General features: G+C 65.0%; 42 protein-coding genes and 3 pseudogenes (1 of these 45 cut by a window edge). 18 read left to right on the top strand and 27 right to left on the bottom strand.

What is annotated here, in order from left to right; all coding sequences use genetic code 11:
* Positions 1-346: 346 nt before the first annotated feature.
* The 3 genes from Q2M23_RS13420 to Q2M23_RS13410 form a co-directional block, all read right to left on the bottom strand.
* Positions 347-2,209, bottom strand: a complete 1,863-nt coding sequence (locus tag Q2M23_RS13420; RefSeq protein WP_316395842.1) for an ABC-F family ATP-binding cassette domain-containing protein — start codon at positions 2,207-2,209, stop codon at positions 347-349.
* 107 nt (positions 2,210-2,316) lie between these two features.
* The gene (locus tag Q2M23_RS13415; protein WP_167350433.1) at positions 2,317-2,487 is read right to left on the bottom strand and encodes a hypothetical protein; all 171 of its coding nucleotides are present in this window, start codon (positions 2,485-2,487) and stop codon (positions 2,317-2,319) included.
* Between the two features lie 222 nt (positions 2,488-2,709).
* Positions 2,710-2,970: a sulfur globule protein precursor gene (locus Q2M23_RS13410; RefSeq protein ID WP_316395841.1), complete on the bottom strand. Its 261-nt coding sequence runs from the start codon at positions 2,968-2,970 to the stop codon at positions 2,710-2,712.
* 346 nt (positions 2,971-3,316) lie between these two features.
* Between Q2M23_RS13410 and ndk the strand changes: the two genes are divergently transcribed.
* Positions 3,317-3,739 carry a nucleoside-diphosphate kinase gene (gene ndk, locus Q2M23_RS13405; RefSeq protein WP_016847423.1) on the top strand — a complete coding sequence of 141 codons (423 nt, stop codon included), beginning with the start codon at positions 3,317-3,319 and terminating at the stop codon, positions 3,737-3,739.
* A 112-nt stretch (positions 3,740-3,851) separates the two neighbouring features.
* Positions 3,852-4,691, top strand: coding sequence for a TerC family protein (locus Q2M23_RS13400; protein WP_141340452.1), 840 nt, complete (start codon positions 3,852-3,854; stop codon positions 4,689-4,691).
* A gap of 114 nt (positions 4,692-4,805) precedes the next feature.
* Here Q2M23_RS13400 and ppx read toward each other — a convergent pair whose 3' ends face one another.
* The 4 genes from ppx to Q2M23_RS13380 all read right to left on the bottom strand — a co-directional run bounded on the left by ppx (position 4,806) and on the right by Q2M23_RS13380 (position 9,964).
* On the bottom strand, positions 4,806-6,308 hold the full coding sequence (gene ppx, locus Q2M23_RS13395) for an exopolyphosphatase (protein WP_057019891.1): 1,503 nt from the start codon (positions 6,306-6,308) through the stop codon (positions 4,806-4,808).
* 12 nt (positions 6,309-6,320) lie between these two features.
* Positions 6,321-8,525: an RNA degradosome polyphosphate kinase gene (locus Q2M23_RS13390; RefSeq protein WP_076831991.1), complete on the bottom strand. Its 2,205-nt coding sequence runs from the start codon at positions 8,523-8,525 to the stop codon at positions 6,321-6,323.
* A 131-nt stretch (positions 8,526-8,656) separates the two neighbouring features.
* On the bottom strand, positions 8,657-9,334 hold the full coding sequence (locus tag Q2M23_RS13385) for a DnaA ATPase domain-containing protein (RefSeq protein ID WP_316395840.1): 678 nt from the start codon (positions 9,332-9,334) through the stop codon (positions 8,657-8,659).
* Between the two features lie 87 nt (positions 9,335-9,421).
* On the bottom strand, positions 9,422-9,964 hold the full coding sequence (locus Q2M23_RS13380; protein WP_028332358.1) for a CDP-alcohol phosphatidyltransferase family protein: 543 nt from the start codon (positions 9,962-9,964) through the stop codon (positions 9,422-9,424).
* Between the two features lie 160 nt (positions 9,965-10,124).
* Between Q2M23_RS13380 and purM the strand changes: the two genes are divergently transcribed.
* Positions 10,125-11,198 carry a phosphoribosylformylglycinamidine cyclo-ligase gene (purM, locus tag Q2M23_RS13375; RefSeq protein ID WP_316395839.1) on the top strand — a complete coding sequence of 358 codons (1,074 nt, stop codon included), beginning with the start codon at positions 10,125-10,127 and terminating at the stop codon, positions 11,196-11,198.
* A complete protein-coding gene (purN, locus tag Q2M23_RS13370) occupies positions 11,195-11,845 on the top strand; it encodes a phosphoribosylglycinamide formyltransferase (protein WP_057019894.1) in 651 nt (216 codons plus the stop codon). The genes purM and purN overlap by 4 nt, the downstream gene beginning before the upstream one ends.
* A gap of 77 nt (positions 11,846-11,922) precedes the next feature.
* On the opposite strand, the gene Q2M23_RS13365 is transcribed toward purN, so the two are convergent.
* Together Q2M23_RS13365 and rnd are read right to left on the bottom strand one after the other, a co-directional pair.
* Positions 11,923-12,126 carry a cold-shock protein gene (locus Q2M23_RS13365; RefSeq protein ID WP_016847412.1) on the bottom strand — a complete coding sequence of 68 codons (204 nt, stop codon included), beginning with the start codon at positions 12,124-12,126 and terminating at the stop codon, positions 11,923-11,925.
* Between the two features lie 356 nt (positions 12,127-12,482).
* Complete coding sequence (gene rnd, locus Q2M23_RS13360; RefSeq protein WP_057019895.1) at positions 12,483-13,631, bottom strand: ribonuclease D; 1,149 nt, start codon at positions 13,629-13,631, stop codon at positions 12,483-12,485.
* Positions 13,632-14,373: 742 nt separating this feature from the next.
* Here rnd and Q2M23_RS13355 point away from each other — a divergent pair.
* Positions 14,374-15,096, top strand: a complete 723-nt coding sequence (locus Q2M23_RS13355; protein WP_316395838.1) for a hypothetical protein — start codon at positions 14,374-14,376, stop codon at positions 15,094-15,096.
* A gap of 382 nt (positions 15,097-15,478) precedes the next feature.
* Positions 15,479-18,946 carry an ATP-binding protein gene (locus Q2M23_RS13350; RefSeq protein WP_316395837.1) on the top strand — a complete coding sequence of 1,156 codons (3,468 nt, stop codon included), beginning with the start codon at positions 15,479-15,481 and terminating at the stop codon, positions 18,944-18,946.
* A gap of 151 nt (positions 18,947-19,097) precedes the next feature.
* On the opposite strand, the gene Q2M23_RS13345 is transcribed toward Q2M23_RS13350, so the two are convergent.
* The 6 genes from Q2M23_RS13345 to Q2M23_RS13320 form a co-directional block, all read right to left on the bottom strand.
* The gene (locus tag Q2M23_RS13345) at positions 19,098-20,210 is read right to left on the bottom strand and encodes an acyltransferase (RefSeq protein WP_316395836.1); all 1,113 of its coding nucleotides are present in this window, start codon (positions 20,208-20,210) and stop codon (positions 19,098-19,100) included.
* Between the two features lie 112 nt (positions 20,211-20,322).
* Positions 20,323-21,546, bottom strand: a complete 1,224-nt coding sequence (chrA, locus tag Q2M23_RS13340; RefSeq protein ID WP_210262763.1) for a chromate efflux transporter — start codon at positions 21,544-21,546, stop codon at positions 20,323-20,325.
* A gap of 334 nt (positions 21,547-21,880) precedes the next feature.
* Positions 21,881-22,402 carry an OsmC family protein gene (locus Q2M23_RS13335; RefSeq protein WP_076832005.1) on the bottom strand — a complete coding sequence of 174 codons (522 nt, stop codon included), beginning with the start codon at positions 22,400-22,402 and terminating at the stop codon, positions 21,881-21,883.
* A 280-nt stretch (positions 22,403-22,682) separates the two neighbouring features.
* Positions 22,683-23,177: a ferritin-like domain-containing protein gene (locus Q2M23_RS13330; protein WP_028344824.1), complete on the bottom strand. Its 495-nt coding sequence runs from the start codon at positions 23,175-23,177 to the stop codon at positions 22,683-22,685.
* 42 nt (positions 23,178-23,219) lie between these two features.
* On the bottom strand, positions 23,220-23,423 hold the full coding sequence (locus Q2M23_RS13325; RefSeq protein WP_253590428.1) for a hypothetical protein: 204 nt from the start codon (positions 23,421-23,423) through the stop codon (positions 23,220-23,222).
* A 117-nt stretch (positions 23,424-23,540) separates the two neighbouring features.
* Positions 23,541-24,440, bottom strand: coding sequence for a LysR family transcriptional regulator (locus Q2M23_RS13320; RefSeq protein WP_310884757.1), 900 nt, complete (start codon positions 24,438-24,440; stop codon positions 23,541-23,543).
* Between the two features lie 101 nt (positions 24,441-24,541).
* Between Q2M23_RS13320 and Q2M23_RS13315 the strand changes: the two genes are divergently transcribed.
* Positions 24,542-25,531 (top strand): zinc-dependent alcohol dehydrogenase family protein, encoded by a 990-nt coding sequence (locus tag Q2M23_RS13315; protein WP_316395835.1) that lies wholly within the window; start codon positions 24,542-24,544, stop codon positions 25,529-25,531.
* Between the two features lie 109 nt (positions 25,532-25,640).
* Here the strand turns inward: Q2M23_RS13315 and Q2M23_RS13310 are convergent, their stop codons facing one another.
* Positions 25,641-27,113, bottom strand: a complete 1,473-nt coding sequence (locus Q2M23_RS13310; protein WP_310884755.1) for a protein adenylyltransferase SelO — start codon at positions 27,111-27,113, stop codon at positions 25,641-25,643.
* A gap of 200 nt (positions 27,114-27,313) precedes the next feature.
* Between Q2M23_RS13310 and aspS the strand changes: the two genes are divergently transcribed.
* Complete coding sequence (gene aspS, locus Q2M23_RS13305) at positions 27,314-29,089, top strand: aspartate--tRNA ligase (RefSeq protein WP_316395834.1); 1,776 nt, start codon at positions 27,314-27,316, stop codon at positions 29,087-29,089.
* A 117-nt stretch (positions 29,090-29,206) separates the two neighbouring features.
* Here aspS and Q2M23_RS13300 read toward each other — a convergent pair whose 3' ends face one another.
* Positions 29,207-31,198, bottom strand: a complete 1,992-nt coding sequence (locus Q2M23_RS13300) for a hypothetical protein (RefSeq protein ID WP_316395833.1) — start codon at positions 31,196-31,198, stop codon at positions 29,207-29,209.
* Between the two features lie 232 nt (positions 31,199-31,430).
* On the opposite strand from Q2M23_RS13300, the gene Q2M23_RS13295 reads away from it, so the two are divergent.
* A complete protein-coding gene (locus Q2M23_RS13295; RefSeq protein ID WP_057019906.1) occupies positions 31,431-33,740 on the top strand; it encodes an NADP-dependent malic enzyme in 2,310 nt (769 codons plus the stop codon).
* A 156-nt stretch (positions 33,741-33,896) separates the two neighbouring features.
* The gene (locus Q2M23_RS13290; protein ID WP_057019907.1) at positions 33,897-34,349 is read left to right on the top strand and encodes a DoxX family protein; all 453 of its coding nucleotides are present in this window, start codon (positions 33,897-33,899) and stop codon (positions 34,347-34,349) included.
* Between the two features lie 109 nt (positions 34,350-34,458).
* Here the strand turns inward: Q2M23_RS13290 and Q2M23_RS13285 are convergent, their stop codons facing one another.
* The 5 genes and pseudogenes from Q2M23_RS13285 to Q2M23_RS13265 all read right to left on the bottom strand — a co-directional run bounded on the left by Q2M23_RS13285 (position 34,459) and on the right by Q2M23_RS13265 (position 39,055).
* Positions 34,459-34,887: a hypothetical protein gene (locus Q2M23_RS13285; RefSeq protein WP_316395832.1), complete on the bottom strand. Its 429-nt coding sequence runs from the start codon at positions 34,885-34,887 to the stop codon at positions 34,459-34,461.
* Positions 34,888-34,905: 18 nt separating this feature from the next.
* Positions 34,906-35,463 (bottom strand): dihydrofolate reductase, encoded by a 558-nt coding sequence (locus Q2M23_RS13280; protein WP_076832031.1) that lies wholly within the window; start codon positions 35,461-35,463, stop codon positions 34,906-34,908.
* A gap of 17 nt (positions 35,464-35,480) precedes the next feature.
* Positions 35,481-36,482 carry a polysaccharide deacetylase family protein gene (locus Q2M23_RS13275; protein ID WP_057019910.1) on the bottom strand — a complete coding sequence of 334 codons (1,002 nt, stop codon included), beginning with the start codon at positions 36,480-36,482 and terminating at the stop codon, positions 35,481-35,483.
* A gap of 171 nt (positions 36,483-36,653) precedes the next feature.
* Positions 36,654-37,222 (bottom strand): annotated as a pseudogene (locus Q2M23_RS13270) (glutathione peroxidase).
* Between the two features lie 102 nt (positions 37,223-37,324).
* The gene (locus Q2M23_RS13265) at positions 37,325-39,055 is read right to left on the bottom strand and encodes a L,D-transpeptidase family protein (RefSeq protein WP_316395831.1); all 1,731 of its coding nucleotides are present in this window, start codon (positions 39,053-39,055) and stop codon (positions 37,325-37,327) included.
* A gap of 223 nt (positions 39,056-39,278) precedes the next feature.
* Between Q2M23_RS13265 and Q2M23_RS13260 the strand changes: the two genes are divergently transcribed.
* Positions 39,279-39,836 carry a CreA family protein gene (locus tag Q2M23_RS13260; protein ID WP_410469721.1) on the top strand — a complete coding sequence of 186 codons (558 nt, stop codon included), beginning with the start codon at positions 39,279-39,281 and terminating at the stop codon, positions 39,834-39,836.
* A 43-nt stretch (positions 39,837-39,879) separates the two neighbouring features.
* On the opposite strand, the gene Q2M23_RS13255 is transcribed toward Q2M23_RS13260, so the two are convergent.
* Positions 39,880-40,104, bottom strand: a complete 225-nt coding sequence (locus tag Q2M23_RS13255) for a hypothetical protein (RefSeq protein WP_076832039.1) — start codon at positions 40,102-40,104, stop codon at positions 39,880-39,882.
* A gap of 212 nt (positions 40,105-40,316) precedes the next feature.
* Between Q2M23_RS13255 and Q2M23_RS13250 the strand changes: the two genes are divergently transcribed.
* Positions 40,317-40,694: a hypothetical protein gene (locus tag Q2M23_RS13250; RefSeq protein WP_143271143.1), complete on the top strand. Its 378-nt coding sequence runs from the start codon at positions 40,317-40,319 to the stop codon at positions 40,692-40,694.
* A gap of 39 nt (positions 40,695-40,733) precedes the next feature.
* Complete coding sequence (locus tag Q2M23_RS13245; RefSeq protein ID WP_057019915.1) at positions 40,734-41,141, top strand: hypothetical protein; 408 nt, start codon at positions 40,734-40,736, stop codon at positions 41,139-41,141.
* Positions 41,142-41,192: 51 nt separating this feature from the next.
* Here the strand turns inward: Q2M23_RS13245 and Q2M23_RS13240 are convergent, their stop codons facing one another.
* The 3 genes from Q2M23_RS13240 to Q2M23_RS13230 are packed head-to-tail and all read right to left on the bottom strand — an operon-like array spanning position 41,193 to position 43,160.
* Positions 41,193-41,438, bottom strand: coding sequence for a DUF6719 family protein (locus Q2M23_RS13240; protein WP_210262764.1), 246 nt, complete (start codon positions 41,436-41,438; stop codon positions 41,193-41,195).
* Positions 41,439-41,449: 11 nt separating this feature from the next.
* Positions 41,450-41,599, bottom strand: coding sequence for a hypothetical protein (locus tag Q2M23_RS13235; RefSeq protein ID WP_167350431.1), 150 nt, complete (start codon positions 41,597-41,599; stop codon positions 41,450-41,452).
* Positions 41,600-41,645: 46 nt separating this feature from the next.
* Complete coding sequence (locus Q2M23_RS13230; protein WP_316395830.1) at positions 41,646-43,160, bottom strand: PLP-dependent aminotransferase family protein; 1,515 nt, start codon at positions 43,158-43,160, stop codon at positions 41,646-41,648.
* Positions 43,161-43,265: 105 nt separating this feature from the next.
* Here Q2M23_RS13230 and Q2M23_RS13225 point away from each other — a divergent pair, with 105 nt between their 5' ends.
* The 3 genes and pseudogenes from Q2M23_RS13225 to Q2M23_RS43990 form a co-directional block, all read left to right on the top strand.
* Positions 43,266-43,958, top strand: coding sequence for a pyridoxamine 5'-phosphate oxidase family protein (locus Q2M23_RS13225; RefSeq protein WP_371852173.1), 693 nt, complete (start codon positions 43,266-43,268; stop codon positions 43,956-43,958).
* A gap of 54 nt (positions 43,959-44,012) precedes the next feature.
* Positions 44,013-44,564 (top strand): annotated as a pseudogene (locus Q2M23_RS43995) (M20/M25/M40 family metallo-hydrolase); the annotation flags it as partial.
* Between the two features lie 74 nt (positions 44,565-44,638).
* A pseudogene (locus tag Q2M23_RS43990) lies at positions 44,639-45,295 on the top strand (M20/M25/M40 family metallo-hydrolase); the annotation flags it as partial.
* A 204-nt stretch (positions 45,296-45,499) separates the two neighbouring features.
* Here the strand turns inward: Q2M23_RS43990 and Q2M23_RS13215 are convergent.
* Complete coding sequence (locus Q2M23_RS13215) at positions 45,500-46,285, bottom strand: cobalamin-binding protein (protein WP_316395829.1); 786 nt, start codon at positions 46,283-46,285, stop codon at positions 45,500-45,502.
* Between the two features lie 149 nt (positions 46,286-46,434).
* On the opposite strand from Q2M23_RS13215, the gene Q2M23_RS13210 reads away from it, so the two are divergent.
* Both Q2M23_RS13210 and Q2M23_RS13205 read left to right on the top strand, forming a co-directional pair.
* The gene (locus Q2M23_RS13210; protein ID WP_057019919.1) at positions 46,435-46,833 is read left to right on the top strand and encodes a PaaI family thioesterase; all 399 of its coding nucleotides are present in this window, start codon (positions 46,435-46,437) and stop codon (positions 46,831-46,833) included.
* Positions 46,834-46,973: 140 nt separating this feature from the next.
* Positions 46,974-47,224 carry the start of a GNAT family N-acetyltransferase gene (locus tag Q2M23_RS13205; protein WP_316395828.1) on the top strand. Its footprint extends 316 nt past the window's final position, so only the first 251 of its 567 coding nucleotides appear in the window; the start codon lies at positions 46,974-46,976; its stop codon lies beyond the right edge, outside the window.

Below are 47,224 nucleotides of genomic sequence, written 5' to 3'. Positions count from 1 at the left end.
GACCGCCCGGAATTACCGGGCCGTCGTCACTCTCGCTGCCATCGTCCTATGGCTGCGATAAGTGTCCACACCACCTAGAGCGTTTTCGCCGCAGCGGCAGGCCAATGCCTGCATGCGCGGGCATGATACCGGACGCGCGGACATCACACCGGATAGAATGAGAGCCTCGGCTCCCTCCACGGGTCGTCCCTGCCTAGTGCGCAATTGCGCACGGGAGCAGGGACCCATACGCCGCGGCGGATGTGGTTATGGGGACTCGTCGTTCGACGATCGTGCAGCAACGACCATCTGTGGTTATGGGTCCTGCTTTCGCAGGGACGACATCGGATATGTGGCTCCGCCCGGTCTAACTCGCCGCTTCGTCGAGTTCGGCGCTGGCTTCCAGCCAGTCTTCCTCGGCGCGCTGTAACGCGCTCTCGGCGCCGGCGCGCGCCTTGGTCAGTTGCGCGGCCTGCTTGGGGTCGCGGGTAAAAATATCGGGCAATGCGAGTGCGGTATCGATCTTGGCGATGATGGCGTTGATGCGCTCGATCTCGGCCTCAGCTTGCGCGACCCGCTGCCTGGGTGAAGCACGCTTCTCGTTGCGGATGCGCTCCGGCTTCGCGGCCTCCTTGACGCGCTCGCGCGAGGCCGGCCGGCCGTCATTGGCCGACAGGATCATGCGTCGATATTCGTCGAGATCGCCGTCATAGGCCGTGACGGTCTGGTTGGCCACGACCCACAGGCGGTCGGCGCAGGCCTCGATCAGATAGCGATCATGCGAGACCATGATGATGGCGCCGGGGAATTCGTTGATCGCCTCCGCGAGCGCCGCACGGCTGTCGATATCGAGGTGGTTGGTCGGCTCGTCCAGGATGATCATGTTCGGGCCGTAGAACGTGGCAAGCCCCAGCAGCAGCCGCGCCTTCTCGCCGCCCGACAGGCTCTTCACCAGCGTGTCGCCGGCCTTGCCGGAGAAGCCGATCGCGCCGACGCGGCCGCGCACCTTGCTCTCCGGCGCCTCCGGCATCAGCTTGCGGATGTGATCATAGGGCGAGCTGTCGAGATTGAGCTCGTCGACCTGGTGTTGGGCGAAATAGCCGACCGACAGCTTGTCGGCCCTCGTGATCCGGCCGGCAATCGGCGCGAGCTTGCCCGCCAGCAGCTTGACCAGCGTCGACTTGCCGTTGCCGTTGGCTCCTAACAGCGCGATGCGGTCGTCGGTATCGACGCGCAGCGTCACGCGATTGAGCACCGGCTTGCCGGGCTCGTAGCCGACCGAGACGTCATCGACCGCGATGATCGGCGGCGACAGCAGCTTCTCCGGCGCCGGGAACGAGATCTCATGAACATCCTGGGTCACCAGCGCGGTGATCGGCTTCATCCGCTCCAGCATCTTCACGCGCGACTGCGCCTGCCGCGCCTTCGAGGCCTTGGCCTTGAAGCGGTCGACGAAATCCTGCAGGCGCTTGCGCTCATCGGCCTGCCGCTTGGCGTGCTTGGCGTCGAGCAACTCGCGCGCGGCGCGCTGGTCCTCGAACGAGGAATAGGTGCCCTTGTAGAGCGTCAGCCGGCCGCGATCGAGGTGCAGGATCTGATCGACCGAGGTGTCCAGCAGGTCGCGGTCGTGGCTGATCACGATCACGGTGCGCGGATAGTTGGCGAGGTGGTTCTCGAGCCACAAGGTGCCTTCGAGATCGAGATAGTTGGTCGGCTCGTCCAGCAGCAGGAGGTCGGGCGCGGAGAACAGCGTCGCCGCCAGCGCCACGCGCATGCGCCAGCCGCCGGAAAATTCCGCGCACGGCCGCGCTTGGTCTGATGTCGAGAAGCCGAGGCCGGAGAGGATCGCCGCGGCACGGGCGGGCGCGGAATGGGCGTCGATGTCGACCAGCCGGGTCTGGATTTCGGCAATCCGGTGCGGATCGTGCGCCGTCTCGGCCTCGCGCAGCAGCGCGTCGCGCTCGAGATCGGCCTTCAGCACGACGTTGATCAGGCTTTCGGGCCCGTCGGGCGCTTCCTGCGCGAGGCTGCCGATACGCCAGCGCGGCGGCAGCGCGATGCTGCCGCTCTCGGTCGGGATGTCGCCCCGGATGGCGTGAAACAGCGTCGATTTGCCGACGCCGTTGCGGCCGACAAATCCGACGCGGGCTCCGGGTACAATTTGCACCGAACTGTGATCGATCAACAGCCGTCCGGCGATCCGGACCGAGATGTCAGTGATGGAGAGCATGCAGCGTTGTCACCGGACCCGCCGCCAAACGCAACCCCGTCTGTTCGTAAAATCTCTCCCGGAGCTGTTGCAAAAACGCAATTGGGCTGCTGGTCAGCCCTCAACATCTAATGGCGATCGCCTTCCCGTCGTTGCATCTCGTCGAGGAGTTGCTGCAGGCGTGACGAAAGTGCGGGCTCTGGCCGCATGCTTTGCTGAAGCCGTTCGCCTACGGCATCGCAGATGTAACGGCAGGTCTTGTGATCAATCTGATCGGCGTCCTTGTCGATCTTGCTCATTGTCATCGTCATGGCATGTCTCTTGGCGAGTTCCACCTCGCATGTTCGAGTAGCTCCTCGCCATGACAAGTCGCGACCCCGAATTTGGTTTCCGCGCCTTGCTCTCGCCTTGAGGTAGTGGGTCCCATATATGCCCGGGTTCCCCCGGCGGACCCGAAAAAAGCCCCGGCGCGAGGGCCGGGGCGAGAAGCAAGTCAGGGGAGCAGTCGTAGATTCGATGGATCAGTAGCAGCGGTTGACCAGGCGCCAGCGGGGCCCCCACGGGGTCGGCACCACGCGGCGCACGTAGCAGCCGCCGCCGTAGCCATAACCGCCGTAATAGGCCGGGCCGACGATGACGCGCGGACCGCCCCACCAGCCGTGGTGCCATCCACCGTGCCAGCCGCCATGCCAACCACCCCACGCAGAAGCGGAGGTCGGGGCGAGCGCGGCGGCACCGAGCGAAACCGCGGCGACGGCGGCAAGCGAGAGTTTGCGTAACATGATCGTCTCCTCGAGGTATGGGCGCGCGCGACACGCCCGCGGTGACATTTCCCGAGACGTCCTGTGAGGCTTGCGGATGGGGGGCCAGCAAGGCGTCCGATCGCTGCAGAGCCTATGTGACTTGAGCTGAACGGCAGCGGCACGGCGCTGACAGAATGGGTTCACCTAGGTGAAATCGCGGTAAGTTGGCCGAGCCGGCCGCTGTCCGGAGGGCGCCCTAACGACGGTTTTCGTCGTGAAAATGCGTCAAAACTAAAGGCTAACGCGTCACAGGGTCGCTTGCCGTTATCCCATCGCGCCGATATAAGCCCCGGCAACTCCCAGCCAAGTTTACAAGGACGAAATCATGGCGATTGAACGCACCTTTTCGATCATCAAACCCGACGCCACCGAGCGCAACCTGACCGGCGCGGTCAATGCGGTGATCGAGAAGGCGGGCCTGCGGGTCGTGGCGCAGAAGCGCATCCGTATGACCCGCGGCCAGGCCGAGACCTTCTACGCCGTCCACAAGGCGCGTCCGTTCTTCGGCGAGCTGGTCGACTTCATGACTTCGGGCCCGGTTGTGGTCCAGGTGCTGGAAGGCGAGGGCGCTATCCTGAAATATCGCGACGTGATGGGCGCGACCGACCCGTCGAAGGCCGCTGAAGGCACCATCCGCAAGCTCTATGCGAAGTCGATCGGCGAGAACTCGGTGCACGGTTCGGATGCGCCGGAGACCGCGGTGATCGAGATCGCGCAGTTCTTCGCCGGCAACGAGATCGTCGGCTGACACCGTATTGCTGAAAGTGGCGCGGTCTCCCGAGGAGACCGCGTCGAAGTAGAACCGGGGAGCGGCGGACGACCGCCGCCAGGGGCGGCCGCAAGGCCGAATAGGACTCGCTGTGGACTGGCTGTGGCAGATCTTTGATCCGGCGTACATCGGCGCGTTCTTCACCGAATTCAAGAACGAGATGGCGACGCCGACGTTCTGGGTCGCCGTCGGCAAGATCATCTGGATCAACGTCCTGCTGTCGGGCGACAACGCGCTCGTGATCGCGCTCGCCTGCCGCGGGCTCGCGCCGCGCCAGCGCCTGTGGGGCATGATTCTCGGCGCCGCCGCGGCGGTGCTGCTGCGCGTCATCTTCACCGGCATCGTCGCCAGCCTGATGGAGCTTCCCTATTTGAAGCTGGTCGGCGGGCTGGCGCTGATCGTGATTGCCGCCAAGCTGCTGGTGCCGGAGCAGGAGGACGAGGACAGCGTGCACGCGGCCTCGCATCTGTGGGCCGCGGTTCAGATCGTCGTCGTCGCCGACATCGTGATGAGCCTCGACAATGTGATCGCCGTGGCTGCCGCCGCTAATGGCAGCGTGCCGCTGCTGGTGCTCGGACTTGCGATCAGCGTTCCCCTGATCGTTGCCGGCGCGGCGCTGATCATGGCGCTGCTCACCAAGCTGCCGGTCCTGGTCTGGGCCGGTGCCGCGCTGCTCGGCTGGATCGCGGGTGACGTCATCGCGACCGATCCCGCCGTGTATCCGAAGCTGGACGCGCTGTTCGCCGGACCGCTCGGTACCAAGCTCGATTCCTGGCTGACGTCGGTCGGGATGTCGCCGCAATTCGCCCATGGCGGCAATGGCGGCGAGATCGCGCTCGCGGTGCTCGGCATCATCGTGGTGCTGGTCGTGGGGTCGATCTGGCGCCGCCACGCACTCCGCAAGGCCAAGCACGCCGCCAAGGCGGCGTGAGCCCTAAATCGCGATGCGATTGGGTCGAGCTCGTTGTTTGAGCATGATCTCCGCGCAAGCGCATTCCGCGTTTGTCGCGAGGGAAAACCGCTTCGCACTTTTCCGGATCATGCCCTAGCGCCGCACGATCGAGCCGGCGCGCCCGACCAGCCGCGCCAATTGCTTGAAGCGGCTGCCGACGCGGTCGGCGACCAGATCCACCATCCGGTGCTCGAACACCAGCATCAGCTTGCGGCCCTGGGTGCGGAAATGGGTTGCCGGCAGCACGCCGGTGCGCGCCGCCGTGATCAGATGCGCGACGCGGAATGCGGCGCCGAGCACGCGGGCGCGCTCGTCCATCGCCGGCGTCACCAGCGCGCGGATCTGCGGCGGCGGCTCGTTTTCCTCGCTGAGCCCGGCGTAGCGATAGAACACCGAGAGCGCGACGAAGGCGCGGCCCTGATGCGTGATCGAGCCGAAATTGCCGTTCATGATCAGGCTGAGGGTTTCCTCGCCGCGATGATCGGGATGCACCCGCCAGCCGATGTCGGAGAGCAGGCAGGCGACGTGCCGCAGCCTGCGGTCTTCCTCAGTCTCGCGCAGCCTGACGACGCGCACCAGCCGGTCGGTCCACGCCGTCAGCTCCTGGGCGTGGCGGGCCGAGCGCGACAGCAATTCGTTGAGGTTCTGCGCGGCGCACAGCAGTCCGTCCTTGGCGCGTTCGGCCTGCGGCAGCATCTCGTAGAGCAGGCCCTCGCGTACGCCGAAGGTCGAGAACACGATGGTCTTCGGCTGGGCCACGCGGATGATGTATTCGAGCACGAGCGCGGCATAGGCCAATAGCGGCCGCCGCGCGTCGGCGACCGACTCGATATTGGCCAGCATGTTGGTGGCCGCCAGCCGTCGCAGCCGCTGCGCGAAGTCGAGGGCGTCGGCCGCCGGGATCGAATAGCCGTGCATCACCTTGAGCGGGTAGCCGCTCTGGATGATGTGAATGCGCGCCAGCGCACGCCAGGTGCCGCCGACGGCATAGAAGGTACGGCCACGCCCGGTCTTGAGCTGGGCGACGCCGAGCAGCTCGTTCTTGACGATGCGTTCGGCGCGCTTGAGCGATTTGTTGGAGAGGTCCTGCAGCGCGAGGCTGCCGAGCGGCAGCGTCACGCCGCTGCGCACGCGGCTGCCCTTGACATCGATCAGTTCAAGCGAGCCGCCGCCGAGATCGCCGACGATGCCGTTCGGATTGTGCACGCCCGAGACGACGCCGAGCGCGGATAGCTTCGCTTCACGCGGCCCGGTGAGGATCTCGATCTTGGCGCCGCAGATGCGCTCGGCCTTGGCGATGAAGTCCGGACCGTTCTTGGCGTCGCGGCAGGCCGCGGTCGCGATCGCGTAGACGCGGCCGACTTGCTGGATCCTGCACAGCGCACGAAAACGGCGCAGCGCGGTGAGCGCCTTGTTGACGGCATCGGTTGCGAGCAGGCCGGTGCTCTGCACCTCGCGCCCGAGCCCGCACAGCGCCTTCTCGTTGAAGATTGTGATGAGGCTGCGCGCCATCGCCTCGTAGACCACGAGACGAACCGAGTTCGAGCCGATATCGATGACAGCGACGCTGGAAGCGCGCTTCCGCGGCCGCTTCACCGTAAGGCCCCCTTAAGACGATGGCTGCTGACGCTCGTTGCGACGCGTGAGACGGCGCGGTGAAGATTCCTTGAGAGACTTACCACGGCCGGACAGACTCGGATTTGTCATGAAGTAGTCATGCAGATTGAAGGGCTCTTCGCCTTTCGCGGCCTTCATACGCGTTGACGACCCATCCGGCAACAATTGCCAGCTTTGCTCGGTGTCCTTCAGGTTCGCGACCATGATCTGTTCGAGAACCTGCTGATGCACCGTGGGATTTTGCAGCGGACAGAGAACCTCGACGCGACGGTCGAGGTTCCGCGGCATCATGTCGGCGGACGAGATATACACAGCAGCTTTTGTGCTCGGCAGGCCCTGACCCATGCCGAAGCAATAGATTCGGCCGTGTTCCAGGAACCGGCCGATCACCGATTTGACGCGGATGTTCTCCGACAGTCCCGGCAGCCCCGGCCGCAGGCAGCAGATGCCGCGCACCACGAGCTCGACCGAGACGCCGGCCTGCGAGGCCTCGTACAGCGCGTCGATGATATCAGGGTCGACCAGCGCATTCATCTTCATCCAGACCGCGCCGGGCCGGCCGTGCTTGACGTGCGCGATCTCGCCGTGGATGTGCTCGATGATCCGCTTGCGCAGCGTCAGCGGCGACACCGCCATCTTCTCGATGTCGCTCGGCTCGGCATAGCCGGTGATGTAGTTGAAGACCCGCGCGACGTCGCGGCCGATGATCGGATCCGAGGTGAAGTAGGAGAGGTCGGTGTAGATGCGCGCGGTGACCGGGTGATAGTTGCCGGTGCCGGTGTGCACATAGGTCGTGAGATTGCCGCCCTCGCGGCGCACCACCATCGACAGCTTGGCATGCGTCTTCAATTCGATGAAGCCGTAGACCACCTGCACGCCGGCGCGTTCGAGGTCGCGGGCCCAGCGGATATTGGCTTCCTCGTCGAAGCGCGCCTTCAGCTCGATCAGCGCGGTCACCGACTTGCCGGCCTCGGCGGCTTCCGCCAGCGCGCGCACGATCGGCGAATTGTTCGAGGTGCGATAGAGCGTCTGCTTGATCGCGACCACGTCGGGATCGCGTGCCGCCTGCTGCAGGAACTGCACCACGACGTCGAAGGATTCGTAGGGGTGATGGACCACGAGGTCCTTCTGGCGGATGGCGGCGAAGATATCGCCGCCATGATCGCGCACCCGCTCGGGGTGGCGCGGCACATAGGGCGGGAATTCGAGGTCGGGGCGATTGAGGCGGGTGAGCTGCGACAGCTCGTTCATCGCCAGCACGCCGTCGACCAGGATCACTTCGTCGTCTGCGGCCGACAAGGCGTGCTGCACGAAGATGCGCAGCTCCTCTGGCATCGTGGCCTCGATCTCGAGCCGGATCACCGACCCGCGGCGTCGCCGCTTGAGCGCGGTCTCGAACAGGCGAACGAGGTCTTCGGCCTCTTCCTCGATTTCGAGTTCGGAGTCTCTGATGATGCGGAATGCGCCTTGGCCCTTGACGGTGTAGCCGGGGAACAGGCGGCCGATGAAGAGACCGGTGGCCTGCTCCAGCGTGATCAGCCGCGCCGGCGCGCCTTCCTTGGTGGAGGGGATGCGGATGAAGCGGTCGATCTTGCCGGGCATGCGGATCAGCGCGTTCATCGCCTTGCCGTCGGAGATCCGCGACAATTGCAGCGCCACCGTGAAGCCGAGATTCGGGATGAACGGGAAGGGATGCGCCGGGTCGATCGCCAGCGGCGTCAGCAGCGGGAAGATGCTGTGGAGGAAGTGATCCTCGATCCAGCTGCGCTCGGACTTGGTGACGTCGCGGCCGTCGACCAGCTGGATGCCGACCTTGGCCAGGATATCCCGCAGGTCGCTCCAGATCGCCTGCTGGTCGGAGGCGAGCTGCGAGACGGTCTTGTTGATCATCACGAGCTGATCGGCCGGCAGCAGGCCGTCCGGGCTGCGCTCGGTAATGCCCTCGCGGACCTGCGCCTTGATGCCGGCGACACGGACCATGAAGAACTCGTCGAGGTTATTCGCCGAAATCGACAGGAAGCGGACCCGCTCCAGCACGGGATGGCCGAGATTGACCGATTCCTCGAGCACCCGCCGGTTGAAGTGCAGCCAGGACAGCTCCCGGTTGATGAAGCGTTCGGGGCTGGTCGCGATTGCGGGAATGGCGGGAAACTCCGCCTCTTTTTCTTTGATTTCAGTAGCTTGTGCCGAGTCCATAAAGTGCTGGTCCAATTCAGGGCAGGGGCCGGGGCGGTGTAGCCGAGAGCCGCAGAGACCATGTGATATTGCGATGACGTTTCGATGACATTGATGTTCCGCTCGCCTGCGCCGTCAAGCCGCGGGATGGATCAGGCGTCGCGCAACAGCTCCGCCGCCAGCGCCCGCGTGACGGGACGGCCGAGCCGGAGTGCCTCGGTATCCAGGAGCTCGACCGCCTGCCGGACGGCAACGTAGGAACGCTCGATCCGGTTGCTCAGATAGCTGACGAGCGGTTCGTCCACGCTCATCTGGCGGTCGGCGCAGAACTTGACAATCAGGCCGCGGAACAGCTGGTCGTCCGGCGGCAGCAGCGTCACGGTCGGCACCGCGCGGAGCCGCGACCGCAGGTCGCGCAATTCGATCTCGAACGCCGAGGGCGGAATGCGCGCCGTGATCAGCACGTAGGCATCGTCCTGGCGCGCCAGATTCATCAGATGAAACATCGCGCGCTCGTCGAAATCCGACGGCCTCAGGTCCTCGACCACCAGCGCACCGGTCGCAAGCGCGGTCGGCACCGTGTCGGCGGTCAGCGCATGCGCCGCGGTCGAGCGCGCGCCGGCGCTCTCGGCCCAGATCGCGGCGAGGTGGCTTTTGCCGGAGCCGTCAGGCCCGACCAGCAGCATGATTCGGTTTGGCCAGTCCGGCCAGCCGTCGATCAGCGCCAGCGCCGCCTCATTGGCAGGGCCCTCAAGGAAATCGTCGCGGGTCAGCTTCTCCTCGTGCGGCAGGGCCAAGGCCAATTGACGAGGTTGAACGCTACTGGCCACGCAGGTCTCCAAACCACTTTATCTAGCTATGCGTAAACGCGTTGCGTTTGTCGCGGGAAAACCGGCTTCCACTTTTCCGGATCCCGCCTACCGAGCTTCGATCGTGCTCATGTGCCGCACCCACTCCACGAGATAGAGGGACACCGAACCCAAAGTAAAGATCGTGACCAGGCCCATCAGGATCAGGTCGTAAGGGTGCGGCTGAAAGCCGAAGCCGAGCGAGGCCAGCACCAGCGCTGCGAACGCGACCTGCGCCACCGTGTTCAGCTTCGACACCATCAGCGGCTTCATCTCGACTGGCTTGTCGAACAACCATGACACAATCACGGCGGAGACGATCATGATGTCGCGTGACACCACGAGAATCACGATCCAGCGCGGCACCGCGCCCCAGATTCCGAGCGCGACATAGATCGACACCAGGAGCGCCTTGTCGGCGAGCGGATCGAGCAGGGCGCCGAGCTCGCTCGTCATGTTGAAGCGCTTGGCGAGGAAACCGTCGACCGCGTCCGAGACGCCGGCGATCACGAAGATCGCGAACGCAATCTCCATCTGGCTGGACACGATGGCCCAGACGATCACCGGCACCAGGATGATGCGGCCGAGGGTGATGATGTTCGGAATGCTCAACTTGGATCGCTTCCCGGCTAGAAGCCTGATTTTACTCGATATCCGGCTCTTTTGCGCAGCCGCCTTGTGTTATCTACATAGTATCGCGGCAGCAGCGCCGCGAGCCATTGCGCGGGGGCGGAATTCCTCGTAACCAGCCCCTGATCATCTGGAATTGGGCATGACCGAGCGCAAAAACGGGCTCACTTACGCGGATTCGGGTGTCGATATCGACGCCGGCAATCGACTGGTCGATCTGATCAAGCCGATGGTGCGGGCCACCGCGCGGCCTGGCGCGGACGCCGAGATCGGTGGTTTCGGCGGGCTGTTCGACCTCAAGGCCGCCGGCTTCAAGGATCCGGTCCTGGTGGCCGCGACCGATGGCGTCGGCACCAAGCTGAAGATCGCGATCGAGACCGGCATTCATGGCGGCATCGGCATCGATCTGGTCGCGATGTCGGTCAACGACCTCGTCGTGCAGGGCGCGGAACCGCTGTTCTTCCTCGACTATTTCGCCTGCGGCAAGCTGCACCCGGAGGCCACCGCGCAGATCGTCGCTGGTATCGCCGAGGGTTGCCGCGAATCCGGCTGCGCGCTGATCGGCGGCGAAACCGCCGAGATGCCCGGCCTCTACAAGGATGGCGATTACGACCTCGGCGGCTTTGCGGTCGGCGCGGCCGAGCGCGGCACGCTGCTGCCGACCGCGGATATCGCGGCGGGCGATGCCGTGATCGGGCTGGCTTCCTCCGGCGTGCACTCCAACGGCTATTCGCTGGTGCGCAAGATCGTCGAGCAGTCCGGCGTTGCCTATGACGCGCCGGCGCCGTTCGCGCCGGTCATGACGCTTGGCGCCGCGCTGCTGACGCCGACCAGGCTCTATGTGAAATCCTGCCTGCGCGCGATCCGCGACACCGGCGCGGTGAAGGGGCTCGCCCACATCACCGGCGGCGGCTTCACCGACAACATTCCGCGCGTGCTGCCGAAGCATCTCGGCGTCGGCATCGATCTGGCGCGGCTGCCGGTGCTGCCGGTGTTCAAATGGCTGGCCGAGCAGGGCGGCATCGCCGAGCTCGAGCTGCTGCGCACCTTCAACTGCGGCATCGGCATGATCGCGATCGTCAAGGCTGATGCGGTCGACGCCGTGACCGAGGCGTTCACCGCCGGCGGCGAGACCGTGGCGCTGCTCGGCGAGGTGATCGAGGCCAAAGGCGAGCATCGCGTGGTCTATAACGGTCATCTCGATCTCTCGCGATGAAGCGCCGCGTCGCCATCCTGATCTCCGGCCGCGGCTCCAACATGGCCGCGCTGATCGAGGCTGCGAAGGCTGAGGATTTCCCGGCCGAGATCGTGGCTGTGATCTCGAACCGTGCCGATGCTGCCGGGCTCGAGAAGGCGGCCGCGAGCGGCATTGCGACCATCGTCATCGAGAGCAAGCCGTTCGGCAAGGACCGCGCCGGCTTCGAGGCCGTGCTGCAGCGGGCGCTCGACGACAGGCAGGTCGAGCTGATCTGCCTCGGCGGCTTCATGCGGCTGTTCACCGCCGAGTTCGCGCGGCACTGGTACGGGCGGATGCTCAACATCCATCCCTCGCTGCTGCCTTGCTTTCCGGGTCTCGATCCGCACGGCCAGGCGTTGCGTGCAGGGGTCAAGCTGTCCGGAGCGACGGTGCATTTCGTGATCCCGGAGACCGACGCCGGACCGATCGTGATGCAGGGCGCGGTCACGGTCGCTGACGACGACACGGCCGAGACGCTCGCCGCGCGCGTGATCACCATCGAGCATCGCATCTATCCGGAGGCGCTGCGGCTGCTGGCGAGCGGCCGGCTCAAGCTGGAAGGCGATCTCTGCAGGACCCTGGGCAGCGGCGCAACCGACCATACCCTGATCGCGCCGGCGCCTTAGCGCGCGGTTGCAGGAGACATCCCCCGGGGTGATGCGGCCGGGGGAGGCATCAGGATGAATTCCGCTGGCAGCGGCGTTCAGTGAACCTTGAGGTTCTCTGCCGACGCCTTGCCGCGGTTCTCCACCAGCTCGTACTCGACGGACTGGTTCTCGTTCAATGTGCTGAGGCCCGCGCGCTCGACCGCCGAGATGTGGACGAACACGTCCTTGTCGCCGACGGCTGGCTTGATGAACCCGTAACCTTTGGTCGGGTTGAACCATTTGACGGTACCCTTCGGCATCGTCTCTCTCCCAGTTTAGACATAAAAAAGACGCGGCCACGTTTTCCACGTGCCACGCCACAAGCGGACTTTGCGCTGTCTGTTCACTTCCCGGGTCGTCAGATCCAAAGTCTTCAAGTCCGAAGTTTCGCCTCTCGAGGCCCTGTACATCGAAGCCTTGGATATCAACGTCGCGAAACGCACAGTCGAACGGCCGCAAATCCGATTGTGAACGGATTGCAACACGAAAATTGCGCCTTAGCAAGCGCGGTGGTTTTGCGTGACGCAACCTCAGCCTGTGCCGGTCGAACTCTGGGGCAACACGTTCGGCCACTGGCCGACTGCCGGTGGAACCTGGCGGGCACCAGGCGGACGCGCTAACCCCGGTCCACCCGCACCACGCGGCCCTTGTCGATCGCCAGCGCAAGCTGGCCGTGCTTGAGCTTGAGCGCGGCCTCGCCGAACAGTTCGCGGCGCCAGCCGTGCAGGGCGCCGACCTCGGCCTGATCGCTGGCCGCGATCTGCTCGAGGTCGTCGACGGTGGCGATCACCTTGCTGGCGACGCCGTGGCGCTCCGAGGTCATGCGCAGCAGCACCTTCAACAGCTCGACGGTCGCCGCGCCGTTGGAATTGTTTCTCGGCTTCTCCAGCTTGGGCAGCATGGCCTGGTCGCGGGCGAGCCCGCGCTGCACGGCGGCAATGATGTCAGCGCCCCATTTCGAGCGCTCAAAGCCCTTCGGCAGCGAGCGCAGATTGCCGAGCTTCTCCAGCGAGGTCGGCGCATGGGTGGCGATATCGCCGACCGCATCGTCCTTGAGCACGCGCGAACGCGGCACGTCGCGGCTCTGCGCCTCCTGCTCGCGCCAGGCCGCGACCTCGATCAGCACCGCGAGCTCGCGCGGCTTACGCACGCGGGTCTTGAGCCGCTCCCAGGCGCGCTCGGGATGGAAGTCGTAGGTCTTCGGCGAGGTCAGGACCTCCATCTCCTCGCTGACCCAGTCACTACGGTCGCGCTTCTTCAGATCGGCATCGAGGGCTGCGAACACTTCGCGCAGATGCGTCACGTCGGAGACGGCGTAGTGGAGCTGCTCGTCGGTCAGCGGCCGGCGCGACCAGTCGGTGAAGCGATGGGTCTTGTCGGGGCGGTGGCCGGTGACGCGGTCGACGAGCTGGTCGTAGGCGATGCTGTCGCCATAGCCGAGCACCATGGCGGCGACCTGGGTGTCGAAGATCGGATGCGGGATCGTGCCGGACAGGTGCCAGACGATTTCGATGTCCTGCCGCGCGGCGTGGAATACCTTGAGCACGGCCTCGTTCGACATCAGGTCGAAGAACGGCTTGAGGTCGATGCCGGGTGCCAGCGCGTCGACCACGACGGCTTCGTCCGCGCTGGCCATCTGCACGACGCAGAGCAGCGGATAGTAGGTCGTCTCCCGCAGGAACTCGGTGTCGACAGTGATGACCTTGTGTTTGGCGAGCCGGTCGCAGGCGGCGGCGAGGTCGGAGGTCGTGCTAATCAAATCCATGAAGTGTCCATAACGGCTTGACCACACGCGTTCTGCCGAAAGGGCAGCTATGTCAAGGGTCTTGCAGGGATTTTGGCCCTGCGCGGGGTGAGGGACGGGCCATTTTTGAATTGATTGGGCGTGATTCGAGGGTGTTTTCGGCCCGGTCGTGCCGGCAGTTCGTCGGTCGTCCGCCACCTTCGGTGTCACCGCCCGGCTTGACCGGGCATGACGATCGGGGGCTGAGCGCCACAGGCGATAGCCCGCTGGCGCCGGGGCGCACGACCAAAATATCGAAAACAACCCCATGCAAAGGAGCCGACAGCTAGCGTGTTCGACACGGCAACTTGACACGTCGGGCAAATCAGCGATATTTTTCCATTATTCCGAAGTCATGCGTCGCCACGCTTGGGGCTGTGACATTTGCGGACTTCTGCAACCGACCCGTCATGGTGACGAGGCGCACCGCGCCGTCATTGCGTCCCCACTTGCAGCTTTGATCGCCCGGCTCGACCGGTTGAATCCGCCCAGTATTCCAGAGACAGTTGTGCTCGAACCGAGAGGCCGCGGCGTACTGGATCGCCCGCTTTCGCGGACGATGACAGTCGTAGTGGGGGCGCGCCGCTGCGGGAGCTTGCGCCGTCGGGATGGCGATTTGGGTCAACCGGAGTGCTGAGCTTTCTCGGGGCCGGCTTGCCTGGCCGATCATGGGTGCCGTATTCTGCCAAAGCAACCTGAAGTCGATGACCAAGGAGCCGCTATCGTGATCGCGACGCAGCCCGGGGCTGTCACCAGCGAGCTGTTTCAAATCGCCTCTGAAGTCCCGGAACAACGCCGCGATGCAGTGCTCGAGAGCATCAACAGCATCATCGACACGAATTGGTTGACGGAGGAAAAGTTCTGGTCCCGCGAACACTCTCCGTTCAAGCCCGACCACGGCATTGTCCTGCTCCATCACGGCGGTGAATGCGTGGCTTACCTCATCATTCAGCGCCTCGCCCTTGCCAGCACGTCGGTGATCTATCTCTCGGGTACCGCCGTCAGAGACACGCATCGTGGTCGCGGCTCTTTCAAGCGGATGTTCGATACCGCTATGACGGCGGAGTTCGGTCACCCGGCGGCGCCGGCTGAATTCTGCTTGTGCTGGCGAACGAGAAATCCCGTCATCTACGTGCTGGGTCGCGCGCAGTGCCGCAGCGTCGTGCCGGCTATCTCGGACGACACGCACGCGGATGATCTCGACGATCTCTGTCTCAAACTGGCTGCAACCCTGTACCCTCGTCAAACCGTCGAGAAGACGACGATGGTGATGCGGGGGGCCTATGGCCGGCTTCGCTATCGCGATGAGCCGACGACCCAAACCTCGCCGGATGTCGACCGATGGTTCGCGCAGACCATCCCCAACAGCGCTGACGCGGTGTTCCGTGCCGGATTGGCGAGCAATCGCTGGTCACGGCACCGGGCAGCGTTGCCAAGGACTGGATAGCCCCAGACGGGCAACTCGGTGGCAGGGGCTGCCTGTCATAGCGCGCAAAATCGAATGGCTCCGCGCGCAAATTCGTGAGTCACGCCGTCGTTCGCCGGGCGCCTTTGTCGCGCCGAGTACCGAACATGCCGGAGGTTGGATGATGGCGCCCGAGGGGGCGACTCTGGTTTCGCCTACAGCGCCATCGCAGTCGGCGAAGGGCCAAAATACCAGCGCGTGCGCTATCTCGAATATCCGAGTGACCGAGGGCAGAGTGCGTCTTCGATCGGTCTGCTCCTTGTTTTCGCACTTTGTGAACGCGTCCAGTCTGGGGTAAACAGGTCCCTTGGCATCGTCGAACGAGGCCCATTGTCGCCGATGGCCCGCAGTCGGACGGATCACAATGCCGGAGAAACAGCCAAGCGCCGATATGGAGGCTGCTCTCAAGCACTGGCTCGAAACCGTTGATCTCGGCCAGTATAGCGACCTCTTTGTCCTGCATCGCATCGGTTTGGACATCCTGCCCGATTTGACCGAGCAGGATCTGGTCGAACTTGGACTTCCGCTGGGAGACCGCAAGCGCTTGCAGCGCGCGGTTGCTTCCCTGACCCGTTCGGCAAAAGGTCCCGCCGGCGGTAGGAGCGTCGCGGAAAGCGCGGCGGTGAGCGCCGAGCGGCGCCAGCTGACCGTGATGTTCTGCGACATGGTCGGTTCGACCTCGCTGTCCGAGCAGTTCGATCCCGAAGACGTCCGCGACGTGATCGCGAGCTTCAGGGAAAAGTGCGTCAGCGTGGTCAAGCGGTACGAAGGCTTCGCGGCCCGCTACCTCGGGGACGGCATTCTGGTCTATTTCGGCTATCCGAATGCGCATGAGGATGACGCCGAGCGGTCGGTGCGCGCGGCGCTCGAAATTGTACGGAGCCTGTCGTCGGCGAGAGCGAGTGACGCCCGCGACGTTGCAAGTCATGAGCCCAGTGTGCGCATCGGGATTGCGACCGGCCTTGTTGTCGTCGGAGACCTGGTCGGACAGGACACCGAGGAGCACGATTCCGCAGTCGGCGAGACCCCAAATCTGGCTGCCCGTCTGCAGGCCTTGGCGCCTCCGGACGGCGTCGTCATTGCGTCTTCGACGCAATCCCTGCTGAGAGGAAAGTTCGACTACCAGGACTTCGGATTTCACGCGCTGAAGGGGATATCCGCGAAGGCCCAGGCCTGGCTCGTGGTTCGGCCCTGCCGCGCCGAGACGCGATTTGCCGCAGCCATGGGCTCCCGATTGACGCCGCTGGTCAACCGCACCGAAGAGGTTGCGCTGCTGCTCACGCGTTGGCAGCAAGCGAAAGCCCATGAGGGGCAGGTCGTGCTGCTGACCGGCGAGCCGGGAATTGGAAAGTCCAGGATCGTTCAGGAATTGCGGGAGCGGATCGCAGGTGATCAGCACGGACAAGTTTCGTTCCAGTGCTCTCCCTATTACAGCAGCACCGCTTTTCACCCCTTCATCGAGCATCTCAAATTCGCGCTCGGCCTTGACGGCGAGAACGCGTCTGCGCTTTGGCTGACAAAGCTTGAAGCTGGTGTCGCCGCCTCGAACGGCGAGGCGGACACAGTGGTGCCGATCCTTGCGGCGTTGCTTTCAATTCCCACCGGGGACCGCTACGCGGCCCTGGATCTCTCGCCGCAACAGCTGAAGGATGCGACGATCGCCACGCTCGTCAACCATCTGCTCGCGCAAGCGCGCGGGCAGACGCTCCTGATCGATTTTGAGGACGCACATTGGATCGATCCCACCTCGCGGGCCGTACTCGATCTGCTGGTGGAGAACGTTCGCACCACGTCGATCCTTGTCGTGATCACCGGTCGTCCGGAGTTTCAGCCGGGTTGGAAGGATCACGCGCACACCATCAGTGCGAACCTCAAGCGTCTCGGCCGACAGGTCCGCACGATATTGGTCGAACGTGTGGCTGGAGAAAAGGAGCTTCCCCGAGAGGTGATTGAGGACATCATTGTCAAAACCGATGGCGTGCCGCTCTTCCTTGAAGAGCTGACCAAGGCCGTTCTCGAATCCGACGTCTTGACTGAGCAACATGGACGTTACGTCTTGTCCGGTCCGTGGCATCAGCTCGCTATTCCCGCGACATTGAACGATTCCCTGATGGCCCGCCTCGACCGGATGGGATCGTTCAAGAAAATCGCGCAGATCGGCGCTACCATCGGCCGCGAGTTTTCTTATGAGATCCTTCGCGAGGTTGCCGAAGCGCCGGCGGACCAGATCGAAGCCGCCCTGAACCATCTGGAGGCAGCCGGATTAATCGTCCGCTTCGGCTTTCTGCCGGAGGCGCTGTACTCGTTCAAGCACGTGATGATCCAGAATGCGGCGCATGAAAGCTTGTTGCACAGGGAAAGACGGACGCTGCACGCCAAGATCGGACGCGTGCTGGCCGAAAAATATCCGGAAAAGATCGAGCGCGAACCGGAGCTTCTCGCCTACCACCTGACCGAGTCTGGACAAAGCGAGCCGGCTGCGGGTTTCTGGCTCAAGGCCGGAAAGCAGGCCGCAATGAAGGGTGCGACTCTGGAGGCGATCGGTCATTTGCGTCGTGGGCTCGGGGTTCTGCAAGCCTCACCCGGCATGCAGGGCCGAAACGAGTCCGAGCTTGAGCTTCGCATCGCCCTGGGCACCGCCCTGATCGCGGCAAAGGGATACGCCGTGCAGGAAGTCGAGGAGAACTATGTTCGCGCGCTCGAACTCGGCCGGAATCTTGGCAACATGGCGAAGGTCTTTGCGGCGACGCGCGGACTTTGGGTGTGCCACTTCATCCGCGGCGATCTCGCACGGGCGCATGAGCTGAGCGCGGAGCTCCTGCAGTTCGCAAGGCGCGAGGCATCGAACCAAAGTTCGTCCGCGACGCAACAGACGGGATATCTGATCGAGGCGCATCGGGCGATCGCGATGACCATGCTGTACCGCGGGCGGTTTGACGCCGCCGAACATCACCTTCATCGCTTCAGGAATCTGTACAGTCCTGATCTACACGGCGCCCTGACGGCAACGCATGGCATCCATCCTGGCATCGTCTCGCTCTCGTATCTCGGGTACGTGTCGTGGTTTCTGGGCCGTCCTGACGCGGCGCGCCGATATAGCCAGCAGGCTATTTCGGAAGCGGAAGACCTTCGCCACCCCTTCACGCTGTCATTTGCGCTGACATTCGGCGCTTACGTTTGCCAGCATCTCCGCGATGTCGAAGGGACCCACGACTACACCAACAGGGCACTGGCTCTCTCATCGGAACACGGCTTCCTGCATTGGAAGCATCAGACGACCATCCTGCGAGGATGGGCGATGACCGAGCTCGGGAATGTCGATGAGGGATTGAACCAGATGCGAATGGCTATCGACGGTTACGAGGGCATGAGCGCCCGGCTAGCCAGTTGCTGGTTCAGAAGCCTGCTCGCGAAGGCTTATGCAAGTGCCGGCTTGCCGGATGCTGCCTTGCACGAACTCGACAGCGCACTGGCGATCGGGAGAAGAACGGGAGAGCATTTTTACGAAGCCGAGATCTATCGTCTGCAAGGTGAGATGACGCTCAATGACTCGAGATCATCGTCCGTTGAATCCGCCGAGCGAATGTTCCTCGCCTCGATCGAGCTGGCGCGCAGGCAAAGCGCGCGGTCCTTTGAATTACGGTCAGCTGTCAGCCTGGCGCGCCTATGGCGACATTCCGGCAAACAGGCGCGAGCGGCCGAGCTGTTGCTACCCGTCGTTCGAACGTTCACGGAAGGTCTAGGTACGCCTGACGTCAAGGAAGCGCTCGAGCTGGCGAATGAACTGGCAATGGAAATGCCCGGAGATCAAGAATGGAGCGGGCGGGTCTAAGGATACAGAGGCGCCCCGGGGCCCGTCCGCCCGCTTGCGCCTGACCGTCGTCTCCACGCATCGCAGATGAATGATGGTGTTCGCTTCGGCCCAAGTTCGCGGCGGCGGCAACGTTGGGTGGATGCTGTTCCGGCGATGTGCGCCGAACTGATCAGCGGTTGGCGATGCTGCTGGCCTCGATTGGCGAGGCAACGTCGTCCCGATCGATCCGGGCTTCGTTCGCGCGAACGCGTGACGGCCATCCGTGCCGCGAGGCCAGCGTCGTCAGCCTGTCCCTGACGGGATAATGCGCGGGGCCTTCGAGGAAGCGCCAGACGAGCCATGCCAGCACCACCATGCCCGTCACGACCAGCGCGGTCGACAGCGCGTCCGGCGTTGGTGTGATCAAGAGCAGGATGACGTAGCCGAGCTGCAGATGCAGCAGATAGAGCGGATAGGTGATGCCGCCGACGGCCCTGACGAGGCCTGCAGGCAGGGCTACCGACTTGATGCGAGTGGCGGCGAACACGATGCCGAGCGAGACGATGCAGATCACCGTCACGACGCGGGGATCGAAGCTGCCATGGGTGTGGACGCCGAGCCGCTCCAGCTTGTGCACGGCCTGGAACGTCGCCGTGCCGATCGCCAGCGTCAGCAGGCTGTACAGCCTGGTGTCGCGCCGTCCCCGGTAGTGCTCATAGATCAGGAGCCCGACGGCGAAGAAGCCGCTGTCGTCGGCCATGAACAGCTTTTCGAACAGGGGAACGTCGAGGGTCAGCTCGTTGGCGAAGGTGATTGCGATCCACGCCACGATGAGCGTGTCGATGCGCCGCGGAAAGATGCCCCAGGCCAGGAACAGCGTGATCCAGACGTAGAATACGACCTCGATCACTAGCGACCAGTAGGCGTCGTCCATGTAGGGCTGACCGAGCATCGGGGCTGCGATAAAGAGGTTTGCCAGCCATTGCCCCCACGTCACGTGGAAGTACGCGTGGCCCAACAGCAGCGTCGCGAGGAAGGTCAGCGTCATGCAGATGACGAAGGTCGGATAGATCCGGCTGAAGCGGGCGATCGCGAAACCGACCGGCGTGCGGCCTTCGGCGGAATAGGCGATGACGAAGCCAGAGATCGCGAAGAACACGGGGACGCCGAGGAAGCCGTATTGCGCGACCGGGGCGAGGTACGGCATCGCCACCTTTTGCACGCCGTTCGATGCCACGCCCCAGAAGCCGTAATGGTACAGGATCACGGCCCCGACCGCGGCGAGCCGCAGCAGGTCCAGCACGGGAACTCGGGTCGGATCCGGTTGTTTAGAAACGCTCGGCATATATCCGCTATCGTGGCGGCGAGGCATGAAGGCGTTCTTAATCCACCCGGCGAAACGACCGCGCGATCGTTCACGATTGCAGGAGCCCCGTGGCGATGCCGGCGGCCGCGCTGAGCACGACCACCACGAGCGGCGGCGCGCGCCATGCCGTGAGCAGGACGAAGCCGGCCAGCGCGATGCCGAAATCGAGCGGACGGTGCACGCTGCTGGTCCACACCGGATTGTAGAGCGCGGCCCCCAGAAGGCCGACGACGGCGGCGTTGACGCCGCGCATCATCGCCTGCGCCGCCGGCCGTTTGCGAAAGCTATCCCAGAACGGCAGCGCCGCGAGCAGCACGAGAAGTCCCGGCAGGAAGACGCCGACGAGGCCGACGATCGCGCCCGGCAGGCCGCCGATCACGGCGCCGAGATAGGCGGCAAAGGTGAACAGCGGGCCCGGCACCGCCTGCGCGGCGCCGTAGCCGGTCAGGAACGCATCGTCGCCGATAAAGCCCGGCGTCACCACGGCTTCGCGCAGCAGCGGCAACACGACGTGGCCGCCGCCGAACACCAGCGCGCCCGAGCGGTAGAAGGCCTCGAACAGGCCGAGGCCGGGCCATGTCCGCGACAGCAGCGGCAGTCCGACCAACAGCGCGACAAACAGGATCAGCGCCGCGACGCCAACGCGGCGCGATACCGGCATCGCGATATGGGTGACTCCGTTGGCCTGGTGCGCCCGGCAGAACCAAAGCCCGGCGATGGCGCCGAGAATGATCGCGCCGATCTGCGCGATCGACGACGAACTGGCGAGGATGACGAGTGCTGCGACCGTCGCGATCGAGGCGCGTTCGCGATCGGGGCAAAGCGAGCGCGCCATGCCCCAGACGGCCTGGGCGACGATCGCCACCGCAACCAGCTTGAGGCCATGCACCAGGCCGCTACCCGCAGGGCCGCTCAATCCGCTGGCGCCGAAGGCAAACAGCACGAGCGCGATCGCCGAGGGCAGCGTGAATCCGGTCCAGGCGGCCAGCGCCCCCAGGTACCCGGCGCGCATCAGGCCGAGCGAAAAGCCGACCTGGCTGCTCGCAGGGCCCGGCAGGAATTGGCAGAGCGCGACCAGATCCGCATAGGCCTGTTCGTCAAGCCAGCGCCTGCGGGTGACGAACTCGTCGCGGAAATAGCCGATATGGGCGATCGGGCCGCCGAAGCAGCTGACGCCGAGCTTGAAGAAGATGAGCAGCACCTCCAGCGGCGAGTGCGTCGAGCTCGCGGTGGCGGGCGGTGTGCCGGGCTGCGGGACGTCGGTGTTGTTCAAGCGTCGTCAATTCCCGCAACTTGTGTCCAGGTCAGGACTTGTCAGCGCGAGTATATCGCCATTCGATGACGTTTGAGCGCCTTATTTCTCGCGGCTCTCACTCGTAGCGGATGTTCTTCGACGGCCGGCGCGCGGCGGGCATCGCCAGCACGACGAGACAGAGCGCGATCATCGCCAATCCCATAAATTCGAATGCAAATGCGTCCACGGGCCATTCTCCCCATCAGAAACAGTTAGACTTGTTGGGGGAGCGTTGACGCGCTGTTAAGCCTTATGGTTACCGCTGCCGGCCTCGGCGCATGGTGGAGAGTGAGTTAACGCTCACATCGCGAAGCTAGGCGGCTACGCTGAGCGGTCCGGTGCGCAGCTTCAGATCCACCGGCGTCGGGTTGCGCAGGATGTCCAGCACGGGGCAATGACGGTCGACGGTTTCCTTCAGCCGGGCGATGTCGGCCGCGGAGGCCGGGCTGTCGATGGCGACCTCGGCCTCGATCTGCTGGAAACCGGCTCGCACGTCTGGATCGACGCTGAAGAAGCCGCGCAGATCGATGGCGCCCGACAGCTTGACGGAGACGCCGTTGAGGGGAATGCCGAGCGCGTCGGCATAGAGCCGATAGGTGATCTCCTGGCACGAGCCGAGCGCGGCGAGAATGTACTCGACCGGGTTCGGTGCGGTGTCCTCGCCGCCCAGCGCCGGTGGCTCGTCGACGCTGACGTTGAACTGCCGCACGGCAACGCGGCTATTGACGCCGTCGCCGAGTTGCGAAGTCGCCTGGAACACGGCCTGCGCCTGCGCCGGTTCGGCGCCGAGCGCCTGTTGGGTGTCTGCGAAAACCTGCTTGAACCTGAAGCTCATCGTTCGTCTTCCCCATGGCATCAATCACGAGAGGCTGATCGAACGGCCCATGCAGGGCAATAGTCGCGAGATAAAAACGACAGCAGCTCCGCGAAGCGCGAAATTTGCAGCAGCATTTTTCCCGCGCGCGTCGATGCGTAGGATGAGTAGAGCCAACGGGGCCGCGCAAGGCGCGTCCAGATGATAGAACTCCGCGAAACCCATAGTGGTGCCGTTCGCGAGATGAGCTGATGGGTTTCGCTGCGCTCTACCCATCCTACGGGCTACCCATCCTGCCGTGTCACGCGGCGAGGGCGTCCTGGTTGATCTCACCCTTGGCGAGCGCCGTCAGCAGCGTGTCGACGTGCCGCTCTTCGTCGAGACTGTCGTGCAGGAGCCGCTGGTCGTCGCGCAGGTTGAGCTGGCCTGCGAGGGCGGCCGCGCTGCCATAGGCGGCGATCTCGTAATGCGCGAGCTTCTGCGCCGACGCGACGAGGCCGGCATCGCGCAGATTGTCGTCGGGCAGCAGCGAGACCATCTTGGCGGTCTCGTGGATCAGCGCCTGCATGGCCTGGTCGGTGTGCTCCAGCGGATCGGCCCCGTGCATCCGCAGCAGCGACTTCAACCGCTCGCCCTGCACGATGGTCTCGCGGTGATGGCGGCTGAACGCATCCTTGAGCGACGGATGCGAGGCGATCTCCGCCATCCGCGCCAGCGCCACGGCGAGCTGCTCCTCGACGCTTGCGAGTTCCTGAAGCTCGGCGACATACATGTCCTTGAAGCTGGTGATCCTCATCGTGAAACCCTTCTTGTTTCGGCGTTCAGGTTGTTTCGGCGTTCAGGCGGTGTGGCCGCCGGAACCGGAATCGACCGGCGTCTTCTTGGCGCGTTGTGGCGTCATCTTCGCCGGGTCCGGTTGCCCGGGCACGCCGCGCGGCCCGAGTTGCTGTCGCTGCAGATCGTCCTCGGAGAAGGGCGGCTCGACGCCGTTCGGGTTGCTGCGCTCGATCGCGGTTTTCAGGTCGTCATCGCGCTGGTTCATGCTGGCGCTCCATCATCACGGCGGCACGGAACCTGGATCGGACGAGGCGGCACGTTCCGCGCTGCACGGCCAACGATGCGCGCGCGAAATCGTTGCAAACAAATCGGGGGCGCGGCGCTACGCCACGAGCTTCGGCAGCGCGGCCGCGAGCGCATCCACCGCAAAGCGGATCTTGAGTGGCAGTCGCGGCGTCGGCAGCCACAGCGCGTGGCAATCGTAGGGAAATTCCCCGCTGTCGCCGAGAACGCGGACCAGCGCGCCGGTGTCGAGGCGTTCGCGCACCAGCCAGGAGGGCAGCCACGCCAGCCCCATGCCGCGCGCTGCGGCATCCGCGATGGCTTCGAGGTCGTCGAGCCTGAGCCGCCCGGCCGGCCAGACCTCGTGCGGCGCAAGACCGGCGCGCGGGAACAGCCAGGGGCGAACGCGGCCCGAGCGGCGGTAGACGATCGCCTGGTGCCGGCCGAGCTCGTCGAGCGTGCGCGGCCTGCCATGGGCCTTCAGATAGGCGCGCGAGCCGCACACCACCATGCGCTGGCGCGCGATGCGCCGCGCGATCACGCCGGATTGCTCGTTGAGCTCGCCGGTCCTGATCGCAAGGTCGTGACCGCCCTCCATCAGATCGGCGATCGGATCGCCGAACGAAAGATCGAGCTCGAGCGCGGGATATTTCTGCGCGAGCTTCAGCAGCGTGGGGACGATGCAGTAGCGGCCGAGCAGCGCCGGCATCGTCACCCGCAGCCGCCCGCGCGGCTGCGACGATTGATCGGAGGCGAGCGCGTCGGCCGCCTCGGCCTCGCCGAGCACGATGCGGCAGCGCTCGTAATAGGCTTGCCCTGAATCGGTCAGGCTCTGCCGCCGCGTGGTGCGATGGAGCAGGCGGACGCCGAGCCGTTGTTCGAGGAAGCGCACATGCTTGCCGACCATCGGGGCCGACATCTCGAGCGCATCGGCGGCGGCCGCGAACGAGCCGAGATCGACCGCCCTGACGAAGACGGCCATGCTGGTGAGGCGATCCAATTCAAAACTCCTGGTTTCGATTGTCGGAGCTACCGGGTGATTTATCCGGCGATCGCCGCCGGGCATAGCGGCATTCCATTCAATTGTTTTGGAGTTCGCCCATGGCCCGCGGCGTCCGCTTTCACCAGCATGGTGGTCCCGAGGTGCTGCGTATCGAGGAGATCGCGGTTGCGCCGCCGGCGCCCCGCGAGGTTCAGATCCGAGTCAAGGCGCTCGGGCTCAACCGCGCCGAGGCCTCGCTGCGCCGGGGCAGCTATATCGAGACCGCGACGCTGCCGTCCGGCCTCGGGCTGGAAGCCGCCGGGATTGTCGCGGCGATCGGCGAAGGCGTCGAAGAATTTGCGCCGGGCGATGCCGTGAGCATCGTGCCGCCGGTCTCGATGGTGCGCTGGCCGGCCCATGCCGAGCTCGCGACCTTTCCGGCGGAGCTTGTCGTCAAGCATCCGCCCGCGCTCGATTTTGAAACGGCCGCTGCGGTGTGGATGCAGTATCTCACCGCGTTCGGTGCGCTGGTCGATCTTGCAAGGCTCGGGCGAGGCGAGTTCGTCGTCATCACAGCGGCGTCGAGCAGCGTCGGGCTCGCGGCGATCCAGATCGCCAACCGTATCGGCGCGGTCCCGATAGCGGTGACGCGGACATCGGCCAAGGCGCAGGCGCTGCGCGAGGCCGGCGCGGCGCACGTGATCGCGTCGGCGGAGCAGGATCTGCAATCAAGGCTGGAGCAGATCGCGGGACCGAACGGCGTGCGCGTGGTGCTCGATGCCGTCGGTGGCCCCGCCTTCGTGCCGCTGACGGCGGCGATGGCACCCGGCGGCATCCTGATCGAATATGGTGGACTCAGTCCTGAGCCGACGCCGTTTCCGCTCGCCAACGTGCTCGGCAAGAGCCTGACCCTGCGCGGCTACCTCGTGCACGAGATCGTGCGCGATCCCGCGCGGCTTACCGCGGCGAAGGCGTTCATCCTCGACGGGCTTGCCGATGGCACCTTGAGGCCGATCATCGCCAGGACGTTTGCGTTCGAGGAGATCGTCGAGGCGCACCGGTACCTGGAGTCGAACACGCAGTTCGGCAAGATCGTGGTGACGGTGTGAGGGTCGCACCAACGTCATTGCAAGCGAAGCGAAGCAATCCATCGGCTCGCATGCACGGAGGTATGGATTGCTTCGTCGCTGCGCTCCTCGCAATGACGGCGGAAAGACCTCACGTCCCGCAGAACGTCTGCGTCACGCGCTGCTCGGGGAGCGGCGGATCGGCGTAGGCCGCGAACTGCGGCTGGTCCTCATAGGGTTTTGCCAGCACCGTCAGCAATTCCTCGAACGGCGCGTAGTCATCCGAGTTCACCGCAGCCGCAATCACCGCCTCGATCCGGTGGTTGCGCGGGATGAAGGCCGGATTGACCGCCTGCATCGCGGCCTTGCGCTCGGCCGGCGCTTGCGGCTCCAGCGCGAGGCGGGTGCGCCAGCGGGCGGCCCATTCGTCGAACGCCGCGGGATCGGTGAACTGCGCGCGGACGTCTGCGGCGTCATCGCTTGCGGCCTCGCCGAGATGGCGGAAGGTCAGCGTGAAGTCGGCTGCGTTCTTGGCCATCGCGTCGAGCAGATCCTGGATCAGCGCCTCGTCACCGTCGCGCACGGTGAACAGGCCGACCTTGGCGCGCAGGCCGGCGTTATAGGCTGCGGTGAACTTTTCGGGGAATTCGCCGAGGATCACTTGCGCCTGCTCGATGGCCTTCTCCTGCTCGTCCGCGAACAGCGGCAGCAGGCATTCTGCGAGCCGGGTCAGATTCCACAACGCGATGCGCGGCTGGTTGGCATAGGCGTAGCGGCCCATCTCGTCGATCGATGAGAACACCTGCGCCGGGTTGTAGGCATCAAGGAAGGCACAGGGACCGTAATCGATGGTTTCGCCCGAGATCGAGGTGTTGTCGGTGTTCATCACGCCGTGGATGAAGCCGACCAGGAGCCAGCGCGCGACCAGCGCGGCCTGCCGCGCGACGACGCCGGCGAGCAACGCGTGATAGGGCTGGGCGGCGTCCTTCAGCTCGGGATAGTGCCTGGCGATGACATGGTCGGCGAGCGCGCGCACGCCGTCGGTGTCGCCGCGGGCGGCGAAGAACTGGAAGGTGCCGACGCGGATGTGGCTCGCGGCGACGCGGGTCAGCACCGCACCGGGCAGCGCGGTCTCGCGCATCACGGGCTCGCCGGTGACGACGGCAGCGAGCGAGCGGGTGGTTGGGATGCCTAAAGCGAACATCGCCTCGCTGACGATGTATTCGCGCAAGACCGGACCGAGCGCGGCGCGGCCGTCGCCGCGGCGGGAGAACGGGGTCGGGCCGGATCCCTTGAGCTGGATGTCGCGGCGGACGCCGTCCTTGTCGATGACCTCGCCGAGCAGGATGGCGCGGCCGTCGCCGAGCTGGGGAACAAAGTGCCCGAATTGATGGCCGGCATAGGCCATGGCGATCGGGTCGGCGCCGTCAGGCAGCCGCTTTCCGGCAAGGATCTCGGCGCCTTCCGGCGTCGACAGCAGGTCCGGGTCCAGCCTGAGCTGGACCGCGAGCGGCCGGTTCAGCTTGATCAGGCGGGGGGCGGCCACCGGGGTCGGCGCGACGCGGGCGAAAAAGTTCGCCGGCAGCGCCGAATAGGTGTTCTGGAACGGGAAATGAATGGTCATATCCCGAAGATAGGCCTGCGGGCCGAATAGGCAAACGATTGGCGCCCATCTGGCGCCGGATCGCAGCAAAATCTGCAGTTTCGGGCCAAAAGCGGGCGTTCCCTTGGTTGCCGCCCCGAGCGGGCTCGGGTAAACCCAGCGCCTTCGGATAGGAAGTTTCCTATCGCGATTCTCCTCTGACATCAGTTTTTGGAACGACTATGCATCGCTACCGGTCACACACATGCGGCGCGCTCCGAGAGGGCGATATCGACCAGACGGTCCGGCTTTCGGGTTGGGTTCACCGGGTCCGCGACCATGGCGGCGTGCTGTTCGTCGATCTGCGCGACCATTACGGCATCACCCAATGCGTGGCCGATCCGGACTCGCCGGCATTCGCCGAGGTCGAGAAGTTCCGCTCCGAATGGGTGGTGCGGATCGACGGCAAGGTGCGCCGCCGTCCCGCCGGCACCGACAATCCGGAGCTGCCGACCGGCATGGTCGAGATCTACATCAAGGAGATCGAGGTGCTGGGCCCGGCGGCCGAGCTGCCGCTGCCGGTGTTCGGCGAGCAGGAATATCCCGAAGATATCAGGCTGAAATACCGCTTCCTCGACCTGCGTCGCGAGAAGCTGCACCAGAACATCATGACCCGCGGCGCGGTGGTCGATTCCATGCGCAAGCGGATGAAGGAGCAGGGCTTCTTCGAATTCCAGACCCCGATCCTGACGGCGTCCTCGCCGGAAGGCGCGCGCGACTTCCTGGTGCCGTCGCGCATCCATCCCGGCAAGTTCTACGCGCTGCCGCAGGCGCCGCAGCAGTACAAGCAGCTGTTGATGATGTCGGGCTTCGACCGCTACTTCCAGATCGCGCCGTGCTTCCGCGACGAGGACCCGCGCGCCGACCGTCTGCCGGGCGAGTTCTATCAGCTCGACGTCGAGATGAGCTTCGTCACCCAGGACGACGTGTTCGCGGCGATGGAGCCTGTCATCACCGGCGTGTTCGAGGACTTTGCCAAGGGCAAGCCGGTCACGAGGAACTGGCCGCGGATTCCGTTTGCGGAGGCCGTGCGCAAATACGGCTCCGACAAGCCCGATTTGCGCAACAAGATCGTGATGCAGGAAGTCTCCGAGCACTTCCGCGGCTCCGGCTTCAAGGTGTTCGCGCGCATGCTCGAAGACCCGAAGAACCAGGTCTGGGCGATCCCGGGCACCGGCGGCGGCAGCCGCGCGTTCTGCGACCGCATGAACTCGTGGGCGCAGGGCGAAGGCCAGCCGGGTCTCGGCTACATCATGTGGCGCGAGGGCGGCGAGGGCGCAGGCCCCTTGGCGAACAACATCGGCCCCGAGCGCACCGCTGCGATCCGCGACCAGCTCGGACTGAAGGAAGGCGATGCGGCGTTCTTCGTCGCCGGCGATCCCGAGAAATTCTGGAAGTTCGCGGGTCTCGCGCGCACCAAGCTCGGCGAGGAATTGAACCTGATCGACAAGGACCGGTTCGAGCTCGCCTGGATCGTCGACTTCCCGATGTACGAGTATGACGAGGAGAACAAGAAGGTCGACTTCTCGCACAACCCGTTCTCGATGCCGCAGGGCGGCCTCGACGCGCTGACGTCGCAGGACCCGCTGACCATTAAGGCGTTCCAGTACGACATCGCCTGCAACGGCTACGAGATCGCCTCCGGCGGCATCCGCAACCACAAGCCGGAAGCGATGGTGAAGGCGTTCGAGATCGCAGGCTATGGCGAGCAGGAGGTCATCGACCGCTTCGGCGGCATGTACCGTGCGTTCCAGTATGGCGCCCCGCCGCACGGCGGCATGGCGGCCGGCCTCGACCGTATCGTGATGCTGCTCTGCGGCACCAACAATCTGCGCGAGATCTCGCTGTTCCCGATGAACCAGCAGGCCATGGACCTGCTGATGGGCGCGCCGTCGGAAGCAACGCCGAAGCAGCTTAAGGAGCTGCACATCCGCACCAACCTGCCGGCGAAGGGTTAGGCGGGCAGGAGAGGTGCGTAGCCCGGATGGAGCGAAAGCGAAATCCGGGGCGGTCCCTCCTGCGGCGACCCCGTTCCCGGATTGCGCTTCGCTCCATCCGGGCTACGGGCGGGAGAATCACAACCCCGTCGAGGCCTCGATCCGGAACTGCGCCAGCGCCGATTGCGGATCGGTCTTGAGGAGCTGCATCAGCTGAAGCGCCGGCGCCTTCGCGCGCGGAGTGAGCTTGATGACCAGCGTCTGTCCCGGCGTCTCGATGAACTGGCCGATCGCGGTGACGAGCGCGGTGGCGTCGGGATTACCCCCGCCGATCTCGCCGCCCTGCGTTTTGATGGCGTCGAGGATGACCTTGCGCGCCTCGTCGCGGCTGATGTTCCGGGTGAGCGCAAATTGAGCGACCGCGAGATCGATGACGCCGAGGTCGTGGACCGTGAGCTCGATCGTGCCGGCTTCGATCTGCGCGGCAGCGCCCATCGCTTCCGCGGCGCTGGTCGAGAATGCCTCGCGCGGCACGTTGTCGAGCGTGACCTTTGCCGACGCGTTCAGCAGGCCCGCGATGTCGAGCTTGACCGGCTCGAGCGCGAACGCGCGTGAGGTCTCGGTCCAGACGGCGCCGAGATCGGCGTCGACCGCCATCCGGTCGATCCCGGCAGCGACGAGCGGTTGCTGCCGCGGATCGGCCGCATCGAGCGGCGCCGCCAGCTTCGCGGTCAGCCGCAGCTTGCTCGGGATCGATCCGACGAACTGACCCCAGTCGAGGCTGAGGACGTCGATGTTGACCGGCTTGCCGGTGGCCTTGTAGGGCGACGCGACGCCCTTGACCTCGACGCCTTCGATCAGCGGGAATAGCGCCAGCGCCTGTTCGGCCGACGGCTTCTGCGCGGCGAACTGCGCCGAGAGCCGCATGAAGTTGGCGACGTCGAGCGACTTCAGCGCAAAGCGTCCGACCTTGATGGGACCGTTCGGCGCACGGGTATCGAGTCCCTCGACCGCAAGCTCGCCGATCTTGCCGTGTTCGAAGTTGAACCGCATCGAGGCGAGCTTGAGCGGGCCCTGCGGCGTCTCGACCGAGAGCCCATGCATCTCGGCATCTGCGATTCCGATGCCCGAATAGAGGCCGGCGACCTTGTCCAGCAGTTCGCGTGCCTGGGCGGCAGACGGCGGCGGGCTCCCTTGCGGCGGCATCATTGCCAGCAGCGCCGGCAGTTGCATCCGTGACGGATTGATCCTGGTGTCGTCGACGGTCACTCCCTCGATCCGCATGTTCACGCCGGGCGCGGCGGTAATGACATAAGGACCGGCCGAAACGTGTCCCTGGATCCGGTACTCCCTGTCATCGTTGGCCTTGCCTGGATCGAATATCGCCGCCATCGCGCCGACGTCGATATCGGTCGCGGCGACGTTGGCTAGCTCGCCGGTCATTTTGATTGGCTTGCCGGCCGCCTGCTGGTTGATCGTGAACACAACCTTGTCGGTTTTGCTGGACGCGACCTTTCCGTCCTTCATGTTTTCAATGGCGATGCCCGAATAGGCGAATTCGCCGCCGGCGCCGTCGCCGGCTTTTGCGGCGGCGCTGAAGGTCATCGTTCCGGTCAGGCTAGGCGCAGCGACCGATGATGCGTTGATGCTCGCGAGCAGTCCGAACGCGGACCGGTACAGCTCGAAGATCGACGACGACGCCGGAAGCTGGGGCAGGCTGGCGGGGCCGGAATAATCCTTCACCGTGATCCGCGGCGCCTTGTAGGTCAGTGAGGCGATCGTCGGGGTCGGTCCCGACATGCCGATCTCGACATCGCTGAACTCGACATTGCCGGCGGAGACCCGTGCCGCGTCGGTTTGACCGAGGCCGGTCATCGTGAGACTGGCAACCTTGACGCTGACCGGGGATTGCGTCCCCGACTCGGTGGCGACGTCCGCGATCGTCAGGGTGCGGCTCTTGACGTCGAACGTGATCTTGCCGTGGCTCGCCTTGGCGCCAGTGGCACGGACCTGCTCGAAGGCGGCCTCGACGTCGCGCGTGACCCGGCGCTGGGCGTAGAAGTCGAAACCGAAGAAGCCCGCGGCCGCGATCACAACCACGGCGATCAGGCCGAGCAGAATTTTCTTCATTCGGTCAACTCCGGATCATCAAGGGAAAAAAATTGCCAATCCCGGCCGAATGGCGCGGGGAGGGGCAGGCGTCGATGAACGGCCGGCCCGGACCTGTTGACGGGGATATTATCGGATGTTGCATCCAAGTGGTTGGACATGCTTCACATCCGGCTCGATTTGCCGGACAACTGACTTTTGCCTGGATTAGCACAGAAACAAGAAATTTGGGCCGGAAACGCGGGGAGCACGCATGTCGTCATCGTCTGAAGAACTCCACAACGCGGCGCTCGCCTATCACCGGCTGCCGCGGCCGGGCAAGCTCGAGATCCAGGCGATCAAGCCGCTTGCCAACCAGCGTGACCTGGCGCTGGCCTATTCGCCGGGCGTGGCCGCCGCCTGCACCGAGATCGCCAAGAACCCGGCCGAGGCGGCGACGCTGACCGCGCGCGCCAATCTGGTCGCCGTGGTCTCGAACGGCACCGCGGTGCTCGGTCTCGGCAATATCGGTCCGCTGGCCTCGAAGCCCGTCATGGAAGGCAAGGCGGTGCTGTTCAAGAAATTCGCCGGCATCGACGTGTTCGACATCGAGATCAAGGCCGACACGATCGAGCGCGTAGTCGAGACCGTTGCCGCCCTGGAGCCGACCTTCGGCGGCATCAATCTCGAGGACATCCGCGGACCTGAGTGCTTCGAGATCGAGGCGCAGCTCAAGGAGCGCATGAAGATCCCGGTCTTCCACGACGACCAGCACGGCACCGCCATCATCGTCGCCGCTGCGATCGTCAACGGGCTGTTGTTGAACGGCAAGCAACTGTCTGACGTGAAGATCGTCTGCTCGGGCGCCGGCGCCGCCGCGATCGCAACCCTCAATCTGCTGGTCTCGATGGGGGCGCAGCGCAAGAACATCTGGGTCTGCGACATCGACGGTGTGGTCTATGAGGGCCGCAACACCACGATGGATCGCTGGAAGGCGGTCTATACCCAGAAGACCGACGCACGCGTGCTCGCCGACGTCATTCCCGGCGCGGACATCTTCATCGGACTGTCTGCACCGGGTGTGCTGAAGCCCGAAATGGTCAAGCAGATGGGCGACAAGCCGCTGGTGATGGCGCTGGCCAATCCAGTGCCGGAGATCATGCCGGATGAGGCGCGTCTGGCGCGTCCCGACGCGATGATCTGCACGGGGCGGTCGGACTTTCCGAACCAGGTCAACAACGTGCTCTGCTTCCCCTTCATCTTCCGCGGCGCGCTCGACGTCGGCGCCACCGCGATCAACGAGGCGATGAAGCATGCCGCGGTGGACGCGATCGCGCAGCTCGCGCGCGATCCGCCGTCGGATGCGGTGGCCCATGGTTTCGAGAGCGGCGAGACCCAGGGGTTCGGCCCCGGTTCGCTGATCCCGAGCCCGTTCGATCCGCGCCTGATCCTGCGCATCGCGCCGGCGGTGGCCAGGGCCGCGATCGAGTCCGGCGTCGCGACCCGGCCGATCACCAATTTCGACGAATACGCCGCCAATCTCGAACGCTTCGCGTTCCGCTCCGGCCTCACCATGAAGCCGGTGTTCGCCAAGGCGAAGACCCAGCCGGTGCGCGTGATCTACGCCGAAGGCGAGGACGAGCGTGTGCTGCGCGCGACGCAGGTGGTGCTCGAGGAAAAGCTGGCGCGGCCGATCCTGGTCGGCCGGCCGTCGGTGGTCGAGACCAGGATCAAGCGCTTCGGCCTGTCGATCAAGGCCGGCCGCGATTTCGACCTGATCAATCCCGAGGACGATCCGCGCTACCGTTCCTATGTGCAGTCCTATATCGACGTCGCCGGCCGGCGCGGCGTGACACCGGAGGCCGCGCGGACCGTGGTCCGCACCAACAATACCGTGATCGCGGCGCTTGCCGTGTCGCGTGGCGAGGCCGACGCGATGCTGTGCGGCGTCGAGGGCCGCTACATGAGCCATCTGCGCCATGTCCGCGAGATCATCGGCTTCCTGCCGGGGGTCAGCGACTATGCCGCGCTGGCGCTGATGATCACCTCCACCGGCGCCCATTTCCTCGCCGATACCCAGGTGCGGCCGAACCCGAGTGCGGAGGAACTCGCTGAAGTGGCATCGCTCGCGGCGATCCACGTCCAGCGCTTCGCCTTCAAGCCGAGGGTCGCCTTCGTGTCACATTCCGACTTCGGCAGCTATGACACGGATTCCTCGCGCAAGATGCGGCGGGCGACCCAGCTCTTGAAGGACAAGCATCCGGAGATCGAGGCCGACGGCGAGATGCAGGGCGACACCGCGCTGTCGGCGGCGGCGCGGCGCCTGGTGCTGCCGCAGTCGCGGCTGGAAGGCGAGGCCAACATCCTGATCATGCCGAACCTCGATGCCGCCAACATCGCCTACCAGATGATCAAATCGCTGGCCAACGCGTTGCCGGTGGGGCCGATCCTGATCGGTCCGGCGCGCCCGGCGCACATCCTCACCCCCGGCGTGACGGCGCGCGGCATCCTCAACATGACGGCGGTGGCCGCCGTCGAAGCCCAGGAACGCGCCGGCCGCGCGCAGCCGACGCTGTTCGGCTGACGGCCGTTGTTTGAGCACGTTATGTTCGGAAAACCGCAGCGCGGTTTTCCGCATCGTGTTTGAACCGAGATGGATTCGATTTGATCGAGGCAGGTGGAGCGACCATAATCGCTTCGCCTGCTTCGTCCGATTTCTGCCATCCAGTGAGGCCGACCCATGCCAGCGTTCATCACCTTCGGGCGGATCCTGTTCGCCGTGCTGTTCCTCTATTCGGGAGCGAGCAAGCTGTTCGGCATCCAGGCGACGGCGGATCTGCTGGCGGCCAAGGTGACGATCCCGGCCGTGGTCGCGCCCTATACGCAGCAGATCGAAACCGCCGTCGGCATGCCCTTCATGCAGCTGCTGGCGGTCACGATCGGCGGCTTCGAGATCGTCGCGGGGCTGATGATCGCGGTGAACGTGCTGGCGCGGTTCTTCGCGATTCTCCTGATCATCTTCGTGTGCTTCGCCACCTTCTACTTCCATGACTTCTGGAATCAGCCGGCGCCCGACAACCTCAGGACGCTGATCGATGCGCTGAAGAACCTGTCGCTGATCGGCGCGCTGTTCATCATCGCCGGCTACGGCCGCGGCCCGCGCCGCGACGACCCGGCCTATGGGGACGTGTAGGACGATACGCAGCTGTGGAGGGCGGGTTAGCCGAAGGCGTAACCCGCCGACCTGCGCATTCGGCAAGAGGGGTGGCGGGTTACGCTGGCGCTAACCCCCTCTGCGACGTTCAGAAAGATGGTCCCCACATAGGTACGCTTTCAAACCTCTCGAGGCGGACCGTTTTCCTGCCAGCCGACGACGCATCCGTGCCAAGTCGCATGATGTCTCGGTCTTTGGTATCGACGCGCAGCTCGAGTTTGCCTGGGCAGTCTTTGGGCTGTTCGATCTCCAGGGCGAACGGAATTGGAGGTGTCTTGCTCATGTTGGGAACCACGAAGGACTGGAAGAGCTTCTCCGAGCGCGTCGGGCTCTCCGGCGTCATTTCGACGAGATAGAAGTACAGGAATTCCCCGACAGAGGCCTTGCGGTCGCCGGGCGCTTGCACGAGTTCGCCGCGCAGGGTGGTTTTGCAGGCGCCGACTGCGCTGGTTGCGACCAGCGACGCCATCGCCACAAGAGCTACGGCGTTCGCCAGGGAGGTCATGCCGTTGTTCATCGCAAGCTGGCTCGGGATCTATGCGCTTCGCCGCCACGGCGTCACGCTGACATCCTGCGCGGCATCGATCAGCTGCGGCGCGCCGGCGTGCAGGCCGTGCGCTGATAGCACCTGTTGCGGGGTGTGGGCAGGGACGCCCGGAAAGCACGGCTCGCCGTCGGGGATGCGCACCTTCGGGGCGACCGAGAGCCAGAACGTGTCGTAGCGGTCCATGAACATGCCGAACACGCCGGGGCCGCCGATGATCGCGACCATGCCCGAGGTCACGCCGGCCTCGCGGCTCGCCGTCTCGAACGGACAGCCGGCGGGATTCCACAACAGCGCCTTCGGATTGTCGGGGTCGGGCGCGGTGGCCGCGACCTTGCTGGTCAGGATCAGCCGCCGCCGCTTCGGCGCGTTCGGCTGCTCTTCCTGGGAGTGACGGCCATGCACGACGAGGTCGGCGCGGTCGAGGGCCGCGGTGAAGAACCGCTTGTCGCCCTCGATCTTGAGGTCGTCGGGCATCACATTCCGCGCATTCGCCAGCCGGCCATCGGCGGAGACGATGACGAAGCCTTCGATACGCAGCGCCGGCACCAGGATTGTCGCCGGCGTTATTGCTGATCGACGGTGGTGACGACGCTGTTCACCGGGCGCGAGCTTACGGTCGGCAGCTTGACGTCCTTGGCGAGCTCATGCTCGTATTGCGGCAGCACCGTCACCGGGAACTTGGCGCGCATCGCGACCACCTTGTAGCCGCCGGCCTTGAGCTGCGTCAGCAGCGTGGGCAGCGCTTCCGCGGTGTGCTTCTGGAAGTCGTGCATCAGGATGATGCCCTTGCCGAGCTTGTTCAGCTTCTTCATCACGGTGTCGATCACCTGCTGCGGCTTGCTCGCCTTGAAGTCGAAGGAGTCGAGGTCGCAGGAGAAGATCGCGATGTTGCGGTTGCCGAGATAGGTCACCATCTCCGGCGGATGCTGCAGCGCCGGGAAGCGGAAGAACGGCGAGGGTGAGGTCTCGAGCGCCCACTTGACCGCAGCGTAGCCGCGCTCGATCTCGTCCTTCTTCTGATCCTCGGTCAGCTTCTTGTTGTTCAGATTGGCGTGCGACCAGGTGTGGGCGCCGACCGTGTGGCCGGCGGCATAGACCTGCCGCAGGATTTCGGGGTGATAGGTCGCGTGCTTGCCGATCGGGAAGAAGATGCCCGTGGTGCATTCATCCGCGAGCGCTTTCAGCACTGCCGGCGTGTTGCCCGGCCACGGGCCGTCGTCGAAGGTCAGCACCACCTCATGGTCGCGCAGGAAGTCGAGCTGCTTGAAATGCTCGAAGCCGAAGCCCGGACCGCCGGTGGTATCGATCTCGACCGTGCGGCCGACGCCGAGCGCGTTCGGATTGTTGCAGGCGGCGCGCGCCGGTTGTGGCGGTTGCTTCGGCGGAACCGGGGCTGCGGTTGCGGTGGCCGCTGCCGGGGCTGCGGCGGCGGGCGCGGGAGCCGCGGCCGCTGGTGCTGTCGGTGCCGCAGTAGCGCCCTTGGGGGGCGACGTCTGCGACCAAGCTGCGCTCGACGCGAGCAACGATACGGTCCCCGCAAAAATCAGACCTGTCGCAATGCGCATGGCGTGTTCCCTGCTGCTCGCGCGCCCGGCGCCGGCATTGCCGCGACCGGGTCGCTTCGCCCCCAACCGATCGTACCCTAGTCGCAGTGGCGACGCCAAGGCAATGAACGTGGCGAGCGCGTGTCCAAAATCCTCGTCGGATCAGTTAATTCCGGGGATTATCGTCATATCTCAGGCGGCCGCCAATGCCCGTGCGATCCCGGTCTTGATGCGCGTGTCGTCGGGCGCAACCGACTCAGCGAAAACGTCGGCGATGTAGCCGTCGCGGCCGATCAGGTATTTGTGAAAATTCCAGCGCGGCACGTCCTTTGGCCGAGCCTCCGCCGCCCAGCGGTAGAACGGATGCGCGCTCGCGCCGCGGACGATTGCTTTCGCCGCGATCGGGAAGGTGACGCCATATTGATGCTGCGCAGTCTCGGCGATCTCGGTCGGGCCGCCGGGCTCCTGGCCGCCGAAATCATTGGAGGGGACGCCAATGATGACGAAGCCGCGTCGCGGAATTCGGTCCAGAGTTGCTGCAGGCCGGCATATTGCGGCGTGAAGCCGCAAAGCGAGGCCGTGTTCACGATCATCAGCGGACGGCCGGCATAGTCGGCAAGTCTGATATCGCCGCCGCCGAGTGCCGGAAATGAGAAGGCGTAGGCGGTGATCCGGCTCATCGCAGGCTGCTCGGCATGCAGCGGGCGGGATGCCGCGGCTGCGGCGATCGCTGTCACGATCAGGGTCCTGCGGTCCATCATGGTCTCATCCCCGGAACAGATGTTCGTCGGGATCATAATCCGGAGGGGACGCGCAGGCTTTCAAGAAGGCGTTATTGCCGGAAGCGGGTCGCCCGGATCGCCTCAACGCAGCGGCAGGATGAAGTCAGTGCCTTCGCCGGTCTCGCCCTGGTTCACACCGAGGTCGGAGACGATGATCGATCCGCCGGTGCCGAGCGCTTCGCTGATCCGCGCCATCACGTCGGCCGGAATGGAGATGCGGTCGAGCGCCTCGGCCGGACTGTTGGTCACCGGCTGCGGCTTGGCCTCGGCCACCGCTGCGGCCGCGACCTTGCGGCGATGCAAGGTACGCTCTTCGACGTCGATGCGGGCGACGTTGCGGGTCGGCAGCGTCACCACCGACCAGCGCAGCAGGTTCGTATCGGTCTTGTCGGCTTGTGCGGTGAACACATGGGTGCCGAGCGGCCGGTCGCTTGCCGCGATCGTCACCGGCACCTCGAATAGCGGTGCAAAATTCTGCCGCACGTAGAGCTTGGAATCCTTGCGGCTGATGAACACCGCAATCTGGCCGGCGCGCTTCGGCACGTCGATTCTGGCGGTGCCCGGCAGCCGCGCCGGATCCTTCTTGGCGTCGGGCCCATCAGCTGCGGTCGCTGCCTCGGCGGGCTTGTCAGCGGCCTTCGAGGCATCGGCCTTCGGTGCGTCGGTCTTCGGTGCATCGATCTTGGGCGCCTCGGCAACACCAGGCTTGGCGGCGTCCACCTTCGGCTCGTCGGCCTTGGCTTCCGCCTTCGCCGGATCGCTTGCGGAGACCTCGCTCTTTGGCGTGTCGGTGCTGGCGGTGGTTTCGCCGACCGTGTTGTCATCTGTGGTCGGGTTGCCGTCGTGGCCGGCGGAATTGGTCTCGGCCGGCTTGTCGGCGGCGGCCGTCTCGGGCTTCACTGTCTCGGACTTGTCCGCTGCGATCTTCTCCGCGATGGCGTCGCGCGCCGTGGAAGAGGATGCATCGGACATTGTCACTGACGCACTCGCTGCCGGCATCGCGCTGCTGGCGTCGGCGGTGTGGGTGTTGTCGCGCAGGGACGCGGCGGCATGGCCGACGCTGCTGCGCAAATCGAGACTGGACTGCTTGTCGGCGCCCTTGTCGCTCTTCACGCCGAGCGGCGCATCCATCTTCAGAATGTCGTCGGCGACCGGCTGCTGCGGCGCCACCTTTTGCGTGACCAGCAGCGGGTGCGAGAAACTTTCCGGCGAGATCGTGCCCGGCGTGACGAAGACGCGGGCGCCCATCCGCGTCCAATTGTACATCTTGACCGCGAACGACATCGGCATGCGGATGCAGCCGTGGGACGCCGGATAGCCGGGCAGCACGCCGGCATGCATGGCGATGCCCGACCAGGTGATGCGCTGCATATACGGCATCGGCGCGCCGCTGTAGATGTTGGACTGATGGTACTTCTGCTTCTGGATGACGCTGAAGACACCCATGGGGGTCGAATGCCCCTTCATGCCAGTCGACACCGGGCTCTCGGCATAGAGGCCGTTGGCGTCGTAGAGGCTGACCCGCTGCTGGTCGATCGAGACCGAGATGATCAGGGGACCTTGCGGCTTGCTGCCGGCCTCCTTCTCGATCGCCGGATTCTTCTTGGCTGTGTTGCGCTTCGGCTTTTGCGGGTGCGGCTGCGGCATCGGCTCGTAGTCGCCGTAGAAGGCGGAGTCGCGGTTCCAGTAATAGAGCGCTGCATCGGCCTGCGTGGAGGCGGCGACGGTGCCGGCGGTCGTCAGAATTGCCAGCTGCCAGAACCGCTCATTCGCGAAGTCAAAAACCGAAATCCGCCGTCCACCTGCGCGCATATTCCGAATCCCAGTCCAAACTACATGTTGGTTGTCGCAGACGCACAAAGCGTTCACCAGCGCAAGCGATCTAACCCTTCCGTGAGGGCGGTATTTTCGACGAAAGAGTAACAAAAAAGCCTCACAAGAGGTTAAAGCGCCGCGTTCGATCACCGAACTGTCAGCGCCTTCCTGTGCGGCGTTTGCGCACTACATAGGCGGGACCCACCCCGCGGAGACCTCAATGACATCGAGAACTGTGAGCTTGTGTGACCTGCGACGGTTGTCTCGATGGGGATGCACGGTGCTGCTGATGTTGCTGGCTTTGGGGCAGGCGGGTCCTGCGGTCGCGGCCGACGAGCCGGACCTGATCTTTCGCCGCTCCACCGTGTTCAAATGGGTGAGCCCCAACGACAAGCTCGCGACCTATGGCGTCGACGATCCCGAGGTCGAGGGCGTCGCCTGTCACTTCACGGTGCCGGAGAGGGGCGGCTTCAAGGGCTGGCTTGGCCTTGCCGAGGAAGTCTCCGATATCTCGCTGGCTTGCCGGCAGATCGGGCCGATCCGCTTCAAGACCAAGCTCGGGCAGGGCGATGACATGTTCAGCAAGCGCCGGTCGCTGTTCTTCAAGAAGATGCAGATCGTGCGCGGCTGCGACGCCAAGCGCAACGTGCTGGTCTACATGGTCTATTCGGACCGCCTGATCGAGGGCTCGCCAAAGAACTCGACGTCGTCGGTGCCGATCATGCCGTGGGGCGCGGCCGATGCTGCCGTGCAGAAGTGCGGCGAGTTCATTCAATAGCTGGAGCAGGGGCTTGGCCCAGGCGGCTGAGGCGGTGGGCGAGCTAGCGCTCGGTTTGCCCGAACTGCTTCGCGCTGATGCCAAGGCCCGGTTTGACCTTCGAGTCGCGGCAGCCGACGAGGCGGACCAGCTTCTGCGGCGCGCACTCATTGTCGCCCATCACGTAGGCGCCTTGCTGCGGCATCGCGGCCGTCATCTGCTGCTGGCCGGATTTGCTCGCCGCGGATTCATTGCCAACACCAATGTTGCCATTGCCCACGACTGACATCCTTCGTTGGATCGGGAGGGATCACGACAACGTGCCACCGCGAAGATGGTTGCACGGCACGCAGACATGAGTCGACGAAACCGCCGCCCGGTTCACCGCCGCCATTGCTGTGCTGCTTCTCCTCTCAGCAGAGGAAAGTTAACAAAGCGCGGTAGCTCGTTCAGTTTGCACGCATAATTGGCCGTCGCTCCGGCAGTGGCCGAGGTCCGGCATTGTCGCGCGAAGTTTTCAACAGCTTTTCAGTCACGCTTCTGCCGCTGAAATCATTGGTGTTTTCCGCCGAATGTTTCGTGGACCGCTGGTCGACGAAACAATTCGAGTTCCGACGAAACCATTTTCGGCTTGTTCCGCAGAACTCCGGAAACGGCAGATCGTTATCAGACCGTCACACAACGGCGCCGGATGCCGAGCGGAATAACGGAGACTGTCAGATGCGAACCATGAGCCTGATCCTCGCCCTCGCCTTTGTGATGGCCGGTTCGTCAATGGCAGGCTCGCCGGACAGCGGTTTGCCCGGGATCGGCACCTTCTCCTATAACGGCTCGCCGGTGGTCACCCCAGCCCCGATGGTGCTGGCGCAGGCCAACTGAGCGCGACGCAAAAAATAGAACTGCCGGTAAAGGCTCCCCATGCTGCTCCGTATCTGTTCCGCCGCGATGTTGGCATCGCTCGTCCTGATGGGGCCCTTGGCGGGCGCCGCGCAGGCCCAATCCCAACTCCCCCTCGAATCGATGCAGATCCGCTCGCTGTACCGCGTGCCTGAACCGCGCGACGAGTTCGTGCGGCAATGCGCGCCGCATATGCTCGGCCGCTGGGCGCATCCCGAGGCGGTGTGCGGCTGCCTGCACGACCACGCCGCCGCGACCGTGGACGATCCCGACCTGCGCCAGGCGCTGCTGCGCGGTATCAGCGAGACCGGCGTGCCGACCATCGAGACCGATTGGGTGCCGCCGTCCAAGCAGGGCGAGATCGGGCCGACCTTCACCAAGATCGCCAAGCCGACCCTGCAATGCATGTTTGAGCCGGTCTCGAACTGAGCCGCGCCTCAAAGCAATGAGGACCGCAGCGCCTCGCGTCAGCGGGGCGTTTTACTTTTTGGCGAGGCGCGGCACGCAGCTGCTGGTCCGCACCACGCCGTTCTGGCTCAGCCTGGAGCCGACGACCTGCTTGATCTGCCCGGCCGGGCACGAGCCGTCATCGACAAGGACGCGCTGGCCGACCCGCAGATCGACGATGTCGCCCTCGCGCATGTAGGACTGCTCTGCTGCGGCGGATTGAGTCATCGCGCCAAGAGCTGCGACGCTGACCAGCGCGACGAATCCCAAGCGCAGCATCGCAGCCTCCTTCACTTGTTCTGGATCTTGAGCCCGTCGGGGCCGACATTGATCTGAAGGCCTTCGGGCTGCTTGTTCGCCTGATAAAGATTGTAGCCGAGCATGCCTGCGATCACGACCAGCGCGGCGATCACGAGATACAGGACGTTGCGATTTGGCATCCGGTATCTCCGTAAGCGGACACTGACTGAACGCGGGCGACCTTAGTCAGGTGACTGCGATTCTCCTAGAGCGCTGCGGCTTGGCGGATGGCTTGACCGACGCCTTGCGCGTCGCGCGCAGCGCGGCGAGCGTAGTCTTCGCCAGTCGTTCCGCCGACGCGACGAGTTGCGGAACCGGATGGCCGGAAAATCCCAGCACGAAGCCGGGCAGAGCCGGCGCGCGATGATAGGTCTCGGCGAGCAGCCAGCCGCCGACGCCGGCATTAGCCTTTGCCTGCGCGGCAATCAGCGGATCGGTCGCGGGATCGAGCCGCGCCACGAGGTGCAGGCCCTGCGAGGGCACGGGAACCGTGAGCTCGCCTTCGGATGCGCTCACAAGCGTCGACGCCAGGATGTCGCGCGCCTCGCGATAGAGTTTGCGCGATTTGCGTAAGTTGGCCGCAAAGGCGCCGGAGTTCAGCATGTCGGCGACCGCGCCTTCCATCAACGTGGCGGGAAAGCGGTCGAGCGCGGCGCGCGCCGCCGTCACCGGGCCGATCAAGGCTTCGGGCAGGGCGCAATAGCCGATCCGCAATCCGGGAAACAGCGTCTTCGCGAACGTGCCCATGTAGATCACGCGGCGCAGATGATCGATGCCGGCCAGCGACAACAGCGGCGCGCCGTCGTAGCGGAACTCGCTGTCGTAGTCGTCCTCGAACACGAAGGCGCCGGCATCCCGTGCCCAGTCGAGCAGCTCGAGCCGGCGCGGCATCGACATCTGCACGCCGAGCGGAAACTGGTGCGAGGGCGTGACATAGGCAGCGCGCGCTTGCGGCGCGGACGCGCGCCCCTTGTCGATGCGCATGCCCGACATGTCGACCGGCACCGACACCGGACGATAGCCGCAATGCTCGATCGCGCGCCGCGCCGCCGGATAGCCGGGGTCTTCGCACCAGACCTGGTCGCCGGGCTTGAGGATCGCCCCGAGCACGATGCGCAGGGCATGCAGCGTGCCGGACGCCAGCATGATTTGGTCGGGGTCGCAGCGCAGCCCGCGCGCCGACAGCAGATGGTCCGATATCGCCGCGCGCAACTCGCTGCTGCCGCGGGGATCGCCGTAATGCAGATGCTCGGACCCGAAGGCGCGCAGCCTGCGGCCGGCGAAGGCGCGGAAGCGCTGCAATGCGCGCTCGTCTATATGGGTGCAGCCGAGCGACAGCGCATTGTGCTGCGGCGGCTCGATCGCGATCCTTGCGCGGCGCGGCGCGGCGGCCTGCGCCGGAATGCGCGCCGCGACGAAGGTTCCGGCGCCCGTTGTTGCCACCGCAAAGCCGTCGGCGATCAGCCGCTCATAGGCCGTGGTGACCGCGTTGCGGCGGAAGCCGGTCTGCTTGGCGAGCGCGCGCGACGGCGGCAGCGGCTCGCCCGGCTTGACGAGGCCGCCGACGATCGCGTGGCACAGCGCCTGATAGAGCCGCTGCTGCGAGGCCGCGCCGGGGGTGACGTGCGGGCCGGCGAGATCGAGCGGCAGCTCGGCCTTGCGCGCCGCGGGCTCCCGGGAATTGGTCGGAATTTTTCGCATGGAATTGGCACTATCGCAGACCAAATGAGCCGCTACAACTCTGGACAGATTCCAGATTTCGAAAGGCTCACCGTGACCGAAGGCGCATCCGCTCCGTCCTATCCCATGTCGTCCCGCAGCCGCGTGAAGCGCCGCCACGACCGCGGCTTCTACGACCACGCCACCGTGCACAAGATCCTCGACGCCTCGATGCTGTGCCACGTCTCCTACGTGATCGACGGCCAGCCCTATTGCACGCCGACCTTCTTCTGGCGCGAGGGCACCAGGCTCTACTGGCACGGCTCGAGCGCGAGCCGGATGCTGGAGAACCAGTCCGAAGGGCAACGCGTGTGCCTGACGGTCGCCCATCTCGACAGCCTGGTGCTGGCGCGCTGCGGCTTCAACCACTCGGCCGACTATCGCGCGGTGATGGCGTTCGGGTCGGCCTATCTCGTCACCGACCCCGCAGAGAAGGAACGCGCGATCGTCGCGATGGTCGACCGCTTCTTTCCCGAGCGCACCGCGAGCCTGCGTGCCAGCAACAAGCAGGAGATCAAGGCGACCTCGTTCATCGCGATGGAGATCGAGGAGGCCTCGGCAAAAATTCGCGCCAAGGGCGTCGCCGACGATGACGAGGATTACGAGTTGCCGATCTATGCCGAGCGCATTCCGGTGCGCACCGTGCTCGGCGCGCCGGAGCCGTGTCCGCGGCTGCTCGACGGCGTGACGCGGCCGAAGACGCTCGATGGTTATTCGGAGGGCCGGCTGCTCGAAGATGCATTGCGGGACGCCTATTTTGCGCAATACCCCGCGGAGTGAAATCGGGCTACGCTGCGGCTCCCGCCTGATCTGTTTTCCCGATGGAGCCAAAGCATGACTGCCGAGACGCAACAACGAATCCTTGCCGCTGTTGATGAGGGATTCGATGCGCAGCTTGCGACGACGCAGGCCTTCGTCGCGATCCCCTCGACCCGCGGCGCCGAGGGGCCGTGCCAGGACATGATCGGCGATCTCCTGCGCGAGCGCGGCTACGAGGTCGACGACTGGCACATCAATCTCGACGAGCTCAAGGATTTGCGCGGCTTCGGCCCGATCGAGCATGATTTCTCGAAGGCACGCACGGTGGTCGGCACCTACCGCCCGGCCAGCAATGCCGGCAAATCGCTGATCCTGCAGGGCCACTGCGACGTCGTGCCGACCGGTCCGCTCGAGATGTGGGAGACGCCGCCGTTCTCGCCCGTCATCAAGGACGGCAGGATGTATGGCCGCGGCGCCTGCGACATGAAGTCCGGCACCATCGCCGCGCTCTATGCGCTGGATGCGATCAGGAAGGCCGGCCTGAAGCCGACGGCGCGGATTCACTTCCAGTCCGTGATCGAGGAGGAGAGCACCGGCGTCGGCGCGCTCTCGACCTTGCAGAAGTCGGAGGCCAAGCGGTCTTAGGAAGACAACTATAACACTCAACTCCTTGGCTCACAGAACGACATGGCTACGATCCGACTTGGTTCCGCCTGAAGGTGCGCGGTTTCCCGGTGCATGTGTTCGAGGCCGGCGCGGGCTCGAACGCGATCATGGCGACGTATCATCTGGTGCATGCGCTGGAGAAGCTCGAGATCGCCTGGAACGAGCGCGCCAAGGCCGACCGCCATTTCAAGGGCGTCAATCACCCGATCAACTTCAATCCGGGCATCATCAAGGGAGGCGACTGGGCCTCCAGCGTGCCGGCCTGGTGCGACGTCGACTGCCGCATCGCGGTCTTGCCGGGCTGGTCGATCGCCGAGTGCCAGAAGGAGATTCTGGCCTGCGTGTCGGCGGCGGCGCGCGATCATCGCTTCCTCTCCAACAATCCGCCGCAGGTCGAATGGTCGGGCTTCCTGTCGGAAGGCTACGAGTTGGTGAACTCCGAGGCACCGGAAGCTGCCTTCGCCAAGGCGCACTCGGTCGTCTATGGCGGCGCTGTGGAAGACCGCGCCTTCACCGCGTTGACCGACACGCGCTTCTACGGTTTGAACCACAACATCCCGAGCCTCTGCTTCGGCGCCACCGGCGCGGCGATGCACGGCTTCAACGAATATGTCGAACTGGAGTCGCTGCGGAAAGCGACCAAGGCGATGGCGCTGTTCATCGCGGAATGGTGCGGCGTAGAGAAGGCGTAGCTTCGTTCTCCCTATGCCATTGCAATCATAGTCTTGTGCGTGATTGCGCAACAAATTCGCTGTCGTCCCGGCGCAGGCCGGGACCCATAACCACAAATCTTGCTTGTTGTGCAGCGCTGCGAGGACGAGTCCCGATCACAACATTAGCCGCGGAGTATGGGTCCCGGCCTGCGCCAGGCCTGCGCCGGGACGACGCTGGAGGTTTCAGCGCTCCGCCCACAACGCCTTCACGATCGCATCGAGCCCGTCAGTCAACGCCGCGGGGCCGGGCTGCAGGATGATGGGCGACTTGATCTCGACGATGCGGTCGTTGCGCACCGCCGGGATTTCGCTCCAGCCCTCACGCTTGCGGATGCGGTCGGGCACGACCTTCTTGCCGCACCAGGACGCCAGGATCACGTCGGGCATCGCCGCGCGCACCGCGTCAGGCGTGACGATGCGATCCCTGGCCGCCTTGTGAACGCACAAATGCGGCAGCGCGTCCTCGCCGCCGGCGATCTCGGTCAGTTCGGACACCCAGCCGATGCCGCTGATCAGCGGATCGTCCCATTCCTCGAAATAGACCTTTGGCCGCGGTGCCGGACGCGGCGTTGCCGCGATCGTCGCCAGCCGTTGTTCGAGGTTTTGCGCGAGCCGATCGGCGCGGTCGGCGGCACCGACCATTGCGCCCAGACTGCGGATCATCGCGAGGATGCCGGCGACGTCGCGCTGGTTGAAGACGTGGACGGCGACGCCGGCGCGCACGAGATCGGCGACGATGTCGGCCTGCAGATCGGAGAAGGCGAGCACCAGATCGGGGTCGAGCGCCAGGATCTTTGGCATGTCGGCGGAGATGAACGCCGACACGCGCGGCTTCTCGCGGCGGACCTGCGGTGGCCGCACCGCGTAGCCGGAGACGCCCACGATGCGGTCCTGCTCGCCGAGCAGATAGAGCGTCTCGACCGTCTCTTCGGTCAGGCAGACGATCCGACGGGGAGGGAAGTCGCGCATGGCAGGCGGTATGCAGGCTCCGAGGCACATTGTCACTGATGTCATGACGTCATTCGCGCCATTACCTCAGACGTCATTGCCGGGCCCGCTCTGGCAATCCATCATGCCCGATATCAACCTCGAAGAAGGCCACAAAGCAGGGAGTGCCCATGACGCCGCTCGAAAAGATCCAGTCGATGAAGATGCCGTTTGCGGAACTGAAGGGCGTTACGTTCATCGAGGCCGATCAGGACCGGGTGGTCGCGAAAATGGTGGTGCGGCCGGACCTCTGCACCCTCCGCAACACGATCCATGGCGGCGCGGTGATGGCCCTTGCGGACTCGGTCGGCGCCGCCGCGACCGTGATCAACCTGCCTGGGGACGCCAAGGGCACCACGACGCTGGAGAGCAAGACCAACTTCATCGGCGGCGCCAAGGAGGGGACGACCGTGATTGCGACCGCAACACCGGTTCACCGCGGGCGGCGGACCCAGGTGTGGCAGACCAGGCTGGAGACCGAAGACGGCAAGCTGGTCGCGGTGGTGACCCAGACACAGCTGGTACTATGATGGGGCGATAATGTGATTTACCAATCACCACATGCCTTAATTGAATGAATCTTGGCGCTTGAATTTTATGGTGCGTCGCACAATATAGGGGTTGCTAGGGACCCGACGCCTCCTCGAGGGCTACCAAGAGGAGTTATGAAATGAACTATGATTCCATTCGTTCGACGGCCGCCAAGGGCACCGTGCGGACGTTGAGCCAGCAGGAAGAGCTTCCGCTGCTGCGCGATCACCTGCTGCGGCTGGATCGCACCAGCCGTCATGATCGTTTTCATGGCTTCATCGACGACAGTTTCATCCGCCGCTACGCCGAGCGCTGCGCCAATGACGGCACGGTCATCATCGCCTATTTCGAGGACGGCGTGGTCCGCGGCGCGGCCGAGTTGCATCCGCC

The organism is Bradyrhizobium sp. 33ap4, from assembly GCF_032654765.1.
GTDB lineage: Bacteria > Pseudomonadota > Alphaproteobacteria > Rhizobiales > Xanthobacteraceae > Bradyrhizobium > Bradyrhizobium australafricanum.
Note: the sequence above shows the minus strand (reverse complement) of the source record. Positions and strands in the feature narration are given on the sequence as shown.

Coding starts and splice junctions, on each gene's coding strand:
- Q2M23_RS13420 (WP_316395842.1), bottom strand. CDS start 2,209: ATGCTCTCCATCACTGACATCTCGGTCCGGATCGCCGGACGGCTGTTG.
- Q2M23_RS13415 (WP_167350433.1), bottom strand. CDS start 2,487: ATGAGCAAGATCGACAAGGACGCCGATCAGATTGATCACAAGACCTGC.
- Q2M23_RS13410 (WP_316395841.1), bottom strand. CDS start 2,970: ATGTTACGCAAACTCTCGCTTGCCGCCGTCGCCGCGGTTTCGCTCGGT.
- ndk (WP_016847423.1), top strand. CDS start 3,317: ATGGCGATTGAACGCACCTTTTCGATCATCAAACCCGACGCCACCGAG.
- Q2M23_RS13390 (WP_076831991.1), bottom strand. CDS start 8,525: ATGGACTCGGCACAAGCTACTGAAATCAAAGAAAAAGAGGCGGAGTTT.
- purM (WP_316395839.1), top strand. CDS start 10,125: ATGACCGAGCGCAAAAACGGGCTCACTTACGCGGATTCGGGTGTCGAT.
- purN (WP_057019894.1), top strand. CDS start 11,195: ATGAAGCGCCGCGTCGCCATCCTGATCTCCGGCCGCGGCTCCAACATG.
- Q2M23_RS13365 (WP_016847412.1), bottom strand. CDS start 12,126: ATGCCGAAGGGTACCGTCAAATGGTTCAACCCGACCAAAGGTTACGGG.
- rnd (WP_057019895.1), bottom strand. CDS start 13,631: ATGGATTTGATTAGCACGACCTCCGACCTCGCCGCCGCCTGCGACCGG.
- Q2M23_RS13350 (WP_316395837.1), top strand. CDS start 15,479: ATGCCGGAGAAACAGCCAAGCGCCGATATGGAGGCTGCTCTCAAGCAC.
- Q2M23_RS13335 (WP_076832005.1), bottom strand. CDS start 22,402: ATGAGCTTCAGGTTCAAGCAGGTTTTCGCAGACACCCAACAGGCGCTC.
- Q2M23_RS13330 (WP_028344824.1), bottom strand. CDS start 23,177: ATGAGGATCACCAGCTTCAAGGACATGTATGTCGCCGAGCTTCAGGAA.
- Q2M23_RS13325 (WP_253590428.1), bottom strand. CDS start 23,423: ATGAACCAGCGCGATGACGACCTGAAAACCGCGATCGAGCGCAGCAAC.
- Q2M23_RS13315 (WP_316395835.1), top strand. CDS start 24,542: ATGGCCCGCGGCGTCCGCTTTCACCAGCATGGTGGTCCCGAGGTGCTG.
- Q2M23_RS13310 (WP_310884755.1), bottom strand. CDS start 27,113: ATGACCATTCATTTCCCGTTCCAGAACACCTATTCGGCGCTGCCGGCG.
- aspS (WP_316395834.1), top strand. CDS start 27,314: ATGCATCGCTACCGGTCACACACATGCGGCGCGCTCCGAGAGGGCGAT.
- Q2M23_RS13300 (WP_316395833.1), bottom strand. CDS start 31,198: ATGAAGAAAATTCTGCTCGGCCTGATCGCCGTGGTTGTGATCGCGGCC.
- Q2M23_RS13295 (WP_057019906.1), top strand. CDS start 31,431: ATGTCGTCATCGTCTGAAGAACTCCACAACGCGGCGCTCGCCTATCAC.
- Q2M23_RS13290 (WP_057019907.1), top strand. CDS start 33,897: ATGCCAGCGTTCATCACCTTCGGGCGGATCCTGTTCGCCGTGCTGTTC.
- Q2M23_RS13285 (WP_316395832.1), bottom strand. CDS start 34,887: ATGAACAACGGCATGACCTCCCTGGCGAACGCCGTAGCTCTTGTGGCG.
- Q2M23_RS13275 (WP_057019910.1), bottom strand. CDS start 36,482: ATGCGCATTGCGACAGGTCTGATTTTTGCGGGGACCGTATCGTTGCTC.
- Q2M23_RS13265 (WP_316395831.1), bottom strand. CDS start 39,055: ATGCGCGCAGGTGGACGGCGGATTTCGGTTTTTGACTTCGCGAATGAG.
- Q2M23_RS13260 (WP_410469721.1), top strand. CDS start 39,279: ATGACATCGAGAACTGTGAGCTTGTGTGACCTGCGACGGTTGTCTCGA.
- Q2M23_RS13255 (WP_076832039.1), bottom strand. CDS start 40,104: ATGTCAGTCGTGGGCAATGGCAACATTGGTGTTGGCAATGAATCCGCG.
- Q2M23_RS13245 (WP_057019915.1), top strand. CDS start 40,734: ATGCTGCTCCGTATCTGTTCCGCCGCGATGTTGGCATCGCTCGTCCTG.
- Q2M23_RS13240 (WP_210262764.1), bottom strand. CDS start 41,438: ATGCTGCGCTTGGGATTCGTCGCGCTGGTCAGCGTCGCAGCTCTTGGC.
- Q2M23_RS13235 (WP_167350431.1), bottom strand. CDS start 41,599: ATGCCAAATCGCAACGTCCTGTATCTCGTGATCGCCGCGCTGGTCGTG.
- Q2M23_RS13230 (WP_316395830.1), bottom strand. CDS start 43,160: ATGCGAAAAATTCCGACCAATTCCCGGGAGCCCGCGGCGCGCAAGGCC.
- Q2M23_RS13225 (WP_371852173.1), top strand. CDS start 43,266: ATGTCGTCCCGCAGCCGCGTGAAGCGCCGCCACGACCGCGGCTTCTAC.
- Q2M23_RS13215 (WP_316395829.1), bottom strand. CDS start 46,285: ATGCGCGACTTCCCTCCCCGTCGGATCGTCTGCCTGACCGAAGAGACG.
- Q2M23_RS13210 (WP_057019919.1), top strand. CDS start 46,435: ATGACGCCGCTCGAAAAGATCCAGTCGATGAAGATGCCGTTTGCGGAA.